The organism is Proteiniphilum sp. (assembly GCF_034331125.1).
Lineage (GTDB): Bacteria > Bacteroidota > Bacteroidia > Bacteroidales > Dysgonomonadaceae > Proteiniphilum > Proteiniphilum saccharofermentans.
Genome location: NZ_JAXQGC010000039.1, coordinates 1 through 57,671 on the forward strand (window position 1 = coordinate 1; position 57,671 = coordinate 57,671).

Annotated in this window: 34 protein-coding genes and 1 pseudogene; 3 read left to right on the forward strand and 32 right to left on the reverse strand. The window is 43.8% G+C overall.

The window, feature by feature from the left end; all coding sequences use genetic code 11:
• Positions 1-555 precede the first annotated feature (555 nt).
• The gene (locus U2P89_RS09140) at positions 556-1,815 is read left to right on the forward strand and encodes a replication-associated recombination protein A (RefSeq protein WP_076928303.1); all 1,260 of its coding nucleotides are present in this window, start codon (positions 556-558) and stop codon (positions 1,813-1,815) included.
• On the opposite strand, the gene U2P89_RS09145 is transcribed toward U2P89_RS09140, so the two are convergent.
• From U2P89_RS09145 to thrA, 4 genes are all read right to left on the reverse strand, one after another.
• Positions 1,812-4,598: a putative LPS assembly protein LptD gene (locus U2P89_RS09145; protein ID WP_322191217.1), complete on the reverse strand. Its 2,787-nt coding sequence runs from the start codon at positions 4,596-4,598 to the stop codon at positions 1,812-1,814. The two genes, U2P89_RS09140 and U2P89_RS09145, sit on opposite strands and share 4 nt — an antisense overlap.
• Positions 4,599-4,682: 84 nt before the next feature.
• Positions 4,683-5,984: a threonine synthase gene (gene thrC, locus U2P89_RS09150; protein ID WP_322191218.1), complete on the reverse strand. Its 1,302-nt coding sequence runs from the start codon at positions 5,982-5,984 to the stop codon at positions 4,683-4,685.
• 111 nt (positions 5,985-6,095) lie between these two features.
• Entirely contained in the window at positions 6,096-7,307 is a 1,212-nt protein-coding gene (locus U2P89_RS09155; RefSeq protein WP_091905424.1) for a cofactor-independent phosphoglycerate mutase, read from the reverse strand.
• Positions 7,308-7,313: 6 nt separating this feature from the next.
• The gene (gene thrA, locus U2P89_RS09160; RefSeq protein ID WP_322191219.1) at positions 7,314-9,758 is read right to left on the reverse strand and encodes a bifunctional aspartate kinase/homoserine dehydrogenase I; all 2,445 of its coding nucleotides are present in this window, start codon (positions 9,756-9,758) and stop codon (positions 7,314-7,316) included.
• Positions 9,759-10,441: 683 nt separating this feature from the next.
• Here thrA and U2P89_RS09165 point away from each other — a divergent pair.
• Positions 10,442-11,983: a family 43 glycosylhydrolase gene (locus U2P89_RS09165; protein ID WP_322191220.1), complete on the forward strand. Its 1,542-nt coding sequence runs from the start codon at positions 10,442-10,444 to the stop codon at positions 11,981-11,983.
• Between the two features lie 97 nt (positions 11,984-12,080).
• Positions 12,081-13,856: a DUF4091 domain-containing protein gene (locus tag U2P89_RS09170; RefSeq protein ID WP_322191221.1), complete on the forward strand. Its 1,776-nt coding sequence runs from the start codon at positions 12,081-12,083 to the stop codon at positions 13,854-13,856.
• Positions 13,857-13,972: 116 nt separating this feature from the next.
• On the opposite strand, the gene U2P89_RS09175 is transcribed toward U2P89_RS09170, so the two are convergent.
• The 28 genes and pseudogenes from U2P89_RS09175 to U2P89_RS09305 form a co-directional block, all read right to left on the reverse strand.
• Positions 13,973-14,680, reverse strand: coding sequence for a carboxypeptidase-like regulatory domain-containing protein (locus U2P89_RS09175; RefSeq protein WP_232001486.1), 708 nt, complete (start codon positions 14,678-14,680; stop codon positions 13,973-13,975).
• A 144-nt stretch (positions 14,681-14,824) separates the two neighbouring features.
• On the reverse strand, positions 14,825-15,778 hold the full coding sequence (locus tag U2P89_RS09180; protein ID WP_416188632.1) for a glycoside hydrolase family 43 protein: 954 nt from the start codon (positions 15,776-15,778) through the stop codon (positions 14,825-14,827).
• A 48-nt stretch (positions 15,779-15,826) separates the two neighbouring features.
• The gene (locus U2P89_RS09185) at positions 15,827-17,677 is read right to left on the reverse strand and encodes an endonuclease/exonuclease/phosphatase family protein (protein ID WP_322191223.1); all 1,851 of its coding nucleotides are present in this window, start codon (positions 17,675-17,677) and stop codon (positions 15,827-15,829) included.
• A gap of 116 nt (positions 17,678-17,793) precedes the next feature.
• On the reverse strand, positions 17,794-19,383 hold the full coding sequence (locus tag U2P89_RS09190; RefSeq protein ID WP_322191224.1) for a sulfatase: 1,590 nt from the start codon (positions 19,381-19,383) through the stop codon (positions 17,794-17,796).
• Positions 19,384-19,477: 94 nt separating this feature from the next.
• Entirely contained in the window at positions 19,478-20,926 is a 1,449-nt protein-coding gene (locus U2P89_RS09195; RefSeq protein WP_322191225.1) for a sulfatase, read from the reverse strand.
• Between the two features lie 11 nt (positions 20,927-20,937).
• Positions 20,938-21,867, reverse strand: a complete 930-nt coding sequence (locus tag U2P89_RS09200; protein ID WP_076928313.1) for an alkaline phosphatase — start codon at positions 21,865-21,867, stop codon at positions 20,938-20,940.
• Positions 21,868-21,934: 67 nt separating this feature from the next.
• Entirely contained in the window at positions 21,935-23,215 is a 1,281-nt protein-coding gene (locus U2P89_RS09205) for an acetylxylan esterase (RefSeq protein WP_322191226.1), read from the reverse strand.
• A 421-nt stretch (positions 23,216-23,636) separates the two neighbouring features.
• Positions 23,637-25,193, reverse strand: a complete 1,557-nt coding sequence (locus tag U2P89_RS09210; protein WP_092025765.1) for a sulfatase family protein — start codon at positions 25,191-25,193, stop codon at positions 23,637-23,639.
• Positions 25,194-25,228: 35 nt separating this feature from the next.
• Positions 25,229-26,633 (reverse strand): annotated as a pseudogene (locus U2P89_RS09215) (arylsulfatase).
• Positions 26,634-26,785: 152 nt separating this feature from the next.
• On the reverse strand, positions 26,786-27,814 hold the full coding sequence (locus U2P89_RS09220) for a sugar phosphate isomerase/epimerase (RefSeq protein ID WP_322191227.1): 1,029 nt from the start codon (positions 27,812-27,814) through the stop codon (positions 26,786-26,788).
• 80 nt (positions 27,815-27,894) lie between these two features.
• On the reverse strand, positions 27,895-29,319 hold the full coding sequence (locus U2P89_RS09225; protein WP_322191228.1) for a carbon starvation protein A: 1,425 nt from the start codon (positions 29,317-29,319) through the stop codon (positions 27,895-27,897).
• Positions 29,320-29,326: 7 nt separating this feature from the next.
• The gene (locus U2P89_RS09230) at positions 29,327-30,970 is read right to left on the reverse strand and encodes an FAD-dependent oxidoreductase (RefSeq protein ID WP_322191229.1); all 1,644 of its coding nucleotides are present in this window, start codon (positions 30,968-30,970) and stop codon (positions 29,327-29,329) included.
• Positions 30,971-31,003: 33 nt separating this feature from the next.
• Positions 31,004-32,710 (reverse strand): FAD-dependent oxidoreductase, encoded by a 1,707-nt coding sequence (locus U2P89_RS09235; RefSeq protein WP_322191230.1) that lies wholly within the window; start codon positions 32,708-32,710, stop codon positions 31,004-31,006.
• Between the two features lie 146 nt (positions 32,711-32,856).
• Positions 32,857-35,862, reverse strand: a complete 3,006-nt coding sequence (locus U2P89_RS09240; protein ID WP_322191231.1) for an FAD-dependent oxidoreductase — start codon at positions 35,860-35,862, stop codon at positions 32,857-32,859.
• Between the two features lie 106 nt (positions 35,863-35,968).
• Positions 35,969-37,807 carry a RagB/SusD family nutrient uptake outer membrane protein gene (locus tag U2P89_RS09245; protein ID WP_322191232.1) on the reverse strand — a complete coding sequence of 613 codons (1,839 nt, stop codon included), beginning with the start codon at positions 37,805-37,807 and terminating at the stop codon, positions 35,969-35,971.
• A gap of 15 nt (positions 37,808-37,822) precedes the next feature.
• Entirely contained in the window at positions 37,823-41,125 is a 3,303-nt protein-coding gene (locus U2P89_RS09250; RefSeq protein ID WP_322191233.1) for a TonB-dependent receptor, read from the reverse strand.
• Positions 41,126-41,381: 256 nt separating this feature from the next.
• Positions 41,382-42,383, reverse strand: a complete 1,002-nt coding sequence (locus tag U2P89_RS09255; protein ID WP_322191234.1) for a FecR domain-containing protein — start codon at positions 42,381-42,383, stop codon at positions 41,382-41,384.
• Positions 42,384-42,505: 122 nt separating this feature from the next.
• A complete protein-coding gene (locus tag U2P89_RS09260; RefSeq protein WP_322191235.1) occupies positions 42,506-43,072 on the reverse strand; it encodes an RNA polymerase sigma-70 factor in 567 nt (188 codons plus the stop codon).
• 53 nt (positions 43,073-43,125) lie between these two features.
• Positions 43,126-43,425 (reverse strand): ThuA domain-containing protein, encoded by a 300-nt coding sequence (locus U2P89_RS15255; RefSeq protein WP_416188633.1) that lies wholly within the window; start codon positions 43,423-43,425, stop codon positions 43,126-43,128.
• A 435-nt stretch (positions 43,426-43,860) separates the two neighbouring features.
• Positions 43,861-45,318 carry a glycosyl hydrolase family 28 protein gene (locus U2P89_RS09265; protein WP_322191236.1) on the reverse strand — a complete coding sequence of 486 codons (1,458 nt, stop codon included), beginning with the start codon at positions 45,316-45,318 and terminating at the stop codon, positions 43,861-43,863.
• A gap of 55 nt (positions 45,319-45,373) precedes the next feature.
• Positions 45,374-46,219 (reverse strand): DUF1080 domain-containing protein, encoded by an 846-nt coding sequence (locus U2P89_RS09270; protein WP_322191237.1) that lies wholly within the window; start codon positions 46,217-46,219, stop codon positions 45,374-45,376.
• A 55-nt stretch (positions 46,220-46,274) separates the two neighbouring features.
• Positions 46,275-47,732, reverse strand: a complete 1,458-nt coding sequence (locus U2P89_RS09275) for a glycoside hydrolase family 28 protein (RefSeq protein ID WP_322191238.1) — start codon at positions 47,730-47,732, stop codon at positions 46,275-46,277.
• Between the two features lie 118 nt (positions 47,733-47,850).
• Complete coding sequence (locus U2P89_RS09280; protein ID WP_322191239.1) at positions 47,851-49,269, reverse strand: glycoside hydrolase family 140 protein; 1,419 nt, start codon at positions 49,267-49,269, stop codon at positions 47,851-47,853.
• 88 nt (positions 49,270-49,357) lie between these two features.
• Positions 49,358-50,050, reverse strand: coding sequence for a DUF3823 domain-containing protein (locus U2P89_RS09285; RefSeq protein ID WP_322191240.1), 693 nt, complete (start codon positions 50,048-50,050; stop codon positions 49,358-49,360).
• 180 nt (positions 50,051-50,230) lie between these two features.
• Entirely contained in the window at positions 50,231-52,147 is a 1,917-nt protein-coding gene (locus tag U2P89_RS09290; protein WP_322191241.1) for a RagB/SusD family nutrient uptake outer membrane protein, read from the reverse strand.
• A 40-nt stretch (positions 52,148-52,187) separates the two neighbouring features.
• Complete coding sequence (locus U2P89_RS09295; protein WP_322191242.1) at positions 52,188-55,673, reverse strand: TonB-dependent receptor; 3,486 nt, start codon at positions 55,671-55,673, stop codon at positions 52,188-52,190.
• Between the two features lie 223 nt (positions 55,674-55,896).
• Positions 55,897-56,868, reverse strand: a complete 972-nt coding sequence (locus tag U2P89_RS09300) for a FecR family protein (protein ID WP_322191243.1) — start codon at positions 56,866-56,868, stop codon at positions 55,897-55,899.
• Positions 56,869-57,006: 138 nt separating this feature from the next.
• The gene (locus U2P89_RS09305; RefSeq protein WP_322191244.1) at positions 57,007-57,570 is read right to left on the reverse strand and encodes an RNA polymerase sigma-70 factor; all 564 of its coding nucleotides are present in this window, start codon (positions 57,568-57,570) and stop codon (positions 57,007-57,009) included.
• Between the last annotated feature and the right edge of the window lie 101 nt (positions 57,571-57,671).

The window sequence follows — 57,671 nt, forward strand, 5'->3', positions numbered from 1 at the left end:
TTTTTTATCTCTTATCCTCTGATTATCAACTTCATTTTTAACTGCGAAACATCAGCTCGTTAGATAAGGAGTCCCGGGACAAATTGATGCAAAAAACCGAACGACCTGCTACGGCCTTATATCTACGTGCGGAAAAGCGCCATCTGCCATCGGACAAGTTGCTCAAGCCCACCATCTACGACGGGGATTCACCGGTGAAGGTGTCCGACGACCCTAATACATGGCTATGCATGCAATGCCATTCGCCCAATGGTCGGCGCGAAGCAGGTACGGAAGATGATAAAACCCCAACCGGCCTTTACGAAGGGATGAGCTGCCTGGATTGCCATAACCCCCATTCTAACGGCTTAAAGAACAATTATAGAAATGTACATAATTCAAATTTATCTGTTCAACAGTTAGGTATAAATTGAGAATCTTTATTACTTTATGATGGTGGCAATGGTTCGGAGAGTTAAGCGAAGAGTGATACCATGACATTTTGATGCACTGTAAAAGTAGAAGATAAAGAAATTAAATTTATTTATCTTTGCAATGTATAAAAATTGAATTCCTATGGGTACACCTCTTGCGGAACGGCTCCGGCCGCAACATCTCGATGAACTGATCGGCCAGTCGCACCTGGTTGGCAGGGGGGCTGTACTGCGCCGGATGATTGACTCGGGAAGAATTCCTTCCATCATTCTCTGGGGACCGCCCGGCGTGGGAAAGACCACCCTTGCAAATATTATTGCAAACACGCTGAATGCCCCTTTTTACAAGTTGAGTGCCATCAACTCAGGTGTGAAGGATGTACGTGAAGTGATTGAAAAGGCAAAGAATAACCGCTTTTTTGAGTCATCGGCACCTATTCTTTTTATCGACGAAATCCACCGTTTTAGCAAGTCGCAGCAGGATTCCCTGTTGAATGCCGTGGAGACAGGTATTGTCACATTGATTGGCGCTACCACCGAAAATCCTTCATTTGAGGTGATTCGTCCATTACTATCCCGTTGTCAGGTATATGTCTTGAAACCGTTGGATAAGAAGGAACTGGAACAATTATTGAATCGGGCGCTTAACGAGGACTTTATCCTGAAAGAGAGAAAGATAGAAGTTAAAGAAACTGATGCCCTGTTTCGTTTTTCGGGAGGAGATGCCCGAAAGTTGCTCAATATTCTGGATTTGGCAGTAGCTTCCGACAATGATGAAGCAATCGTGGTCACCGACCAGATGGTGACTGAACGGTTACAGGAGAATCCGGCGGCTTATGATAAGGGTGGGGAGATGCATTATGACATCATTTCCGCTTTTATCAAATCGATAAGGGGTAGTGATCCCGACGCGGCAATCTATTGGCTGGCCCGGATGGTAGCGGGTGGGGAAGACCCCAAGTTCATTGCCCGGAGGCTGGTTATCTCGGCAGCAGAGGATATAGGGTTGGCGAATCCCAATGCATTGCTGTTGGCCAATGCATGCTTCGATGCCTTGCAGAAGATCGGTTGGCCGGAAGGGCGTATCGTATTGGCAGAAACTACCATCTATCTGGCCGCATCTCCTAAAAGTAATTCGGCCTATCTGGCTATTGACAGTGCTATGGCGAAAGTGGAGAAGACCGGCAATCTGCCCGTACCATTGCATTTGCGCAATGCACCCACTTCTTTGATGAAAGAGCTTAATTACGGCAAGGAGTATAAGTATGCACACGACTATGAAAATAACTTTGTAAAACAGGAATATCTCCCTAAAGAGTTAAAAAATAGTCGTTTTTGGGAACCCCAATCCAACCCGGGTGAATCGAAAATGAACGAGTTAATGAAGAAACTGTGGGGCTAGTACCAGCTTACTCCCCTGTCATACGGCGAACTGCGTTCGTCCCACTTCAGATCCTGTAATAGTGAGGAGTTGGCACGGATAGTGAAGTTATAGGATTTATAGGGCCCAATAGGGATAAAACTGGCGGACATGCTCCAGCAATGCAGGTTGCGCGTGAGTGTACAGTTGATACTGGTGAATCTGTTGACTTCGAAATTGTAATCGGTATTGAACGTGAAATTCCAGTTTTTGGTGGGCTGGATAGAACCACTCAACCCGAAACTATGGGTGAGTTTCCCCTTATACTCCATGCGTTCTTTGTTAAATTCCCCATATCCGTAACGCATCGAATAATTGAATGAGAGATTCCAATTCACCGAATTCTTCAGATAACCGTCGCTATCGAATTCTCCCATTGAGTTGTCAGTCTGCTCGAAAGAACTTCTCCTTTCGGCTTCTTCATATGGGTTTGCACCTATTGTACCGTCATCCGGTAAATTGTCAGGATCCGGTTCATTTTCATTCCCCCTGGAACTCCCGTCATCACGACCAAATAATTTTTTAAAAGTATCCTGATTCAGTGAATAGGAGAAAGATGTCCCGGTATTCATCAATTTTCCGATCCCTTTGCCATTGAGAACTCTGAGTTTATCTACCCTATGGGGAGTTCCGTTATGATCCAGTTCATAAAGATAGGGATCCCAGGTAGCATTCAGGCTGAGAGTATATGATTTTGACAATTTCAGGCGGATGTTGGAATTGATATTACTCCACTTCATGGAGTCGGCCATCATATTATAACTGAAGTTGATCCCCAGATCGTCGATCAAACTTATCTTTCGTACTCCGGTAGAATCTTTGTCGCTCAGGACTTTCATTTCAAGGTTATTCTTGAAATCGAAACCGATACTTCCACTTTGCCCGGTAGGAGCGGTCCCGAACATCATGGTGGAATAGGGAGAATAGGTATACTCCACATCTTCTCCATACTCGTTCCTGTAGGTGTATGTTTCGTAGAAATTGTATTTCGGGTCGCCGAAATCGGGTCGGTAGCTTAGGCTGATGCTGGGTGTGAATACATGCCGGATCGCCTGTACTTTATCCCCGAACATCTTCCATGGCGTGTACATCCCGTATATCTTTGTCTGTGCGCTGAGCGAGGTGCTGTAATCATACACACGTTTTAGCCCATGTACGGTATCCACGGGAACATGCCTCTTGGCGACAGGATCCCAGGCCTGTTTATGCGCACCGGTGTACCAGCGTTCGGTATAATTGAACGAGGGTGATAACTGGATGAAATCGAACAGGGTAAAGGTTGCGCTTACGGGAATGTTATGGCGCATGCCGTTTGTCCAGTCACGTACTAGATTCGACTTCAGGAATCGGTCTTCTTTTGTGGTGATGGAGTTACGGAATTCGCCGGAGTAGCTCATCGATATTTTTTCGTACCATCGTTCCGCACCCACAGCGTTTTTCCTTTTAAGGGGATAGATACGGCTCATGTTGAGAGAGAGGTTGGGTAGGGTGGCTGCGATAGTGGAGTCTCGTGATACCTGGTTGATGCTCATAGTGGCCGAGAGGCTCCATGGTGAGTCGGGGAAACGTTGGGTGAGGTTCACACTCGAGCTTTTGGTGTTGTTGGAGGCTTCCCGTGAATAGAGACGACTAAGATCCCTGTGGTTGTTCCTGCTGGTGGAGAAGTTCACGCTTGCCGAGAGGGTGCGGTACATGTTGGCTTTCGGGTCCTGCGAATGGGTCCAGTTGATGCGGAGGTCTTTCGCTACGGAGTATGCCTCGGGCACTACATCCTTAAGTTCTTTTTCACCGGTGACCGTAGTGAGGGAATACACATTGAAGTTACCGGAGTATTTGTACCGTTTACGGTAGTTTGAGCGTGCACCGATCCCCCATGAACCTTTTGTATAGAGTTCTCCCGTGACGGCCAGATCGATATAATCGCTCAGCGCGAAATAGTATCCGCCGTTCTGGAGATAGAATCCCCGCGTCATCTCGTCACCGTAACTCGGCATAATGATACCCGACGAGTAGGTTTTTGTAAAGGGGAAGAATGCGAAAGGCAATACGACGGGAAATAGTGGCACATCGGCTACTACCAACCAGGCAGGGCCGGTAACAACATCCTTCTCCGGTCGTACTTTAGCTTTCGAAAGGTTCAGGTAGAAATGCGGATGGTCATGCTGGTCGCATGTGGTATATTTCGCATTCCGCATATAAAAAGAGTTGTCGGGATTCATTTTGGCTTCATTGGCCACGATATGTCCCTCTCCTTGCTGGGTAATTACATTGTTGATAAATGCTTTCCGGGTATCGAAGTTGTAACGCACTTTCTTCATTTCATACTCCATCCCTCCTTCAGAGAAAACGGGGTATCCAAACTCTTTGCCTGCTGAGTCAATACCAAAGGTGGAAGAAATAATACTACTGTCCAGATCCATAGTAATGAATTCCCCCTTGATAGCCAAATTCCCATATTTAACATCGGCATCCCCGTAGAGATAACCCATATTGTTGCCGGTAAATACCATAGAATCCTGAGCCGTGTAAAATACAGCAGTCTCCAATACCTGTTTTGAGGAGACTGAATCGGGACTTGTAGAGAGTGTGTCCTGTGGTTGTTGAGGTGAGGCAATAGCTTGTTTAATCGTGTTAGACAGGATTGATCCTGATGCGGCATTCCATACTGTCGGATCTATTGCAGCAGCTGCTTTTCGGATAAAGAAGCCTTGCAAAAAGATGGCCAGCACAAAATATAAAAATATATATCGTAATAGTTGCCTCATGCGGAATCAGCAGTTAGCGTATGGTTTTGAACGCAAAACTACACATTAATGGATTAATTCGCAGCAAAAATAATAAAAAGAAACTTAAGACTGGCTGATTAGCTTCTTTTTAAAGAGATCAAAGTCATTGGGTAGAGGGATCGATTGCTTTTTGTGTTGCATATAAGCAGCCAGCGCATCCGGGACTTGTATTGGGGCACCGGTAGATGCTTCTACTGTCTCTTTGAATTTAGCCGGATGGGCGGTAGCCAGAAAAATGGCTGTTTCGTCTGACCTTTTCCCTTCTTTCAGTGCCAGGTATGCACATGCCCCATGCGGGTCGAGCAGATACCCTGATTCTATATAAACATTCTTGATGGCTGTGCTGATCTCCTCATCACTGTATCGGAAAGATGAAATATCATTAGTGATTGCTTTGTGAGAATGGCCGTAGAGATCAAGGATACGGTCGAAATTACTGGGAGCACCTACATCCATGGCGTTGGCAATGGTCTGTACCGATGCTCTCGGGTTATATTGCCCGGTTTGCAGGTATTCCCTGAAGACATCATTTCGGTTGTTGGCAGCGATAAATCTATCTACCGGTAGCCCCATACGTTTGGCGAAAAGTCCGGCAGTGAGATTCCCCAGGTTTCCGCTTGGAACAGAAACCACCGTTTTTGTAAATTGTGTTTGTCTTACTAATTGTGCATAAGCCCAGAAGTAGTAGAATGATTGTGGAAGGAATCTGGCCACGTTAATGGAATTGGCAGAGGTGAGTTTTATCCGCTTATTCAATTCATCATCCATAAATGCTGATTTTACCAGAGCTTGACAGTCGTCGAATGTACCGTCCACTTCCAGTGCGACTATATTTTGTCCCAAGGTGGTGAATTGAGCTTCCTGCATATCGCTCACCTTTCCGGAAGGGTACAACACAAACACTCTGATACCCTCTACGCCCAGAAATCCGTTGGCTACCGCACTGCCTGTATCACCCGAAGTAGCGACCAACACGTTTACCTCCTCCTGCTTCTCTTTTACAAAGTGGGAGAGCATCCGCGCCATGAAACGGGCACCTACATCTTTAAACGCGAAGGTGGGTCCATGGAATAATTCCAGCACATAAATCCCGTCTTCCACTTTTTTGAGTGGTATCTCAAAACTCAATGTGTCGCCGACAATGGCATCCAGTTTTTCTTTCGGAATATCTTCCCCGAAAAAGGCCTCCGCAACGGTCTTGGATATCCCTTGCAAGGATAAATCCATCATTCCATCAAAGAATTTCTGAGGAAGACGTGCGATCCTTTCAGGCATATACAGTCCCCTGTCGGGAGCCAATCCTTTTACTACTGCTTCTTGCAGGGAAACGATGAATGCTTCTTTATTTGTACTGTAATATTTCATAAGTAAACTAAAAACTAAAAGTGAAAAAATTGGGACTTGTGTCGCATTGACCCATTGGTAATTAGTAATTAGTAATTGATAATTGGTAATTCAAATCACCATTCTATCTTTTCACCTATCAGCGAAAACCGCTTTCATAAACTGGTCGCCATAGAGTAATCCGTAACTTCCCTCTTTTGCGGCAAACTCATCATATACCTGTACGCTGTCGGGTTCGATATCCCGATGATAGATCAGGAAAGGAATAGGCTCACGTGTATGTGTGCGTATGGCACAGGGGGTGGGATGGTCGGGGAGGATGGCGATGGTAACCGGTTCGTCCCATTGCAGGATCTCTTCATAGATGGTCTTTACAATACGGGCATCCAGATATTCAATAGTTTTCACTTTCAACGGAACATCTCCTTCATGTCCCGCTTCGTCGCTGGCTTCGATATGGAGATATACGAAATCTTTTTCTTTTAATGCCCTGAGTGCCGCTTCTGCTTTTCCTTCATAATTGGTGTTGTAGAGGCCTGTAGCCCCTTCTACCATGATCACTTCCAATCCCGCATACACGCCAATCCCCCTTATCAGATCCACGGCAGAGATCACTGCGCCACTTTTGATCGGAAACATTTCATTGAATGGTTTCATCTTAGGGCGGAATCCTGGAGACCATGGCCAGATACTATTGGCGGGAGACTTTCCTTCTACTATCCTTTTTTTGTTGATGGGATGATCTGCCAGTATCTCCCGGGATGCAAAGATCAACCTGTTCAAAGCCTCGGCTGTCGGTCTTGCCTCTTCGTCGTCGGGTTGTATCAGATGTGCCCGGAATGGTTTTTCCGGAATATCATGGGGAGGAGTGCAACGGAGTCGCTTGTCACCACCTTTCATTTTCAACAGGTGGCGATAGGAGACCCCGGGATAGAAACTAAATATGTCGTTTCCCAATTTGCTGTCAAGGGATCGGATCAGTTCCGCTGCTTCAGGGGTTGAGATATGTCCTGCCGAGTGGTTTTTCAACAGTTCTCCTTCGAGACAAACCAGGTTACAGCGCATTCCCATCTCCCCGGGCAGGATATCCACGCCCATGCTGGCGGCTTCCAGTACGCCACGGCCCTCGTATACCGAAGCCACATCGTATCCCATGACAGAGAGGTTGGCGATCTCACTCCCCGGTGCAAATCCTTCAGGAACGGTATGTAGCAGTCCGTTTCTGCCTTTTCGCGCCAATAGGTCTATGTAGGGTGTGGCGGCGGCCTGTATGGTTGTCTTGTTTCCCAATGAAGCAATGGGTTCGTCGGCCATGCCGTCACCAAGAATTATTATATATTTCATTTTACCTTACCTGATATTTGCAATTGAGATGATATCTGAAAATACGCCTGCGGCCGTTACACCGGCACCGGCACCATATCCTTTGATCACCATGGGATATTCATTATACCGCTCGGTAGTGATCATGATGATGTTATTACTTCCTTCCAGGTCATAGAAAGGATGCCCCTGTTCTACCTCCCGTAGTCCTACTTCACAATTGCCGTTGTCATACGATGCCACGAATCGGAGTCGTTTTCCCTCTTTGGCCAGTTCTTGCCGGCGTGCCTCGAACGATGTATCCATCTCAGGAATAGTCTTCCAGAACTCTTCCAGTGAGCCGTCAAAATATTTCTGGGGTACAAAGAGGTTTTTCTTTACATCTGATTGATTTACGTTGGCTCCTGCTTCGCGGGAGAGGATTACTAATTTCCGTGTTACATCCAATCCACTCAAGTCTATGCGGGGGTCAGGCTCGGCGAATTGTGCCTCCACTGCCATTCGTATCGCTTTGCTGAACGGGATATCTTCACTCAATGTGTTGAAGATAAAGTTCAATGTGCCGGAAAGGACTGCTTCCAGTTTTACGATTTTGTCGCCCGAGTTAGTCAGGGAATTCATTGTGTTGATAATGGGAAGCCCTGCTCCTACATTCGTTTCGAATAGAAATTTCACACCTGTTTTACGGGCAGTTTCTTTCAGATAACGGTAGCTCTCATAATCGGATGAGGCGGCGATCTTGTTGGCGGTGACCACCGAAATATTTTTCGCCATCAGTTCACCATATAATTTCGCGATGTCCGGACTTGCCGTACAATCGACAAATACGGAGTTGAAGATATTCATTTTGATGATCTCTTCGCGGATACGTTCGGGTGAACTCTGTACGCCGTTTGCCATCAGGTTATCGAAGTATCCGTCCAGAGGAATCCCTTCACGGGTGAACAACGCTTTCCGTCCGTTAGCTATGCCTACGATGTTGATCCTTAGCTTATTTTGTTCCTTTAGGGTGCTTTGCTGCTGCTTGATCTGTTCCAGCAGGTTACCACCCACAGTACCGGTGCCGACGATAAATAGATTCAACTCCTGGTAGGGTGACAGGAAGAAGGAATCATGGATCACGTTGAGCGACTTCTTCAGGTCGGATTTGGCTATCACGCAGGAGATATTGGTTTCTCCTCCTCCCTGTGCCAGCGCCACAATACTGATACCGTTCCGCCCCAAAGCCCCGAAAAATTTTCCCGCAATGCCCGGTACATGCTTCATGTTCTGTCCGACAATGGCAATGGTCGCCAGATCATATTCCACGATGATATCGTTAATACTACCCATCCCTATTTCATGGGCAAATTCCTTTCGGAGCACCTGTTGTGACAGGAGCGCATCCTGTGAACGTACTCCGATAGAGGAACTGTTCTCCGATGATGCTTGTGAAACAATAAAAACGCTGATACCGTTATCGGCTAAAGCAGAGAAAATACGTTTGTTTACACCGATCACCCCTACCATACCTAATCCCTGGATAGTGATCAGTGCCGTATCATTGATCGATGAGATGCCTTTAATGATCTTTCCGTTTCGTGAGGGTTCGATATTCTTGATCAACGTACCTTCCGTTTCGGGATGAAACGTGTTCTTGACACGTATGGGGATATTCTTATGATAAACAGGGAAAATGGTAGGAGGATAGATGACCTTTGCCCCGAAGTTGGACAGCTCTATCGCTTCGGTAAATGACAACTCCTCGATGACATAGGCAGAATTGATGATCTTGGGATCGGCTGTCATAAATCCGTCTACGTCTGTCCATATCTCCAGCACCGAAGCATTCATTGCTGCTGCGATGATAGCAGCAGTATAGTCCGAACCTCCCCGTCCCAGATTCGTGATATCATTGTTGTCGTTGCTGGATGAGATAAATCCGGGTACCACTGCCACACGAGGTGGTGGCATTTCGGAGAATGTTTTACGGATCAGTTCATTCGATCGTGCCAGATCGGGAATATGATTGTGAAATTGTTTGTCTGTCTTGATGAATTTGGTGGCATCATATAGTTGCGCCATGTCGATTATCTTGCTGATGATCAGTGAAGAAAGTCGTTCTCCATAGCTGACAATTTTGTCGGAGGTCTTCTGTGAGAGATCGCCGATAAGAAATACCCCTTGTAAAATATTGCGTAGCTCTTCGAATAAATGTCCTGTCTTTAGCTTTAACTCTTCCTTGTCATCCGGAGAGGAGATCATTTTTTCAATCAACTCCTCATGACGCAGAACTATTTCCTCGATCAACGTTTTATAGCCCGGATTACCGTTCAATGCGAAATTGGCAGCCAGCAACAAGCGGTCTGTTACACCACCCAGCGCTGAAACTATCACAATGACGGGCTCCCTCTCTTTTTCTATGATCTTCTTGACTCGTTGTAAACTACCGGGATCACCTACGGATGTTCCCCCGAATTTCATCACCTTCATATTGATTATATTTTTAACCCTGAGGTTATATGAAACATTTTTTTAGAATTGAAATTAATAAACTAACTTGTTGATCCCGACAACGTGTCCTGAAATGAATTAACTCATCAGGTAGCTCTTTATTCTTTAATGGATGTATGGAATTTGAAATTTGACTCCCATTCGGTCGTCGAATGACAGTTTGACCCCTTTCCAGTCGTCTAATAATAGTTTGACTCCTTTCCAGTCGTCTAACGTTGTTTCTCGTCAAAAAACGGACGAGTCCGGGTGCGAAGAATTTACATAACCCCCTAAGGGGTCATGGTCATAGTAGTGGTAGTGTGGAGGTATGTTGAATACAATCTCTGCATTGCTCAGATTTGATTTTATTGCAAAGATAGCGGAATAATTGATAAAATGCAATAAAAACAGAGAATATAGCTGTCGTTTTTCATCTTTTACCACAGGAATAATGCTTATTTTCTCATAATATAGGATGCGTCTCGGAAAAGTTCAATAAATTAGATTATTCCTGCGTTCGGCAAAACAAGTAAACTCGTTCTGCTCTCTCTTAACGGAATAATTCAAACAAGTTTGGCTTTTCTCTCGGCTTTCACTATTTTTGTCTGTTGTAATTCATGAGTCGGCAGGATGATATTATCCACTAACCCTATTGTTCAGTTACCGGCAGAAAAATAGTCATAATGAAACTGACAAATCTTTTGGTAATTTTCTTTCTCGTAGCGTCCCTCTCAATTTCCCAGGAGAGTTCTTTTTTTAATAATCCTGTTATTTGCGGCGATATGGCTGACCCTTCCGTTATCAGGGTGGGAGATACCTATTACGCGACAGCAACATCTTCCGAATGGGCTCCTTTTTACCCGGTATTTATATCGAAAGATATGGTCAATTGGGAGCAGACCGGACATATTTTCGACGAGCAGCCGGAATGGACTTCGACTTCGTTCTGGGCACCGGAGTTGTATTATCACAATGATACCATGTATTGCTATTATACTGCCCGGCGAAAAACGGACAATATCTCCTACATAGGTGTGGCGTCATCGGAAGGAACTTCCCTGCTTTTTAAGGATCATGGTCCCATTGTGGAGCTGGGTACCGAAGCTATTGATGCCTTCGTGTTCGATGATGATGGCCAGCTCTATCTCACCTGGAAAGCATATGGCCTTGACCAACGTCCCATAGAGTTGCTGGGAAGCCGGTTGTCTGCTGACGGATTACGGCTGGAGGGGGAACCGTTTTCACTGCTAAAGGATGATGAAGGGATTGGCATGGAAGGACAACATCACTTTAAAAAGGGTGATTACTATTACATCCTTTATTCGGCGAAGAGTTGTTGCGGCCCTTCGAGTGATTATGACGTGCGGGTTGCCCGTTCCAAGCACTTTAAGGGGCCTTATGAAAAGTATGAGGGAAATCCCATCCTTTCAGGAGGAGAGGGAGATTATATGTCTGTTGGCCATGGAACGGTGGTAGAGACACCCGACAGTCGGATGTTCTATCTGAGTCATGGATATCAGGCGGGTGACGCATTTTACCTGGGGAGACAACCTGTTTTGCATGAGTTGGAAATGACAGACAAGGATTGGGTTCGCTTTAAAACCGGGAAGCAGGCCGTGAATAGACAGCCTGTTCCGTTTGAAGGTTCCGTGCAGAAAAAGGTATCCGATTTTAAGGATGATTTTTCCGGGGAAACATTGAAAGTAGACTGGACATGGAACTATCCCTTTGCAGAAATAGATGTAACATTGAATGACGGTGAACTGATATTGACAGGAAGACCGATAGCCGGGAACGAACACGGGACAGCCCTTTGTCTGCGTCCGCAAGCAACACACTATAGCTATCAGGCAAAAGTCAGTAATATCAATGATAGTTTCAAAGGGTTAACGATGTACGGTGATAATAGGAATTTGATGTCGATCGGTATTACAGGTGATCGGGTGGAATTGAGATCGGTGAGAGAAGGTCTGGAAACCGTTCTTTTCCAGACTGTCCCTGAAGAAAAAATTTCCTATTTCAGGATTGACGTGGAGAGGGGATGCTTCCTCACGTTTTCCTACAGTGGCGATGGGGAATCCTGGACTTCGGTGAATGATACTCCTCTCGATGCTGCATTCCTGGTGCGGTGGGACAGGGTAGCCCGTCCCGGATTGATCCATATAGGAGAGGCTGAGGTTCCGGCAGTGATCGATTATTTTGTATTAGAGAACGAAAAAATGTGAAATAACCTAACCTGATTTATTATCCGGATTAAGTAAATGATAAATTAAAAGTATGCAATAACATAAATATATCATATATCTATTATCTTATTTTTCTATGAGTATTTCATCAACTATTTTACGATTATCCGTATGCATGTTGATAGGGTTACAGGTTTTAGCCCTTATCTCATGCGAAAGCAAGCGTCCGGAAAAAGAGTGTAACACTTTTGAAGAGATGCAGGATCCGACAGACGATACATTATCCGACTGGTCAAACGTGCCCGCAGGGTTACAGGCATCGTTTATTTCGATTGACGACAAACTGCCGAAATCGGTGGCGCCCCGGGTATCTCCCAATAAGAGCGTAACAGTTACAGGTTGGAAGGGGGAAAAAGTATCAGCCCAACTACTTTTATGGTCGGTTTCGAATATCGATCAGGTAGAATTGGAATTCACCGACTTTCAGGCACAGGGAGGTAAACTGCCTGCATCTGTTGCACAGGCAAGGTTTGTCCGCTACGTGATGACCGATGAGTTCGGCCCCGGTTGCGGATACCGCAAACCTGAAGATTTTCCGTCATCACTGGCAGCGGATATGTTGGATAACCTGGAGTGCTTCAATGTAGAAGCAAAGAGTGTCAGGCCGGTCTGGCTGACTTTTGCCATTCCCTCCGATGCTGTTGCCGGAGACTATAAGAGTACCCTGAAACTGTATGCAGGAGGAAGTAAGGTGGAGGATTTTGAAATAACGTTGAATGTGGTGGATCAGGTACTGCCCGAACCGTCGGAGTGGCTCTATCATCTTGACCTGTGGCAACATCCGTCGGCCGTGGCAAGGGTGCATAACCTGGAAGTGTGGAGCGATGCCCATTTTGAGAAAATGAAGCCATTGATGAAGATGCTGGCCGATGCGGGACAGAAAGTGATCACCGCTACCCTGAATATGGATCCGTGGAATAATCAGTGCTATGATGCCTATGCCGATATGATCATCTGGACAAAACATGAAGACCAAAGCTGGACTTTCGACTATACTATTTTCGATAAATGGGTAGAGTATATGATGGATCTGGGTATCGACAAGATGATCAATTGCTACTCTTTGCTCACCTGGAATAACAAGCTGCACTATAATGATATGGAAAAAAGGGAGTTGGTCACCGTAGAGCTGAAAGCCCAGTCGAAAGAATATGTGGAGATGTGGAGTGTCTTCCTGAAAGATTTTACCAGCCACTTACGCGAAAAAGGATGGTTGGAGATAACCAATATAGCCATGGATGAGCGTGCACCGGCAGATATGCAGGCGGCGTTGAAGGTATTGGAGAGCGCGGCTCCCGAGCTGGGTGTTTCTTTGGCCGACAACCATAAGAGTTACAGGGACTACCCGTGGATAAAGGATATTTGTGTTGGGGCCGGTAACGAGGTAACCAAAGAAGAGATCGCCGCACGAAGAGCCAAAGGACTGATTACCACTTATTATGTGTGTTGCTCCGATCCGTTCCCCAATATGTTTACCTTCTCCGCACCGGCAGAATCGGTCTATGCCGCATGGTATGCCGTAGCTGCCGATTTTGATGGCTTCCTGCGTTGGGCTTATAATTCGTGGGTTGAAAATCCGTTGACTGATTCACGCTTCAGGACATGGCCTGCAGGTGACACCTATATGGTTTATCCTGATGCACGCAGTTCTATCCGCTTCGAACGCCTGGTGGAAGGAATCCAGGATGCGGAAAAGATCCGGGTATTGCGCAAAAAATATACCGAAGAAAACAGCCCTGAGTCATTGGCAAAACTGAATCAACTGGAAGAGGCGATCGAGTATTTCAATACACTGGATCCTTCTGCCGACTGGCAGGAAAAGTTGAACGATGCCAAGAAATTGCTGAATTAAACAATCATGATGAAGAAAGTATTCTTTTTTATCTCTTTGATCTCCGCTCTCTTTTTTCTCTGTTCCTGTAATGGGGCGAAGAAAGAGTGGCGGTTGGTCTGGGAGGAGAACTTCGACTACGGAGATCTTTCCGAGGCTGAGTTGTGGTGGTCTAAAATTCCGAGAGGAGGCTCCGACTGGAATTCGATATCGTCACTGTTCAGGGATGAGATGCCATCGCCTCCGTCCACGCCACCCCATAGTCCGGGTTGTCCGTAGTTGCTGTTGTCGATCGGCATACCGTCTACAATATAGAGCGGTTGGTTGTTGCCGAATGAGCCATTACCCCGGATGACGATGCGGGTCGAGCCCATAGCGCCGGTAGTGGGTTTCACCACGTTGATACCGGCTACTTTCCCCGCCAGTCCGTCCGCCAGTCCAGGGCTTTTTACCAGGAAGGCATCTTCTTTCAATTCGGTGACGGAGTAGGCCAGTGCTTTCTTTTCTTTCCTCATGCCCAGCGCGGTGACCACCACCTCATCCATCATGATGAGGTCTTCTTTCAGCATCACCTGCATGAACTCTCTGCTCACCGGCTTTTCTACTGAAGTAAATCCTATATAAGAGAATTGTATTACCCCGTCGGCAGGAGCTGCCAGTGAAAAATCCCCGTCAGCGCCGGTCACCGTGCCGGATGTACTGCCCTTTATTTGTACGGTTACGCCCACAAGCGGTTCCCCATGCTCATCGGTGACTGATCCCGTGACCGTGATCTGTTGTGCCTTTACAAAAAGCGAAGAGAACAACAGAAATAAAAAAATGAATGTAGGATGCAGATAAATCATAATGCAGGTGTTTTTAGTATAATGATTATCTGCAAATATAAATCGTACCCGACCAGTATGCAACGCCTCAGGGACGAACACAACTAATCGGGTACGAATGGTACGGGTTAGCCTGATTTTGGGTGAACCGGCAGGTAAAACAGGTCAGAGCGGGTTGGCAGCTACTCCTTCGAAAGTCATCTCTACCGGTTTGATATACCCGTTTTCATCAAACTCCATCTTGTCAATACAGGTCACCCGATGGTCGCGATGAATATTCGGCTCTGGTCGGCGGTGGTATACGATGTACCAATCGTCACTTTTAGGGTTATGGATTATTGAGTGGTGCCCTGCGCCTGTAGCTATTTCAGGATCCTGCTCCAGGATAGTGCCGATCCGTTCAAAGGGTCCTAACGGATTATCGGCTATAGCATAGGCTACCTTGTAATCGGGGCCACCCCAACCGCCTTCCGACCACATAAAATAATATTTGCCGTCCTTTTTGAACATAAATGGACCCTCTACATAATTCTGAGGAGTTACCTCCTTATAGAGCTCTCCGTCGGGGAACGGCCTGATTCCTGTAAAATCATTATTAAGCAGTACCACGTTACAATGTCTCCAGCCACCGTAAAACATATAGTAGGTGCTGTCGTTCTCCTTGTAAACGAATTGGTCGATCGGTTGCGCACCATTCACGATCTCGTTGATCAGCGGTTTACCGAGCAGATCTTTATAGGGACCTTCCGGCCTGTCACTTACCGCAACACCGATACCTCCTGTTTCGTCCTCATTCTGGATATCGTTGGCTGCAAAGAAGAAATAATATTTTCCGTCTTTCTCAATCACTCCCGGTGCCCACATGGCTATCTTCGCCCATTTTACCTCTGCCGTGTCGAGGATATTCTCATGTTTTGTCCAGTTCACCAGATCGGGAGAGGAGAAACAGTCGAAAAATACCTGTTTCTCATACAAGTCGGAATAGGTTGGAAAGATCCAGTACTGGTCGTCATATACAATCGCCTCGGGATCGGCATACCACCCTTCAAAGATCGGGTTTCCGGAATAGTGTACTATATCGTTTTTCTCTTTGTTATTCACGCATGCGGATAATAACATGGCTCCCGCCAACATAAAAAGGATTTTCTTCATTTCGTTTTCAGTTATCTATAATTCTTTTTCCAGTAACTTTTCTCCTGCTGCATTGATCACTTCGACGGTCAGTTTGTCTTCTCTCTTCTCAAGCACCATCACCGTACCGACTGGTTCTCTGTTACCTCCACCGATAATGACAGGGAAGTTATTTCCTGTTTCTCCCTTTTCTATTACCCGATAGCGGTGCGTATGGGCGTTGAGGGAAATATTAAATGGGGCATCCTCCAATACCGGTATCCATAGATCGGAGCAGGGGGAGAAGCTATCGGGCTTGACGCCAAAAATAGGGATATGGTGGACCAGTACCCGTTTCCTGGCATCCTTAAATGCTGTGGATTGCAATTCTTCTTTCAGGAACTCGGCCTGGTCGATCCGGTGCTGGGTGTAATCATTCATATCGTAATACACCCAGTGGTCGTCCGGCTTGTCTTCACCGCAATCGAGAAGGACAAAACGGGTGTCACCCAATGAAAAAGCGCTGTAGGAGCGACCACCCATTCTCCCGAGATAGTCCCACAAGTGGAGGGAGTATTCTCCTCGTGTTTCGTGGTTTCCCCTGATAAATATGGAGGGTATTTCGTCGCTTTTTATCCGGGGCGTATAGGTGAGTAGCCTGTCCACAATATCACTTTCCACCTCTACATCATCAAAACAGTCGCCGTTAAAGATGACCAGGTCATAAGGCTTATCCTCTACCAGAGAATGCAGTTTATTGAACATCTCCATATTACTGTGGATGTCGTTGTATACGATCACACGGAAATCTTTCATGTCATCACTCCAGGTGGTGAATGATTTGATATCGGATCTTACGGTGTCTCCAAACTCCTTGTAATAGCTGGAATATCGGGTGATTTCCTGGGATACGACCCGGTAATAATACCGTGTACCCGGTTGCAGGTCGGTAAGGCGTACCCGGTTGATCTTGTTGTTCGCAACCATAACTCCTTCGATGAAAGTGCGCGCCCGTTTCAGGTTATTGGGATCTGTGCCGTATTCCACCCAACTTCTCGCCGGCACATTGGTCAGCCACATCACGGTCATCTCGTCGGTGCCGGGGTTCTGCAGGTAAGGGATGGTGCGCATTACTTCAGATGCGGGTGTTTTCAGGCGGATATCCACAAACAGAGGTCTATGGTCTGATGCTACCTGCTCATCGATTACGTGAGCCCTGTATTTCGCATAGGTCTCGCCTTTGGCCGTATATCCCAGTATGTAATCAATTGTTGACCGGGGATTGACCGATGGGGAGGTGGGCTGTTTAGGATTGGAGAGGATCTGCCACTTATCCTGCAGGAATGTGATAGGTTCGGAATCAGGAGTGGCATTGAGATCTCCCATCAGAAATACCGGTTTGTCGTATATTTCTACGGCATCGGTAATGATCTTAACCGATTCGAGCCGTTCTTCGTTGGTAAGCGACAGGTGTGTATTGACTACCACGTATTTATCGAGTTCCACTATCAATGCGGTGCGAGCTTCTTTGGCTCCCGGAAGAGCAATCTTTTTTACTGCGATCGGCTTTTCCCGTGTCAGGACGCCGTTGCCGTACTTCCCTCCGTCGTGCAGGATGGAATAACCGAAGGTAGCATACATGCCGGTTTGTTCCGAAAGTAATTGCAGGATATCGATATTGCCGCTTCTGACTACTACACTGTCCACCTCCTGTAATCCCACCACTTCGGGGTTGATGTCAATGATCAGTTTGCCGATCCGTTCAATATCTATTTTGCCGTCCATCCCTTCACCGTGATGGATATTGTAACTCATAAGACGGTGTGTATTTTCCCGCTGTGGAAATGTTTGTGCCCCTGCATGGAACAGAACGAGGCTGAAGATTGATAAAAAGACTATTTTTTTCATCGGATTGTACATTACTTTTAGAATAAAGGACAAAGACTTTTATAAAACTAAAAACTAAAAATTACTAACTGTCAAATCATGAAATCAATAAATTGGCACATTAGCATATTGGCTCATTAATTCTGGTGTTCGAGATATTCTTTCAGGAATTTTTCATTGAGTTCGTTACTATCTCCATAGTACACCCGTAACTCTTCCAATCTCTTATGGAGCATATCGCGTACTTCGGCATAGGCCGGATCATCATAGATATTCCTCATTTCCATAGGATCTGTTTCCAGGTCATACATTTCCCATTCGTCTATATCATAGTAAAAATGCATCAACTTGTATCGTTCAGTTGCTACACCATAATGCCGCTTCACCATGTGTACCGATGGGAATTCGTAATAAGTGTAATAGACGGCATCTCGCCACTTGTCGGTTTTTCCTGCTACCACTTGTCGGAAAGATTCTCCCTGCATCTCTTCCGGTACTTCGATCCCTGCATAATCAAGGAAAGTAGGAGCAAAGTCAAGATTCTGGACTAATGCGTCTATGACAGTTCCGGATTTTATCTCTTTGGGATAGCGCATCAACAACGGAGTTCTGAATGACTCTTCATACATGAACCGCTTGTCGAACCAGCCGTGCTCCCCAAGGTAAAACCCCTGGTCGGAAGTATAGACCACAATGGTGTTTTCTGCGAGGCCTGCTTCCTCAAGATAATCAAGTAATTCTCCTACGCCGTCGTCGATTGACTTGATAGTACGCAGATAATCTTTGATATAGCGGTTGTATTTCCACAAGGCGATTTCTTTATCCGTAAGGCTGTGGTATTTCGCTTTGAATTCTTCATTTTCAGGTGTATATGCGGCCAGCCAGTCTTCACGCTGCTTATCATTGAAGCGATTCAGTTCATGATGAAATCCGGTGCTGTCGCCATAAGGGTCGACGATCATTTTAAAGTCGTGTCCCCACATGGCATGGCCGTGAACCTGCATCTCCTGTTCCTTAGCCGCTCTTCCGCGATCTTCGTAATTGTCGAAGAAGTTGGCGGGCGGTTCAAAAGTCACATCATCATAAAGGGTAAGATATTTCGGAGCCGGTTGCCAGTTGCGATGGGGGGCCTTCTGGTGATACAACACACAGAACGGCTTATTGGGATCACGTTTATTTTTCAGCCAGTCGAGGGTGGTTTCGGTGATGATTTCAGTGCAATATCCTTCCTTGCGGACCCTTTCACCATCGATCAGAAAATCGGGATTGTAATATTGTCCCTGTCCCGGAAGCACCATGGAGAAGTCAAATCCTTGTGGTATGCCGTCGAGGTGTATCTTACCGATCATGGCGGTTTGATAACCGTTAGCCTGCATCAGTTTCGGGAAGTTGGGCTGATTCCAGTCAAAGGGTCGGTTGTTATCGACCTTACCATTCACAAAACTGTGCTTTCCGGTAAGCAGGACCGCGCGGCTGGGTGCACTGATGGAGTTGGTAACTGTTGACCGGGAAAACAGGGCTCCTTCTTCTGCAAGCCTATCTATATTGGGTGTTTCGTTCAGCCCGTAGCCATAAGCGCTGATTGCCTGATAGGCATGGTCGTCGCTCATAATGAAAATGATGTTCGGCTGTTGAGGCTCTTTCTCCTGGTTCTGGCAGGCACCTAGCAGTGCCAGCGAACTGATACCCGCCCATTTTGCCGGAATAATCAAATTATATCGTTTCATTGCGTTTGTATTAAAAGTTCAATAAAATTGGTCGTTTTGAGTAGCCTTCACTCCTCAATTTTCAATTCTGCGCTCGGCAAAACAAATAAATTTGTTATTGTCCGGGAATTCTTCCCGGTTGTCTACGGTTGCTACCCTCATTTCCAGTGAGATCATCACCCAGATCCTGTCGTGCTATGTTGGCAATTTGTTCAAGCTTTCCTACAATATCGGGATAAGTCCCGCTCACATCATAGCGTTCACCGGGATCTCGTCGCAGGTCGTAGAGTGCACCGGGGAAGGGGAACCCCTCTTTTACTTTTCCCGGCTTTCCTTCATTGCCCGGTTGTGATCCTTCGTAGCTTCTTCCCGGGTGCGGGTAAACCAGTTTCCAATCTCCGTGTCTGACTGCTTCCAGGCTGTTCTGCCGGTAGTAATAGTAGAAAGTTTCTCTCGGCTTAGCTTCTACATCTCCTTTGAGTATAGGTAGGAGGCTGACACCGTCGATAATATGTTCAGGCAGAGGAGCACTTGTTATCTCCGCCAGAGTGGGAAGGATATCAATACCTGAAGCGAGACTGTTGGAAATGCCTCCTTCGGGGATAACGCCCCGCCACATCATAATACAGGGCACACGTTGTCCTCCTTCGAATGTAGTCCCTTTCCCTTCGCGATAACCGGCAGTACTTCCTGCGTGATTGCCATAGTTGAGCCAGGGTCCATTATCGGAGGTGAAAATTACGAGTGTCTGTTTATCCAGGCCGGTCTCTTCCAATGTTTTTATGATTTCTCCCACGCTCCAGTCGATCTCCATCATCACGTCACCGTATAGCCCCTGCTCTGATTTTCCTTTGAATTTATCGGAAACATAGAGAGGTACATGTGGCATCGGATGGGCCAGATAGATAAAGAAAGGATTGTCATGGTTTTTTTTGATAAAATCGACGGTGCGATAGGTGAAGTCGGTGGTAAATTGGGCCTGATCGTCAGGTGAAACCGCCGGATTTACGATCTCCTTATTTTCGAACAGAGGCAGGTCGGGATATGTGCCTGTCGGGTGCAGTGGCCACATATCGTTGGAGTAGGGGATACCATAAAACTCATCGAACCCGTGATTGGTGGGCAGGAATTGGGACTGAACTCCCAAATGCCATTTACCGTAGGCTGCGGTGGCATATCCTTTCTCTTTAAGTAATTCGGCAATGGTCACTTCATCGTCAGAGATCCCGATCCCTGAAGTGGGTCCTAATGCACCGGCAAACCCGACACGGTTTGGGTAGCATCCCGTAAGCAGACCGGCGCGGGAAGCACTCGATACCGCCTGTGGCGAATAATAATGAGTGAAGAAGAGCCCTTCATTGGCCATCCTGTCGATATGAGGTGTCTTATATCCTGTAGCTCCGGTGAGAGACAAGTCTCCATATCCCATATCGTCGAGATGGATCAGTATCACATTGGGTAACTCTTTACCTGCTTTCTCTGATTGTTGAGAGGGGGTGCAAGCGACAGCGGCTGAAAGAGCTGCCCCCCATACACCTACCCTTATCTTTGATTTTCTTTCCATTTTATATGTTATCAGTAGAATACCTGTTTCATAGAACGCCCAACCCATACTTGTGGTGGACCTAAATGAAATATGTCGGCGATGGTGGGTGCGACGTCAAACTGCATCATGCTTTCCTGAAATTCACCTCCCTGCTGAATACCCTTACCTGCAATGATAAAGGGTGTTTCCATTTCCATCATTGTTATGCCTCCATGTCCTTTATCTATACCTCCATGGTCTGAAGTGACAATGATGATGCTATTGTCATACATGCCTGTTTCTTTCATGGCGTTAATTATCTCACCTATCTGGTCATCCAACTCTTTCAATTTGGCATAATAGCCGGGTGTATCATGTCCATCTGCATGACCCACATCATCCGGACTGTCATAGATAAACGCTGCCAGTGTCGGCTTTTTTTCTTTGACATATTTTACGGCAAATCTGGTGAGTTCTGTGTTCAGCTTGTTGTCGTTGGGGACATTGCGATAGTAATTCAGAGAAAGTGTATCTATCAGGTATTTAATCCCATCCCATTCATATATTGCTCCTATTTCAGCTTCGGGAGCAGCTTCTTTCAGTAGATTAAAGATGTTGGGAAACATCCCATTCCGGTTTAACTCGCGGGAGGGAAGATCGGGTGTCTGAGACCCCCAGGTGGTGTATCCGTGTAACTCCGGCCCCGCTCCCATAAACATAGATGCCCAGTTTACCGCACTTGATGAAGGAAGTACTGTCCGTTTTTGCAGGGTGTAACTACCTTCTTTCATCAGTTGTTTCACATTAGGCATATCTGCTTTTTCTACACTATAGCTGCCCCATCCATCTAGTCCGATGAAAACTACATGTTGGGCTTTCCACGCAGGGGTATTATCTTCGCCGGTGCCTGACCCACATCCTGCCAACGAAAAAATAAAAAGTAACAGAAGAACACCAATAATAGGATTGATTTTTTGCATAGGATTGATTTTTATAGAGAAATAACCTTTTTGTTTGCGGCGGGAATGGCCTGTTGGTATGCTATTTTTATTTCAAAAGTTTTTTGAATAACCAGTTATTTTTGAGTTCTTGCTGTTCCGGGAAAGTCCAGTGCTGGGTTTCCTGGAAAAGATGCAACTCTTTGGATCCGGGAATGACATTGTAGGCGGCATGCATCGATGTGGGCGGGCATACGTTGTCGTTATATCCCCAGCTATACCAACCGGGTACTTTGACGAAGCGGGCGAAATTCACCACATCATAATATTTTGATGTTTCTATTTTTTGGGGCTTATTGGTGAAATTATCTTTGAACATGTGGGGCCAACCTCCGGCACGGCCGTGTAGATAGCCGGTTAAGTCGGAAAGAGCCGGGTAGAAAGCAGCCAGATAATCGATACGGCTATCGAGTGCTGCTGTAATAATGGAGAGTGCGCCACCCTGACTTCCGCCTGTTACTGCTATATCCTGACCGTTAAAACAATCGAGGGACTCGATAAAGTCTACAGCTCTCACACAACCGAGATAAACACGTTTATAGTAATAATTATCTTTGTCATCCATATTGGCGACCTGGTAACCGTTGAGCGCACCACTACCCAGATTGTCGTAAACTTTTTGTTCAAGGTTTACCGGGATGCCGTGAATGCCAATCTGGAAGGTGATGATACCTTTTTCAGCACTCCGCACATCACCGTAGTAAGGTCGTATCCCTGCACCGGGAACATGCAGTATTGCGGGATATTTCCCTTCGGCTTTGGGTTTACATAAGATGCCATAAATTTTTCCTTTAATGTTATCAATGCTCACATGGTACACATCCACTTTGTCGGTGCATCGTTCAGGCATCAGGGTTAATACAGGGTTTATGGGTATCTTGGCCAAATCCGCCTTGGCTCCATCCCAAAACTGTTCGAAGTCGGATGGTAGTGTAGTGGTCGGTTTAATCTGTTCGGGAGAAAATCCGGCAGTCGAGTAAGAGGAATAGGTTTTCCCGTCAACCTCTACCGATGCTTGGCAACGTAAAAAACCAGCATCATTGAACCGTTTGGCTTTGACAGTGGCCACTCCTTTCTTGAGTGTGACGGTTTTTTCTTCCCATGCATCCATCAATTCGGGACTGATACGGTATTTCACATCGATCCCATCTAAAGGAACATTATTTTTGAGTACCATAATCTGAAATTGGGCCTGTTCACCCTTTTCATAGGTCCAATCAGATTTATCCGGTGTCACGATCACCTGCACCAACTGCCTTGCAGGTTGAGAAATACCTTGCAGGCAAAGAGACAATATAAAAAACAAGAGTAGAAATAGACGATTTTTCATACGATTATTATATTTTCATTAAAGTGTATGGAATTGTTTTGATGAACCTTTGATATCCAAAATAATTAACAATTTTGTTTTTACCCGGCAAGTTAATCAAAAAAACTGACTTTTAAATATATTTTACTACTTTTACAATCAAGTTTACACATCATGCTGAAGCTATCTAAATACAACTTTTAAGTTGGGACCTGTGAAAATAATGATTAATCAGCAATAAATAACTTTAATAAACTCTTCTGCATCTTTTTCTCAAAGGTGTGGAAGAGTGTTTTTTATAAAACAAAATGGACATTCAAAATTTCTCCCGGAAACTATTTTATATCCATTGTAAAAGTCGATAAATCACCAATTTTAATGCAAGAAAGAGGTTGCTCAGACATTGGACTGAACAACCTCTTCCCTTTGATACTGTTCTTTTTTACAAGTTCAACCCTACACCTTTGCTCTTTTCCTCTTCGAGTATCTGCTTAAAAAATCTCACCTTCAGGCGGTTCTTTTCAGCTACATTGTCGTACTCACCCCGGTCATAGCGTAAATGATAGAGTTGATCCTCCGGGCTGTTCCCCATCTCTGTGTCGGTGAGCATGTTGTATTGCCTGCCCTTGTTCGGTTCAATATACTTCCAGTCTTTGGTACGGATCATAAGCGAAGTGCCGGCACCGATCAGGTATTCACGCCCTTCGTTATCGAGACCGAGCCATGCGGGAAGTTGATTCCTGCTATCGCTTAATTTTTCCTCCTCCAACTCAATACCCGTCAAAGCAGCCAGCGTACCTAACAGGTCGATCTGGGAAACCAGCGCATCGGAAATACCCGGACGCACCACCTCCGGCCAGTGAACAATAAAAGGCACTCTTGTTCCTGCTTCAAACATACTGTACTTGCCGCCGCGATAAGGCCCCCACGGTTTATGATCCATCAGGCGCTCCACGGCTTCGTCTGCGTAGCCGTCATCCACCACCGGGCCGTTATCGCTCGACAAAATAATCAGCGTATTCTCATACACACCTGCCTCTTTTAATGCGCGGATCACTTCACCCACCGACCAGTCGAACTGGACGATTGCATCGCCCCGGTGTCCCATCTGGGTTTTGCCCCGGAACCGTTCGTTCGGATAGCGCGGCACATGGATATCGTTGGTGCCGAAATAAAGGAAGAAGGGTTTCTCTTTATTCTGTTCTATAAAACGGACAGCGCGTGAGGTGATGCTGTCGGCAATCGTTTCATCCTCCCATAGGGCAGCTTTGCCCCCTTTCATATAGCCGATGCGGGAGATCCCGTTGATAATGCTCTGATCATGCCCGTGGTTGGGACTTGGCCTCAATTTTGTCAGCAGTTCGGGATTATCCTTGCCGGTAGGCTCTCCGGGAAAGTTCTGCGAATAGCTTACGCTGATCGGGTCATTTAGGTCGAGGTTTGCCACTTCCTGGTTTTCCAGATAGACACAGGGTACCCTATCGCCCGTTGCCGCCATAAGGTAGGAGTAGTCGAATCCGATCTCGTACGGACCGGGAGCAATCCTCCCGTTCCAATTCTGGGTGCCGGTCTCCTCTCCGATGCCGAGGTGCCATTTTCCTACCGCTCCGGTGGTATAACCCGCCTTTTTCATCAGTTTTGCCACATTGTACCGATGCGGTTTGATGATCAACCCGGCATCGCCGCGGGCAACCCCGGTACCGTTCCTTCTCCATGGGTACTCGCCCGTAAAGAGTCCGTAACGCGAAGGCGTACTGGTCGCTGCGGCGGAATGGGCATTGAGAAAACGTATCCCGTTATTTGCCAGGTTATCTACATGAGGAGTTGTCACTCGGTGAGCTCCATAACATGAGAGATCTCCATAGCCGATATCATCGGCATAGATCAATACGATATTGGGTTTTTCCTGAATTACTGTCGGCTTTATCTCTTGTGCCTGCGTGGGAAGTGCCAAGCAGGTACCGAAAGTAAGTATTGACTTAGTAGAAAAATGTTTCATAATTGGAAAGTTTATTGTATGACTGGATCGGTTACTTAAAACAACGGCCAGTTGGGATCATCGGTTCTGGCCTTCTTCATGATTTCTTTTAGCTCTGTCGCTTTTTGAGGATAGAGATCAAGCAGATTGTGATTTTCCGAAGGATCGGACGCGAGATTATAGAGTTCGTACAGCCCTTCCTGGCGGATATCGAGGTGCAGCAGTTTCCAGTTATCTTTTATTACCGCCTGGCGGCCACCCAATTCCTGAAATTCGAAGTAGAAATAATCGCGCTTCTGCTGGCCTCCTTTTTTATTGAGGAGTGTGGGCAATATACTGATCCCGTCGCTGTCTTCCGGTAGTTGGATATTTAGCAATTCTGCAAATGTAGACATATAATCCCAGAATGCGAAAGGGAAACTACTCTCCTTACCGGAGGCGATTTTGCCTTGCCATGCAATGATGGTAGGCACACGGATACCCCCTTCATACAGGTCACGTTTATATCCGCGGTAGATGCCATTGCTATTGAAGAAATCCGGATCACCGCCTCCCTCGCGGTGGGGACCATTATCGCTCGTAAATATGATGAGTGTGTTTTCATAGACACCTGTCTCTTTGAGTTTCTCAATGATTTGACCCACATAGGCGTCGATACGTGTTACCATCGCGGCGTGTGTAGCCCGCGGATGTTCCTGTGACATATATCCTCCTTTTCTGAATGCGGGGCCGGAATCAGTACCTTTATACGGTTTTTCATCGAATTTTCCTCTTAATTTTTGGATGATGGAATCTTCGGGCACAACCAATTCGGCGTGTGGAAGCACCATGGGTACGAAGAGGAAGAACGGATCCCCATTGTATTTATCGATAAACTCCAGCGTTTTTGCCTGGATCAGGTCTTGCGAGTATGCGCCGAATTGTCCGTGATCATTTTCAGGAAACTCTATTTTTGTCTGGTTGTACCATAAATGGCTTGGGTAATAATTATGTGCCAGGAGTTGGCAATTGTACCCGTAAAACTCATCTACGCCTTGGTTGTTGGGATCGCCTACAGAACCGGGCTGTCCCAATCCCCATTTACCAAAAGCACCGGTGGTATAACCTACATTTTTAAACAGATGAAACAGCGTGAATATGCCGGTCGGCAACGGAAACTGGCCTTCAGGTTCTATTTCCTTGTTCCCACGAATAGGAGTGTGACCGGTGTGCAATCCGGTCATCAGGCTTGGCGCGCGAGGGTGCGCTCACGGTGGTTCCTGAATACGAGCGGGTGAACCGGATTCCGTTAAGCGCCAGCCGGTCGATATTGGGCGTTTGGAATTTTTCCTGGCCGTAACAACTCAGATCCCCGTAGCCCAAATCATCGGCAACGATAAACACTACATTGGGTTTTTGCTGTGCGTTGAGCGGGGTTAACGCTGCGAGGGAAAGTCCCGCAGCAAAAATTTTAGTCTTCATATTGTTTCGTTCTTGTAATAATATACTAACTTCCAGTCTCCTCTTCGAACAATGCTTGTGGTACCAATGCCCGGGTCTTCATTACCCCCGAATTTTGCACTGATCGCATTGAAGAAGTTCTGCACAAAACAAGTATTACAATTTTACTATCATTATATCAATATTTGCCTGCAAAATTCTTTACATGTCTTTACTTCTTTTACCGAAGTTGACCATGGAACTACTGGATATTCAAGTTCGATATCGCAATAGATAGGTAGTTTTTGATCCCTGATAAGGTGAAGAACCTTGGCGAGAGGTGTTTCCCCCTGCCCCCATACCTGATTGGTATTCTTTTGTGTCGCGTTGTCGGGGCCGGTTTTATCTTTGAGATGGATGCTTGAGATACGACCATGATATTTCCGGATGAAATCAGCCGGATTCAAGCCGGTAGAACCGAAATAATGACCCACATCAAAGTTCAACCTATTTGCGGAGGAGTAGGAGAGGAGCTTGTCAACATCAAATCCCCGTTCGGCAAACTGGGCATGATTGTGAAGTATGGCGAACATTCCATTATTTTTTGCTGCGGGACCCAGTAAACGGGCGTTTCTTTCATTCAACTCGGCAGTTATACCGATAGCTCCGAGTGCCTTAGCCACCTTGAATGAATAATCGAGCTCCTCTTCTGTTTCGCCTGCAGTCCATTTATATATGTGGATATTTACACCGGCATCGTTGAATTTTTTGCGAAGTTGAGTATAAGCGCTTATTGTTCCGTTTGTTTTCCTCCATTCTTTCAATTCACTGTTGTATTGTGTGATGAGGCGCTTTTCTTCATCTGTGAATGGGGTGTCGGGTCCGGGACGCCGTTGTACCGGATTTTTCGGTGCCCCGAGATAATCTTCCACGCCTGTGCCCATTAACTCAACAGAACTTAATCCGGCTTCAATACAAGCGTTAAGTGTTGCTTCCAAACCCCCTTTCAGATCCCGGAAACTGTAAGTGATCGCGCCGATCTGTACTCCGGCGAATTTTGAGTTGGGGATTCGGTCAGATACATAGCCCGTTTTACTTACAGCTTTGGAATCACTCCCATAAGAGAGAACGGATGGAAGTAATGTCCCTGTAGCAGCAATGGCTGCAGTACCAAGAAATTTTCTTCTGGATAGTTGGTTGAATGAGTTTTCTTTGTTTTGCATATTTGGGTAATTTATTATTTGGTGTTTAACATAATGTCCAGTCTTGATCATCTGTCCTGACTTCCTTCATTGCATTTGAATCATCCCGATTTCTTCTTATAAATCAAGAATAGTGTGAGTGTCAAAATAACAAAGAATACCCCTATCCCATAAGAGACAGGCTTAGGCAATGAAAATCCTTCAGGGGCCAGCATGATGTATGTAGTGACTACCATTGTCATAAATAATGCAGGAATAAGCGTTATCAGATAATATCTCTTCTTTTTCTGCAACAGATATATGGTAATGGTCCATAATACCACTGCAGCCAGTGTCTGGTTTGCCCATGCAAAATAGCGCCAGATCACATCGAAATTGATTTTTGTCAGCAAAAAGCCGATGGCAAACAGGGGAACAGTAATTATCAAACGATTCCTGATAGGCTTCTGAGAGGTTTTGAGAAGGTCGGCGATTGTTAACCGGGCACTTCGAAAAGCTGTATCTCCCGACGTGATAGGTGCGGCCACAACACCTAAAATTGCCAATATTGCACCAAATGTTCCCAATAATGAATAGGAAACTTCATTCACCACCCATGCAGCATTCCCGTTCTGCGCTATCATCACATCGTTGAGTCCTTTCAGGCCGTTGAAGAAACTCATACTGATGGCTGCCCATACCAAAGCTACCACACCTTCGGTTACCATGGCGCCGTAGAAGACCTTTCGTCCCTCCTTTTCGTTTTTCAGACAGCGTGCCATCAGGGGAGATTGAGTAGCATGAAAACCCGATATGGCTCCGCATGCAATGGTAATGAACATCATTGGGAAAATCGGGAGATTTTCTTTATTATGATGAAAATTTTTGAAATTCTCCGCTGTAAGTTCTGGTATATGATATCCCTTTACAATTAATGCTGCAATCAAACTGACTGCCATGAAAAGCAAGGCAAAGCCGAAGACCGGATATATTTTGCCGATAATCTTATCAATGGGCAAGAGGGTGGCTAATATATAATAGATAAAGATCACCCACACCCAGAAAGTGAAATCGAGTGACGTCGGGGTGAGTCCGGCCAGTAAACCGGCTGGTCCCGAAACAAAGACGACACCTACTAGGATTAATAGGACAATCGCGAAAACTCTCATGATCTGTTTGGCTTGTTTTCCCAAATAAATCCCTATTATTTCGGTTATGCTTTTGCCATCGTGCCTGACCGAAAGCATGCCGGAGAAATAATCATGCACACCTCCTGCAAAAATAGTCCCCAACACGATCCATAAAAATGCGACCGGTCCCCACATGGCTCCTGCAATGGCACCAAAGATGGGTCCCAGCCCGGCTATATTCAGGAATTGTATTAGGAATACACGCCACCAGGGCATGGGCACATAATCTACTCCATCGTTCAGGGTAGTGGCAGGTGTAACACGTTCAGGATTGGCTTTCATCACTCGTTCCAGGTATTTTGAATAGAAAGCATATCCTGCCACGAGGGCTGTTATCGAAACAATAAAGGTGATCATTCAGCGATTAATTATTTAAAATTTGATTTTTAGAAAGCAACACTTTTTCCAATTGTCCATAGGGAACATCCTGTACGTTGATTTTATTATCTATGGCGATTACCGCTGCCGCCGCCGCGGATTGTCCGAGGATCATAAATACCGGTTCCATCCGGATGGAGCCGAAAGCGATATGGCTGGACGAAAGACAAACCGGAACAAGAAGGTTCTCACATTCGCCCTTCCGAGGTATGATTGAACCATAGGCAATCTTGTATGGTTTTCCGGGATGTACCCCGACATCACCTTCATTCTGTACGTATCCTTCTGCTGTCACGTAACGCTGCACATTGTGGGAGTCCATGGTATATGAGCCCATCCCGACGGGATCAGGCACATCCACCTTTGCGAGGACTTCATTCTCAGTCGTGACATAGGCTCCGACCATTCTTCGCGCTTCACGGATATAGAGTTGATGGGGCCAATTGGCATTATCGGTAAATTCATCTTTAGCCAGTCCCCAATCCTGCATCCTGTTCCTTACCTCTTCGGGAACACGTTCGTCGGTCGATACAAAATAGAGCAGTCCTTTTTGATAATTGGTATGATCTTCAATAATTTCTTTACGCCTTTCATAGGATGCTTCGGGATAATCATAGTTCATCCCGATATGATCGGAGCTGAAAGGGCCGTGGTTGTTTGTATCAGTTTTTCTGTTGGGAATAATGTCATATTTTGCAAACCATTCGTTCCATCCCGATTCAAAAACCCTGGCGAGAAGCTCATAATTGGCAGGATCATATCCTTCAGGTTTTTCAAAAGGTACCCTGTTTTCAGGGTGATTGCTCATGCACAGCCTGAAACAATAGGCCTGAATCTTATCGTCGCCCGAACAATTGGGCTGTATCGGTTCATTGGAAATGTAGGGGAGTAAACCGCTGGAAGAGTCCCCCTGGATCACGTACGGATCGATAGGAGTACTGAAATAGTGTCTGTGATGAAATACACCGGCCTGTACACCGTTCCACTCTTCATTATATTGAGAGCAAGGTTCTCTTCCTACCGTATAAGATACACCGGCTGTGGCCATCAGGTCTCCCTCGTATGTAGCGTCGATAAACATTTTTCCGCTGAACTTCTTGCCTGAGAGCGTAGTCAGGGAAATAATCCTGTTATTGTTGACCTCCACGCCCGACTCCCTGTCGAGCCACTCATCCCTGTAAACCGGGATATTATTTTCCCTGATAAGGTCTTCGAATATTTTTTCAGCCACATGGGGTTCAAATATCCACATTGTCCTGCTTTCCCCGTCCATTGCCACTGTGCCTTGTCCCTTATTCCCGTATTCGGAATGCTTTTGCCATTTCCATGCTGCCGAATCATTATAATGAAGCCAAACACGATGGTAAAATTCCCGGGCCAATCCTCCGATGGAGTTGGTGTTGCCCGAATCGGTAAATCCCAACCCTCCGGAAGTTAATCCCCCCAGGTGCTTATCTGGACAAACAATAATCACGCTTTTGCCTGACTGTACGGTCTCAACGGCTGAGATTACGGCAGCCGAAGTTCCGCCGTAAATGATAACATCCGCGCTCAATGGATCCTTATTGCAGGATAAAAAGGAAAAAGAGACTGCGAATAAGATTGAAAATAATTTCGTTGTTCGTCTCATACGATTATTTTATTTTTCATTTCGGATTTATAGCTACTTATTGATTTGAATTTCCAGAATCTGTTTATCTTTTAATAAAGTGTTTTGTAAAGCCGGATAATTGATGTCTTGTACGCCCACACCTTCCTCGATAGCCTGGCAGGCGGCGGTGGCTGCTGACTGCCCCAACACCATAAAGACAGGTTCCATACGGATGGAGCCGAATGCAATGTGGGTAGCGCTTACGCACACGGGAACCAGCAGGTTGTTGCATTCTTCTTTTTTGGGAACAATCGAACGGTAACTGATGGAGTAAGGAGAAAAGCCGTGTGCTTCTACATTACCTTCATTTTGCACAAACCCGTTTACATCCACATATCTCTGTATGTGGTGTGAATCCATTCCGTAGGCGGCCATGCCAACCGGATCTTCTATTGTGTCTATCCCTTCGCAGTTTTTTTGGGTCATCACATAATCGCTCACCATACGTCTTGCTTCCCTTATATAAAGTTGTTCCTGCCATCCGTCGCTTCCTTCTTCGTATTCATCTTTGCATGTTCCCCATCTGGATACCGCATTTCTCACTTTTTCAGGAATTCTGGGGTGGTAGGCCAGTGTCCACATCAACCCTTGTTGGTAGTCCCTGTGAGCCTGTACGATCTTTTCTCGTTCTTCATAGGATGCTTCCGGGTAATCATAATTTTGTCCGATAAAATCTGTGGAAAATCCTCTTCTGTTATTTGTGTCGGTTTTCCTGTTTGGCATCGGCGAATTGATCCAAGGCATCTGATTCATCTCCGACCCGTTGTCCGCTTCATAGTTTCTGAAAAGCAATTCATAATTCAACTCGTTATAGTTTTCAGGTTTTTTGAAAGGGATACGGTTGTCGGGATGGTCGGTCAGTGTCATCCGGAAGCAATAGGCCTGTACTTTATTGTCGCCTTCCCCATCCACGCCTGGAGGCCCTTCGGAGATGTAGGGAAGGAGTCCGCTTGTTGGATCACCTTTGACGATATAGGGGTCGACCCTGTCAATGAAATTATGATTATATGCGTTTCGTGAAAGCGTCCACCTGAGGGAGGCGCTGATCTTGTTGGCCTGTACACCGTTCAATGTTTCCCCATACTCACGGTTGGATTCCCTACCTACCCGGTAACTGATTCCCGCTGCGGCCATGAGGTCTCCTTCATAGGTTGCGTCGATAAATATTTTTCCGGTATATTTTGAACCGTTCTCCATTTCAATCGATTCAATCTGGTTTCCCTTTTTAGTGACGCCGCTCTCCCTGTTTAATCTTTCACCATACACGATATCAATTTTTTCTTTGGAAAGCATTTGATGGTACACTTTCAGGGCGGCAGAAGGTTCGAATGTCCACATGGCATCTTCACCCTTTTCGGTTCTTGTTTGTCCTTCATCCATATAGGCATTTCTATCCTGCCATTTCCAACTCTTTGGATCATCATAGTGTTTCCGGATATTTTGATAGAATTCACGGGATATTCCTCCGATCACATGTTTATTTCCGATATCGGTTTGGCCTAATCCGCCGGTTGTCAAACCTCCCAAACGATGAGTCGGTTCAATGATCACTACCGATTTTCCCATTCTTGATGTTTGGATGGCCGATGCAATTCCCGCAGAGGTGCCACCATAAATGACGACATCGTATTTTTTATTTTGTCCGAATATTGCTGAATAATTCAATATCAGTAAGATAAAACTCAGACTTAGGGCTTGAATAATTTTTCTTGGAACCATAATTTTTGTTTTAATGTAAAAAAATGTAGTTTCAGAAAGATATTCCTGAAGGTATTAAATGAATTGTCCTGACAGTTATTGTTTATATTTCATGTTGAACCGTAAAAATAGGAATATCTTTTTAATAAATAGTTGTGAATTTGTTCTTAGTTACTTTTTTTTAATATTTCCTTTGCATAACGTGCGTAATGGCCTTGCAGGCTGTCGGCATACCGACGGAGTACCTCCTCTCCGATACCATTCTTATCACCGCAGAGATAAAGTGCTTTTGCAAGATGCAATTCTTTCAATGCGCGGTTACGGGTGGATGTGTCGTTCAGGTCGGGCACAGTACTGCTGCGCGCCTCAGCATACGAGAGGATCGAATGCCCTCGGACACTTGGCGTCGTTAGCATGGATGCAAGTACAGGAACTGCTTCCCGGCTGCCTATTGCTTCAGTAGCCATTGCGATAGCACGGAAATGAGAGAGGTAATCTTCCGGCTCCAGTTTTCCGGCCTTATCCAGTATGACGGGAAGAGTAGAGGTTTCGCGGGCATTCCCTAATGAGGTGATCAGGGCATCTAACCGGCTAAGACACATGCCGAACTGTCCCATACCAGTATAGTGCCAGCCTTCATCCCAGTCTTTGTACTGCCGGATGGCTTCTGCCAGTATCGATGCTTGCTTTCCTTGTCCCAGCATACAAAGGATGCTGGCAAGAATTACTTTTTCCTCCGGTAGGGTTGCTTGTGCTATCTGTTTATTGACAAGTTGGATGCAACGTTCGTGGTCGGTCAATAATATCTCAAGCCCTTTATAGTTGTCTGTCACGCTGGCGGCCGCTTTCTTCATTTCGGAGTTACTGAAACCTTTGAACTCTTTATCCGTCAGAACCCGTTCCGGCAGATTGCCGATTTTGACCAGATGGCGTTGTACCTTCCTGATGTCTATTTTACGGGGGGATTTGTTTTCTTTGACGCACAAGGCGGAAAGATAACCGACTGCATATCCCTGGTTTTGCAGGCAGGGTTGCATACGAATCACCGGCATGGCGTCCCGGTGGGCACTGGCCCCCAGTCCGGTTATCAGAATACCATCCAGACCTTTGGGCAGAAGACTGCGCAGGGGAACATCCGCATCATAAATCGTATGCCGCTTTTCCGGTGGGTTCAGAATGAAGAGGGGGTCGATAATCATGCCATGTGTATCGAACGAACTTTTGTGATAAGAGATCGTATCGGGATAACGGCGGTGGTTGATTACGTCGTAAACCGAGATAATATAGTCGCCGATGATCCGACGGCGTTCGCGTGTCTGGGGTATTTTCACCAGGTCGTATTGTCCTTGCAGCTTTGTCTTGGCTTGTATAAAAGCACGCGAAACATCCAGAATATCCGTATCGTCTACGAACAGCCAGTCGTTGTTGTTGTAATAATCTCCCGGTGCCCATTTTCCGGTTCCCGCACCTTGTACGGCGATTGTTTTTTCGCCTGTGTATTCAAAATCCGCGCCGGCGGAAATGGCTATATCTGCACTGCCGGTGCTGTCTATCAAAACTTTGGAAAGGATAACACCTCGTCCGAACGGGGTGGCTATAATGACACCTTTTACCTGATTGCCTTCTGTCAATACTCCGCATCCCATCACACCGAACCAGAGTTTTCCTCCTGCCTTCAACAATTCTCTGCGATGCCATTCCATTTTCCAGTCGGCGGGGAAACGTCCTTCCCCTTTGGGCTGTCTTGGATGTTCTTTTGGCGCCATTGCCAGAACGCTCTTGTCCATCTGAGCTGTATATCCACCCCGGAAGCCGTCCCAGTAGACACCAATCATTCCCAGCGTGCTTAATCCTCCAAGCCCATGCAAGTATTCCAGTACCAATGTATTGACTCCCTGTTTCGCAGCAGATATTCCGGCAGAAGCGCCCGCTGTACCGCCTCCTATCACAACAACGTCATAACTACCCAAAACTGGGAGTACGCCTGCCGGAGAATCGATGAATCCTTTTTGGAGGGAGGGACGCAGAGGAGAGAGTTGCTCACCTATTTGCCCGTAGTTTGAAGCATTAATCCTGGGCTGGTGGACAACGGCCTGGGGAGGTATGGATATATCTTTTATCTGTCCGGCAATCATTTCACCCATCATCTCTCCTATGAATAAAGCCGGAATAGGACGCATTACTTTGGCTGCCAGTTCTCTTGGTATTTCGGCGCAAAGACCAAGTACCCAAAGATTAGCTATATTCTTTGATTTGAATGCCTGTATCGGTAGTTTGCGCAGGGAAGCCGGATTTCCGTTGTAGGCCAGTTCGCTAATAATTGTCTCTTTCGGGATATACCAGAGCAAATCGGAACTATCGACCTGGTCTGTATCCCACGTAAGGTTGCGGATGATTTGTTCGGCTTCTGCCAATGAAGCGTATGAATCGTCCTTAAGCAGCAGACGGAAGGTATAGCGTATGACCGGATAGCTTTTTTCTCCTACCCTGATAGGCTGGGATAACTCTTCGGCTTTGATGATTTCCGGAGCTTCCTTTTTTTCGTTTCCTACTACGGTATAGCAGAATTCCTGTGTACCGGCGGTAAAAGGTTTGCGTTCTGCTCCAAACAATCCGGCGACAGAGGCGTTATGTGTTGCATCAATAACCGCTTTGCAGCGGATGGCCTGCCTGCCCGAGCGGTTGGCTATCACTAATCCTGCCGGTTTGCCTGCCGGGTCGGTCAGGGCATTCGTTATATAACTGCTGTAAAGGAACTGAACGTTGTTGTCAATTAGTTCGTCTTCCAGGGTTTTCTTTATGTGAAGAGGAGTCGGATAATCTTTCCCGGGAAAGAGCTTGCTTGCAAGGGCTGTTTGCGGTTTTTCCTCCTCCTCCCGATCATATAAATACGAGCCGCATATATCTTCACCCAGGTAAGGCATATAGCAGATCAGATAAACCCGGCTGCCCGCTTTGGCTGCTGCAACCGCTGCTGCAACGGCACCCGAGCTCCCTCCTGCTACAATAATATCTACTTCGGCAATCACCGGTATCCTGCGCGGACCTTCATGGCAGAATTTTTCGTCCGGAACAATAGCCTGCATAGCGGCCTTTGCTTCCGCCACACTGCCTAACGAGGTCAACGCGCTGCCGGCTGCCGTTACTTTTAGGAAATCACGTCGTGTAATCATATACTTTTAAAAGAATGGGATAAGATAAACATAAAAACACCCCAGTTGTAATCTGAAAATCCGCCGGATAAACAGATCCTACAACTGGGGTAAATATCAGAAAATATTAATAACCATCATTCTGAGTTAAATTGCTATTGACCAGAATATCGTTGGCCGGGATGGGCCATAGATAGTTTTTCTTTGGATCGAACGACATTTTATAGAACGTGGTGATGTATCCGGCTGTTTCCATCGGGGAAATGTCGGGCAGGCCGTTCTCATCGATTGTTGGTACGCCACCGATGGGGTAGTTCCCTTCGTCCCAGTTCTTCAGTAAGGTCATGAAATCCTGAGACAGCTCAATGTTTGATTCACTGCCGGTCAAACCATTCCAGCTGGCAGAACCGGACCAGGCACGGGGCAGGTAGTACATCGATTTGTTATGCGATTTCTCTGCGATACGCCAACGCAACAGGTCACGATAGCGCAGCCCTTCGAATGCAAATTCCTGACGGCGATCCATGCGGATGATCTTACGCAAATCAGCCTGCGAAGCGACTTCTACACGTGGGTAAGCGATACCAGTTCCCCTGTAAGCACGTTCACGCAACAGGTTGATGGTTTTGTCCAAATCTTCCTGCGTACATTGTCCCAACTCATTCTTTGCTTCGATATAGGTCATCAGGACTTCGGCATAACGCAAGTAAGGATAGCAGTTGTCTGCCACTAAACCGTGATTATTGAAATCTACCCAATCATCTTTCACTAATTTACGAATGATTAATCCGTTGTATGCTGAATGTTGGTTCGAAGCTTTTGAGTCATTATTAACCACCATGTTGCCAGTAGCCACTTCATATACTTTATTGGCATAAGGACTGGGGTTGTATTCATAACCCAGCGTGATGTAGTCCGGATATTTTTCAGGGAATGTACCATCTATTTTAGATGCTTCATATTCTGCGTAATCTGAAGAGTACTTCGTCTTGAAGGGCTGGATTGTCATCGCTAAACGCGGGTCGCGGTTGGCAAACGGATCTTTCGGATTGTAGAGTGGAGATTCATCGATAGGCAAACCATCCGTACAAGTGAAAGAACAAAGCAACTCCAACGACGGGCTTTGATTGCAATGCCCACCGACTTTACGAATGACAAAATCCCGCACATTCGACATGAAACCATATCCTTTCTTTAGCGTCAAATCACCTTTGAAATAGAACATGAATTCGGGAGAACTGTTTGCTTTGAACATTTCGCCATAGTTGTCGTGCAATTTGTAAACATCCAATTTCATACACTGATCTGCTGCATCCACTGCCGTTTGCCAATCTCCGTGGAAAAGTGCGAACCGGGCTTTAAAGCCAAGGGCAGCCCCTTTGGTGGGCCGTTGTTGGGCTTTGTAGGAGTCTGGCAAGTATTCGACTGCCTTATCAAAACACTCATAGGCATAGGCCAACACTTCACTTTTGGGTGAACGGGTTGCTACATAGGCTTCTTCCAAGGTCATATCTTTATTAATTACACAATCTCCATAGTAGGCCGTCAACTCGCCATAAGCGAATCCTAACATAAAATAGGCTTCACCCTTGTATTGATTCACTTTACTCTCGCTTATTCCTGCTGCTAGCCCATTATCCAACGCATTGATAACTTTTGTTGCACGGACGATGGATTTATATAATGAGGTCCACCGGGTTGAAGCTGTTCCCCATTGAGAGGTTACCGTTCCTAACGTGATTTCGTTAGAACCATTCCGGTTTAATAAATCGTCATCCCAGTAAATTGCATCAATTGGGAAAAAATCCGGTCTCCACAAATCGTTGAGAGACATTTCTATTTCGATTTCATCATGATACCAATTCTCACTCGATCCTTCCGATAATGGGTTCAGATCAAGGTTGGCACAAGCAGTCATGCCAAATGCCACTATTCCGGAGAGTAAATATTTGCTTATTTTATTCATAACTGTATTCTCTAATTAAAATGAAACATTCAAACCAAAAATATAAGAAGACAAGAGGAGATCGCCGCTACGATTCCATTCCGGATCGTATCCTTTGGGATATTTTGAAAAAGCGGGCAGGTCGTTGGCACTGAAATAAAATCTCAACTGATTGACATATAATTTCTTTGTGATCTCGGACGGAAGGGTATAACCCAATGTGATGTTTTTGATACGCATATAAGCTCCGTTGAAAAGGTAGAAGTCGCTATTGGCGTAAATATTGGCATTGTTGGTTGTCAACTTCGGATATTTCACTTTGGCATTTTCCTCATCCGTAGCCGTCGGACTCCAATGGCTTTCGATCAGATTCAACGGGCTGGCATAGGCTTGATAATTGAACGGAGTGCCTGGCCATGACCAATAAGCACGTTGGTGTCCGATGCCCTGGAATGATAAGTTGAAATCGAACCCTTTCCATTCACCCCAAAGGGATCCGCCATATTGCATTTCCGGCAAAGAGTTGCCCAAACGTACACGATCGTTGGAAGCGGTGATTTTACCATCGCCGTCAATATCCTGGTAGCGGATATTGCCGGCCTTGTCATTATTGGTCAGAACGGGAATCTGATTACCATTTTCGTCCAGCATGGCCTTTTCGTTTAAGATAATCCCCATACTTTTGTAACCATACCATTCATTATAGTAAGAACCTTCTTCGGTGATTCTGTTATCGTCAATCCTTTGTCTGTCTGCCATATATCCCATTTTTGAACGATAATCATATAAGTTGAAACTTACACCGTAGTGGAAGTCTCTGATCCGGTCGTTCCAGGAAAGTTCGAAATCCCAACCAGTCGTGTTCATGTCGGCAGCATTTTTTTGCGGTGCGTTATAACCGAAATAGGAGGGGAATCCTACCTCCATTAACATATCCGTCGTCTTTTTGTAATAGTAATCTACCGAGGCACGTAGGTTGTTCTTTAACAAGTTGATGTCTGCACCGATACCATAGGTCGTCGTTGTTTCCCAGGTCAGGTCCCTGAACGCGTAGTCCATCTGATAAGCTGTCTGCACAATGTCAGCAACCCCGGTAGAAGCATTGGGAATAAAACCGGTACCGAAAGACAACCTTGCCTGGTAGGGGAATTCCGAACCAATGCGCTCGTTACCCAACTGTCCGATAGAACCGCGCAGCTTCAGAAAATCGACAACACTCTTATTGAACCAGGGTTCTTCAGAGATGACCCAACCGGCACTGACTGAAGGAAATGTGCCCCAACGATGACCATCGGCAAAACGGGAAGAGCCGTCGGAACGGATATTGGCTTGCAACATATAGCGGTCTGCCCAGGAATACATGATACGACCAAAGAATGAACGATACGCATTATGTCCGGCTTTTCCGCTGTTGAACTGATAATCTTCAGGACCTAAGTCCAGGTAGGGAAAGTTTACCAAACTATAATTGGTGCGTGAAGCCCCTTGTTCTTCCCATTTATAAAAATAATCCTCATAACCGGCCATCAATCCGATAGAGTGGCGTTTCAGTTGCAGGTTATAGTTTGCATAAAACTGCTTCGTCAAACTATGGTTGTCGTTGCGCGCTTCACTAAGGCTGGTTGAGGAATAACCGACTCCGGGGATAGGATCACCAGTGATCCGGTAGACCTCATATCTTTTTCTATGATCTTTCCCTTTATAGAAGGAGTATTGAGGAGCGACGATGGCTGTTAAAGCCAATCCTTCTATAGGAGTGAGCACTAACTGTAGTTTTCCACCCGCCCCATAGTTTTGCTTTTTGTGTACTCCACTCAGATCACGTTGCGCAATGGGGTTGTCACCATCTTTGCCATCGGCAAAACGTCCATCAGACCAATAGGCGTTATAGATTGGTGCACGTTCCATCAGCTCACCCATGGAGAGATGTGGTTCATTCGCGTTAGAATAAAGCAGGTTCAAGTCTACATTTGCATTGATCCAGTTGTTGATCGTATAGTCATTGTTGGTACGGATGTTAAAACGCTCATAGTTTTTTGTATCTATAAGGGCTTCCGAATCATAGTAGTTAAAGCTGAAGTTCGTTTTCAGTTTATCAGTCCCGCCGCTAAGTGAGAGTGAATGACGTTGGTGATGCGTACTGCTCTTTAGCCCCAGGTCCATGAAATCGGTGTCTGCGTAGCGGTCAGGATCTTCAGCCCGCAGTTGTGCATAATTGTTGATTAGATCTTCCGAGTAAAGAGAGTGAGGAGAGGAAGCCCCATCGTTGAAAGCCAATTCATTAAGGCCACTCATCCATTGTACTGCATTGGCGAATTTTGGCTTGGCTGTGGGTGCATTAATGCCGTATTCCCCATTATATGAAAGGTGGAATTCGTTATTCCGGGCACGTTTTGTCGTGACCAGGATAACACCGGCAGCCGCACGGGAACCGTAGATGGCGGCAGATGCTGCGTCCTTCAGTACCTGGATGTCTTTTACATCTTCAGGAGCAATGTTTGTAAGGGTACCCGGTATGCCATCCACGATCACCAATGGGTCGTTGGTTGACATGGTAGTGACTCCGCGCACACGGATGGTCGCTCCGGCTGATGGGTCACCGTTGGAACGTGTGATCTGTACGCCGGCCATTTGTCCTTGCAATTGGCTGGAAAGCTGCGGTGTACTCTTCATTTGCAGTTTATCACCGCTTAAAGAAGAGATTGAACCTGTCAGGTCGATCTTACGTGCCGTACCATAGCCGATTACCACCAATTCTTCCAACGCTTTGGTGTCTTCCTCTAAGACAATATTAAAAGTCATTTTGTCTGAGGTGGTAATATCCTGTGGTAAATAGCCGATGTAAGAAATATGAAGTATGGCATTCTCTTCTAACCTCAAGGAGAAATTTCCGTCCACATCCGTAACCGTACCGTTTGTCGTCCCTTTTTCAATAATATTCGCTCCGATAACCGGATCGCCGTTTTCATCTATAACTTTACCTGTGATTGTCCGGCCTTGTTGCTGAGCGATGTTTTCACGATTTCTATTCTGTACGCTTTTTTCGGACAGTGCTATTTGTTTATTGTTAATTCGATAGCCAATATTTGTGTTCCGGAACAATCTATTCAATATGTTTTCAATTGTTTCGTCCTTTGCCTGAATAGTCACTTTCTGGTTTAAATCCAGAAAATTGTCACTATAGAAAAAGGTATAATCACTCTTTTCCTCAATTTGACGAAGTACGTTATTTATTTCCGTATTCGTTGCAGAAATACTTATTTGTGCGATGCTTTGCCCAATATTTAACAGGAGCAAAAGCAAACAGCTTATGCCAATTCGTTTGATTTGTGCGTTCATTAAGATAATCTTTTTAGATTTTAGTTTGTTTTAGGATATAATTAAGGATAAACAAGCGCGGAATTAACTCTAATTGAGTAATTTTGTTTTTTATGAGTGCGATTTGCAGCCTTTTTACCTATTAAAGTGCTACCGTGCTGTTAGCATAATTGCATTCTTGCCGGAGTGATGCCGTTACATTACTCCGGTTTTCTTTGTTATGCATAGAGTTCTTTGTTTTTTGTTTTATGTCATAGGCGTCAATTTTTGTGGATTATTATTTCTGTTTTTTACTGAATGTAATGTGTGATCCTGTTATTGTATATTGTAACGGAGAAACGATAGTGATAAGGTTTAATACGTTTTCCATACTGTTATTCTTTATCTTTCCACTGTATTGTATTTCTTTTATGTCGGATGATGTAAAAGAAAAGGTCACATTATACATTCTTTCCAACATTTTGGCAATATTTTCTAATGTTTCCTTGTCGAATACGAATTGATCTGTCATCCAGAAAATAGCTTCATTTGCATTATTGATGCGGGACTTGTAGAACATCATCTCTTTAGTGTCGAATGAAATACGCTCGTTGGGGCTCAATATTTCGGAAAACTGGGTACTGCTTACTTCAATACTGCCTTCAATGAGCGTTCCGGTTATTTGTTTGTCGTTAATATAAGACTTGATATTGAACTTTGTCCCAAGCGCTTTTGCCTGGAAGCCGGAGTGTGTCAGCACAATAAACGGGTTATCCGGATTGCTTTTTACGTCAAAATAGGCTTCCCCTGCCAGTTGTACAGTACGGTTCTTCTTCCCGAAATCCGGGGAATACCGCAATTCACTTGCCGAATTGAGTTGCACGTGAGACCCGTCGGGGAGTTGAACACTTGCCTTTTGTCCGTTTTGAACCGTAACCACAAGCTCTTGCTGTGCATTCTCACGGATCAGTTGGAGTGATATACCCAGTATAAAAAATAAAACCGCAACGGCCGCCCCACCCGCGTACAAGAGCCATCTGCTTTTCTGCTTCGGCGCCATCTGCGACCTTTGGTATATATGCTTCTGGAATTGTTCCCATACTCTCTCCCTACTTTCACCGGCAAATGGTGATGAATATTGTCCTGCACTTCTCCATTTACTTGCATAATATTCATCAAGTTGCTTCTCGCTTATTTGTTTTTGTTGATAAGCTTGTAGCAACCTGCGCATTTCCTCCTTCGATATAGAGTCGGAGAGAAACTTTTCAACCAGTCCTATAATTTCTTGTGAGCTATTCATTCTTATATATTATTATACGTAACAGGGAAGAAATCCTTACAAGGATATTGTTTTTAACAGAATATTAATATTTATTAATAATATAGTTTGTTGGCGCTAGCAAATTTAGGAGTATAAATAAATCAAAATAAGACAATATTGAGATAGTATTTCATTTTTTCCCTTAAAAAAATAAGAGAACGTCTTATTTGTGTTTCGACTGTTTTTTCGGAAATGTTTAACCGCGAGGCGATTTCTTTGTTGGATAGATTTTCCTTCCGGCTCAACAGAAAGATTCTACGTCGTTCGGAAGGTAGTTTCTCAATAAACTCCGAAAGGATATCTTCCAGAAAACGATTATTCACATCTTCTTCAATATCGGTGCTTTCCTGTATATTTTCCTGTTGGAATTGCTCATATTTATGTTTCAGTAGTAATTGTTCGGTTTGTCTGTACACGTGGTTCCGGGCGATGGTATAAAGGAGAGAAGCGATATTGGCTTCGGGATCGATCATTTCTCTTTTTTCCCAAAGAGAAATAAAAACGGATTGGGTGATGTCCTCGGCAAATATCTTATTGAAAAGGGTGTTCAGGACAAACGTATAAATTTGATTGTAATAGTAATGGAAGAGGTATTCGAAGGCCTTTTCATCTCCCTCCCGCAGAAGATGAAGGATATTAGAATGTATATGGATTGTTTTGCCTTTCAATGCGTTCTGACCCCCTTAAGCAATGACAAAGATATATAAATTCTTGTAAAAAATTATTTTTTAACAAGAACCCATTGCAAGCCTCCAACGATATGGCTGATAAACAAGGGGCCGCTATAAGCCTCTTTTTTATGCCCAAGCGCTGTAACCCATTGCCTTCCACCATCAAATTCATTGCACCAGACACTTGGGAACACAGACCCAAAAGTGTTAGGTAACGGTTTTGAATGTTGAAAATTCGGCGATGAGAAATCCGAGACCATCAACCCCCTTATGGTCGGATTCATTTCTTTCAATATATATAATTCGTCTTCCACTTCCCAAACCGGAGGAATCTCCCTTGCAGAAGGTATCTAAACGCTTCTTTTAAAAAAGCCGCAAAACCCACCGTGTAACGCATCCCTTCGACTGTCATATTCTATGACTGGGAAGGGTCTTTGCCCGTATCCCTTTCCAACCATCGTCGACGTCGGATGTGAAGGACAACCTTGCGGACATGAATCAGAAAGTCATAAACAGTGAAGGGAGGAAAGAAGCCGTTGTGAGATAACTTATCCGCAGTATATCCCTATATCCCGTAGGTGGGATGCATTGTTCGTCTAAATGGATATGAGGAACACCTGATCTTTCTTCAATCCCTACAATATCAAAGTTATCTATAATTTCTTACGGAAGAATAAAACGGGCTAAAGACTGGTGGTGTTCGTAAGATGATATTAGTTGAAGCATGTTTTTACAAAGATACTTCTTCCTTTTACAAATACATATTTCTATAGGTGAGCCTAAAATTAAGGTTGAACAGTTATATTTCTCACAAAGGAATTTGTTTGAATATCTTCTATTGTTATGGCTTTGTTGTTAAACATCACATTTTGAAATAACACGTCTTCTACCAAATGTTCTTTGTTATATCCTGCCAGTTCTATGTTTAGTAAATTACCGGTAGCTGAGATATTCTTGAATTCAACTCCTTGTATATGGCCACGTTCTTCGTCTCGTGTCCAGAATGATTTATTAATCCATAGTGAAATAAAGCGTTGTGTTTCTTCAATACGAAGATTCTCGAACCGAACATTACTGACCCGTCCAGCGTCGGACTGAAAAATCCTTAAGGACCATTCCCGACCTTTATCATGGATAATATCGCAATCCTCAAAAATAACATTATCGACATCTTCGCTGATCTCTGCCCCGATACTCAAAGCATGCGCCACTTCATTCCATAACACACATTTCCTGGTGACGATATTCTTTGTTTCACCTTCTCCTTTATCTGACTTTACAACGACAAGATCATCGAGTGTGCGGATGAAACAATTTTCCACCAAAACATCCCGGCTGTTGCAAATATCTATACCGTCTGAATTGGCCCTGTACCCAAGAAGTTTTAGATTATCGATATGAATCCTATCCGACCGCCGCACAGGGATAGTCCAATGGCTGGCATCCCTTAAAATAATACCTTCAAGATTTATATCAGATCCTTCCACAAAAATCATAAAACGTGAATGGGTAGAACAAAGGCTGCCATCTACAATCCCTCGCCCACGGAAGGTGATGTTCCGCCCCTGAAGATCAAAAGAAGGGGAATATCTTTTTAATCCACTATAACTGCTGATGGTGAATGGTTCATCCGGCTCGATAATGCCACGTACAATAGCCCCTCCCGCGACATACACAGTTTTGTTATCTCCAATTACCAGATTACTCACATTATGAATTCCCGGGCCAAAATAGATAACATCTGGATCATCCTGATCGGGTACATCTTCTTCGAAGGGATTTGCAAAAAGATGTAATGACCGAACCCATTCACCATTCATTTCGATCGTGAGATGTATGGGTGATTTTATCTGAAAAGATACTGATTTACCTTCGGTATTGGTAATGATCCCGGCAGAGCTGGGCAATATTTTCACTGAACGAATTTCTTCATCCGTTGTAACGGTTATACTAACCTCATCATTCATATCAAAATATGCAAATGCTGCTTCTTCATAATATTTCGCTGAGTTTTTTTTGTCATCCATAGCTTTCCATCGTCTTTCCTGTTCCTTGGGGGCTACTTTAACCCTATATACGGGCACGTTTTCTCCCTCAACAGAAACTTTATAGTACTGGCTTAACGACTCTTCCAAAGGAGCCGGATAAATGATATAATGATTGGTTTCAGGCTGGCTACAGGCATATAACAAAATGATATTAACTGCTAATACCAGTATTAAAAAGATTGTTTTATTTTTCATTGCATTTATTTTTTGCTCCCGTAATTAATTACATAATAAATCTTCCCACATATGATTATTGATTACTGTTAAACAGATCTGTATAATTGTCCGGCAACGATTCAATATTTCTGATTTGTATATCTTTATAATAGACCTCTGCTGCTTCGCTTTGTAGTTGAATCTTTCCTTTTACCAGCGGATGAAAAACATTATCCTCCAGGTACACAGATTTTGAAAGAGCCATCACCACATGTCCGTTTACAATGTGGAGGCTTTTATCTTCAAAACAGATTAGTTCTACAGTATTCCACTCACCGGGCTTTTCATAATCTTTGCTATGCCGTACAAAACCGCTTCGTGAACCACCTACTCCCATTGGGGTATCTATGCCTTTTGGATCGTAGATTCCCATATCATTCCTGGCTTCAGGGTTGCCCATTTTAATCAAGCCACCAGTTGCAGCAATACACCAGTAATCCCCAAACCCTCCTTCCATAATTTGAAATTCATGTGCCCGCATCCATGACTTCCAGTAATCTACTCCGCATTCTCCCTGGGAATGGTATAATATGCCAGAGTCCATTGGTTCATTTAAGCGGGGATCCCATTTTTTAGTCCCCCATTTCACTTTCAGTTTTAAATGGTAGTTTTCAAATTCTTTTTTGGTAAAAACACATCCGTATATTTCTCCACTGATGCGCAGGACAAGGGATCCTTCCTGTTCAATTATTGAAAAGACCTGATTCGCATTTTTATTATATCCTATCGGCATTAGTTCTTTGCCATCTTCATCCCTGGGTACTTGTCCGTTATAACCCGTTTTGTGTTTAAAGCTCAAGTACATTTCCCATGCCGATAGTTCTTTATCCAACAACGGCATCCATTCCTCTTTCATATCAAAGGAATATATAATACCCACCAGAATTGTTGTTACAAATATTTTTAAAGATCTTATACCTACCTTCATATTAATTCTAATTAATTGGTTTTAAACTATATTTTTTGATAGTTGTATTTTGGGAATGTTTGAGTGGGTCGATTCCGGAAACAGTTCGATATTTTACATCGTCAAGTATCACTTCGTTCACTTTTTCGAAACCCATCGCGGGACGTATTTCTTTATTACCCAAGTAATCGAACGTAACGTTTTCAAACACGATGTTATCGACATTGCGGGCATAAAATCCCCAGTACGGAAGCGCTCTGGATTCGGTACGAGGCCTGAAAAAACCGGTTGTACCTAAAACCTGTTCATCATCAACATGGTAAGTTACCGAGACATTTTTTATCTTAATATTTTCAAATTTACTTCCCTCCGCCCATGCCTCAACCGAACAGGCATTCCTGTATATTCCTGTTGCAGTGATGTTTTCAATATCGATACTGCCAGCGTGATTCCCCTCGTTCAATACAATGGTCAACGCGGTCTGCATATCTCTTATCCGAACATCGTGAATAAATATTTTATCAAGACTTCCGGGCCCAAGGCCCCATGCACCCGGTTGCATAATAATCCCTGTAAGGGAGTTGGTCACCAAGGGGTTGTTTAACGAACCTCTCCGATGACCAAAAATACCGGGTCCGAATATTTCACAATCCATTATTTCCAGGTTGGTGGCGGGCAAGATCAATCTTATTCCATTACATGAACTATTAATAATGCAACCTGTGATTAACATGTTCTCCCAATATCCGCCCGCGATCGCGTCGTCACTGGTAAAAATTTTACAGTTTTCAATCCGTATATTTTTGCCTTCACGGATATGAATACCGTCTGAACCTTCTGAAATAAACAGGTTAGTTAATTCAACTTCTTCAATATCGGCCCCCAGAATATTATAATTCCCCGATCTGGAAATCGTTATTCCAGATATTTCGATATTTTGGGATTCCCCGATAAGGATACCATGCGGCCCTCTCCACCCTTCTTCCCCCTGTTTGTCAACAATCGTATTTCCATCTATTCTGCCGGATCCTGTAATTGTTACATTCCGGACCTGGTCAAGTAATACCAGAGCACGTGACCATACAGAATTGTTGTGCAGAGGAAGATGCAGGGGTCGTTCACTATTATTTTTTCTGATATTATAGTATTTATATTGAGAAATATCATCTGTTCCCAAAAGAATCGAATTCCTTTCAAGATGCAAGGTGACGTTGCTTTTTAGGAGAACAGTACCGGTAACAAATTTCCCTTCCGGCACCAGTACCGTACCTCCTCCTCTATCTGAACAGGCGCTAATCGCCTTATTAATAGACTCTGTGTCAATTGTTTTTCCATTTCCTACCGCACCATAATCTTTAATATTGAATATTTTAACCGTATCTGATTTGGCATGCTCGAAGAGAGGATTCCGTGCAAAACAATCCGGACTCGTATTTGTAATGATACAAATCAGGACAAACAATCTGAAATATATTAATCTAGTCATAATCAAAATACGAGACCTCTGAGGAGAATTGTGTTTTAGTCACTTCCCCGAAGCTGAATTGGAATCATTTTCTAAAGCACGAATATTTGAAATTACCCAACATTTTATGAAATCGAACTTAATCAGCCTCCAAGACCAAAATCCAGTCGTTACCATGTTGTCCAAATTCACCCGGTGGATCAAATAAACGGGTTCCTTTATTTTCAACGAATCCTATTTCATCTATTGTTCCTTCACGCGGATTAAACCAAGCGGCTGTTCCTGAACGGACCAGTTTACTTAAGTTTACACTAACCTCTTGTCCCTTATTCAGGTACAATAAGATAAAAGACTTATCATTAGCAACAATTGCACGGATATTATCCTCACCTAAAAAATTAGTACCATAGATCACTGACTGATCCACATGAAAACTTCCCAGGGGAAATCGGGTGAAAAGCTTTTTCACATGTCTCATATCCTCAGCACCCGGACGATCCAATGCCTCATCCCAGAAGTTCAGACAGGGGACAGCATACCTTGTTCCCGGTTTATACATTTGCCAGATTGCATTATTCCCATAGGTATAGCCTGCCCCGCCCGAGAAGAAGGTCCAATAAGCTTCCATCCGAATATCATAATCATCAAAAAAGCCATGCGGGAAAAAATCCTTGTCTTTGATTAATCCATCTTCACCAATTACATCCTCCTTCTTTTTCCCAAATTGAGAATAATCATTGAAGTGCCAAAACAATACTGGAATATCTTCATATGCAGGTTCGGCATTTACCCATGGTTTTAAGGGGATAAGTTGTTGAAATACCATCCCAAATTCATAAATCTCTGTTTGAAATTTTTTGAAATGGCCACTTTGGATAATATTAAATGAAAGCCAAGGTTCATTATGAAACCAAAAATGAGAAGAAATAGGAGCAGTGGGATGATAAGAAATCAAATTCTTGCCACCATCTCCCGATTGCAAGCCTTTGCCCATTGCTTCCCAAATCAGATACTCCTGGTCAGTTTGTACATTCCTGTCCCCACCCAATATCCAAATAACAGGTTTATCTTTATATCTTTCGGAAAGGAATTTGCCATAGTTGAAAGCATTCTCAACGTTAAAATTAGCACCTCTCCCATTACGGTCAACCACATTATTTGCCCAGGTTGGAAGTAACCCCATATACATCCCCCTCCTTTCTGCTTCATCTACAACAAAATCCACATATTCAAAATATTTTTCATTCGGGCGTGCCGGGTCCATATTTAAAAAAATGGAATCACCATAGGCATTCCTTTGATTAAATCCACCCATCATAATTGTTGCCTGTATAACCGTAAAGCCTTTCTCTTCCCGGTTGTCAAGGTAGAAAACCACTTCTTCTTTGGTTAAAGCATTAAATAATTCCCAGGCAGTATCTCCAATCCATAAAAATGGTTCGGTAGTTTCTGTTTCTATTATAGTTTTCCCCGATGTTACAAATAATTTCTGAGAGAAGACATCTGAATTAGGAATAATCGAAATAAAGATCAAGAAGGATATAAATATATTTTTCATTTTTTTGAGCGCTAATATATTAAACGAGGCTGCCTCATAAAAACATTCATCTAAATTTTTCCAAGACAACCCCGTTTAATAAAAATTACTAAATGGTTATATTAACGGCGGGCGCGTAGTTAAACCTCGCTCCAGATGCGCTACTTAAAGCTCCTATACGAAAATAATACGACCTTCCGGCTATAAAATTAGGATTATTTAAATCGATCAGAAGGGTATGAATTTTGTCCGGATCGGAATTTAAATCTGAAGTACTTTGCGACATTACAAGACTTGTATTGGCACCTACAGCTATATTAGGGTGTGAAAATAATCCAATACGGGCAATATTATCACCGGTTGTTTTTTCAACTTTAAACGTAGCTGTAACAATACTTCCATTTCGAATAATCGAAGCATTTTTGATTCTTAAATAGGGAGTTACCAAGAAATCAAGTTTGGTACTTCCTTTGATTTCGAAATTTTCTATAGGTGCTATTGGTTGAAAATTTCCCTGTACTGCACTAATCTTATATTCACCTGGAAAAATCATACTGTTCCGATACGTACCATCGTGCTTAACAACAAGTGTTTGTGTTATATTTGTTTGGCCCGACACCCACCCCTCTTCAATAATCTGAATTACAGCACCCTGCACAATTTCACTCTGGACAGGCTCATTGGTTTCCGCATCAATAAAGGTCCCAAACAATTCAGCGCTGGGAGCATCATAATTATCTTTTTCACAAGAATATACTAAAGCCAGTACGATAAAAAACACAATATATTTGCAACTATTCATAATGTTTAATTTTAAAATTCATTTTCTTTATAAAATTTTGATGATGTTAGTATCAGGTTGAAATTAGCTTGCATTATCTTTACTACTATAGCTATTGATATTCAAAACCCCTACTATTGAAAATAATTAAACTATTAAGTATTCTGTACTTACTCAGAAAATTTTATAAACTCGTTTCATTTAACCTGTTGGATTTTGAATCAAACCGTTAGCTTCAATACCTGGGATTGGATAGTAATACCAGTTAATTGGAAATGGCCTTTCAACGGCTGCATGAAAGAGATCTCTTACAAAAATGTACTTGGGCGGGCTTACGCTAAGATCCAATACCGGCAGCATTGCCCATGCCAACCGATTATTAAAATATACATGGTGCTCCCTCCTCCTTTTCATGTCTGCATCCCTTTTATTTTCAAAAAGAAGTTCGACCCTCCTCTCACGGAATACATTCTCCTGTGTAAGTGGAACTGGGGCCATAAAGGCGGCACGTCTTCTTATATCATTCAACGCTTTTGTAGCTTTATCAACATCTCCCAGTCCACTTTCAATAACAGCTTCTGCATAATTTAACAAAACTTCGGCATACCTTATATCCATCCAATCAGAAGTGCCGGCATTCCATTGCGCGGTCCCTGTTTCCTGAAGAAATTTCCGCATTGAATATCCGGTTTTGGTATTTCTGCTGGCCACACTGGAATTGGAATTAAATCCCGAATAGTCATCCGGATTTTGTGCTCCCCATGGCCAATATGTCACTCCATTAACAGTTATTCCTTCGGAGGGGACCCCTGTTCTTATCTGTGGGGTACCGTCCGGCATAATTAAACCGGCCTGTATTACAATCTTAACGCCTCTCATCATACTCCCCGGGAGGACAGTATAAGCGTGCAACCTGGCATCCTTGTCTCTGAAAGGATCCAACGGTTCGTCAAAATGCAGATAGGTTTTTGATGGATTATATCCATTATAATCGTCCACATCATTGGGATCGGTAGTGGTAATAATTGGGGCCGGCTCCCCTGGAAGAGAATATTCCTCAAAAAGATCAACCATTTCAACCAGAGGATTCATACGCCCCGGATAGGGGGCCCCGGCTCTTACCTGGGCAGGACTGAACCAGAAATCATAGTTATGACCTCTTCCTACAACATTAAACCCGCGGATAAATATAGCCTCCATTGGGGCAATATTGGGATCCTGAAACATTTTAATATAATTTTCAGTTGCTTCTTCAGGCGAGTCAGGTGTGGGTGCATACAATGAATATTTACCTGAATTTATTACTGTTTCTGATGCTGCTATGGAAGCAGCAAAGAATGCTTCTGCATCACTTGGAACCATACCCACCAACTTTTTATCAACTGCTTCTCCCTGAAGAGTTGCTAAATACCAGTATTTGGCCAATGAACCGGCATAAAGTCCGACCCTTGATTTAAGCGCCTGTGCAACCATTTTACTGGCTCTTCTTCCTTCTTCTTCTCCCCAGGAATCAGGTAATTTTTCTGTTGCTGCATCCAGTTCATCTAATATAAATTCAAACGTTTCCTTCTCGGTACTTCGAGGAACTTTGAGAGACTCCAGATCATTGGGATTATATTCCTGGCTTTCTTTTATTAGCGGCAAACCGCCATAACGCATAGCTAGCCCAAAATAAGCATAAGCCCGGATGAAAAGAGCTTCTCCCGTCATATAATCTTTAGCCTGATCTGTAACGTCCAAGGTGGGTATCGCATCCAATAATAAATGGACATCCCGTATCAAGCGGTAACCTTGTACCCAATAATGAGGAGCCATGGAGCTATTTGCCACACCATAATTACCTAACCATTCGGTATGTATCGCTTCATCGGTGTACATTGCCCTATTCCTGCCTCCATTGGTGTTGGAATGCCAGCCCTCTTCTCCGTAGCGGAAATCTTCAACAGGCATCTGGTAGTATAGATTTGCCAAATATAGTTTTAACCCATTAGGATCACTGAATACATTTTCAAGAGGCATTTTATCTTGTGGTTGCAAGTCCAGGACATCATTGCAGCCGGGTGCTACCAATAGCGTTACTACAAGTAAAGCTGATGTTATATATCTTAAAGTTCTCATATTTATTGACTGTTAATTTTATAATAATTATAAAAATCCACTAAAATGTTACATTTAAGCCAATGTTAAAATTCCTGGTTAAAGGATAGTTGTGCCCATATGTGGCTGTACCACTGCCTGCAGTTTTCTCCGGGTCCAATTTTTTCACTAACGGATCTTTAGTCCAGGTTAAAAGATTAAAGGCGTTTGTATATACACGAAGACGCTGAACCTTTATTAGTTCCAATACTTCAGGTTTAAAAGTATATCCGATTTCCAGATTCTTCAATCTGACATACGTTGCATCTCTTCTCCATAAATCACTTTCTACACTTTTTTGCATAGGTTGGGTTGCATTAGGTCTGGGAGCGGGCCACTTCCCAGGTATCCATTCACTATTTATATCATATGGATCGGCCTGATGCCACCTATCCATAAAATATGCAGGCAAGCTACCTGAAAACCAAAACCACTCGGCAAGCGTTTCAGTATATCTCACAGTATATCCACTTGCTCCCTGAAACAATATGGCTGCATCAAAACCTTTCCAATTAAGATTAAACATCAACCCAAAATTTAATAACGGAGTGGTGCCAAATTTATAAGGAACCACAGCATCGTTACCATTAATAATCCCATCATTGTTTATGTCTTTAAATCTGTAGTCTCCCGGTATTTCTCTAATAGATTGAAATTCCTGAAGAGGAGAATTATTTATTTCTTCAAAACTTGTAAATTGACCGTCCGTTTGATATCCGCGAACATAGTTTGTCCATCTGTCCGGTGCATCATTACTTAACCATCTGTCGTATTGGCTTTGAAAAGGGCCCCGTTCTCTATGCCGTATCATCGTCCGGGCCCAGTTCATGTTCCCACGGATTTCATAGTTAAATCCGTTGATGTTGTTTCTGTGTCCAAGTTCCAGATCAAAACCAGTTTGACGATTGCTATTCAGGTTTTCCTGCGGAAGGGTTGTTCCAAATGTATTTGGTAAAGATGCTGCTCGTGTAGCTAATAGACCCTTTTGTTCCCTGTTGTATACATCAAAAGTCACATCTAGTTTTCCATTCCACAAGCTCAGATCAAAACCTATATCAGCAGTTTCATTAGTCAACCACGATAATAAGTTATTCGTAAGCGCGGGAGATTGAAGTCCATTTAACTGGGTTCCGTTTGTAAATTCCCAAAAACTGGTGCCCCCAAATGTAAAACCGGGCAAGTATTGAAAAGGATTTCCCGCATCTGTTCCCAATACACCATAGGAGGCACGCAATTTTAAATTTGAAATAACGCTCCCATTGTTTTTTAAAAATTCTTCCTCAGATATTCTCCATGCGCCGGAGACAACCGGGAAGAAACCAAATCGATTATCTGGATGGTAACGATAAGAGCCGTTGTAGTTAAATGCGAAATCAATCAGATACTTTTGAGCAAAAGCATAATTTAATCTTCCAATGTAACTTATCCTTGCATTTTGATCCTCCCACCCATTGGTCGTTTGGTTGGCTTCATTCGCAAAACGAAGCTGATCGTTTGTAAAAAAATCTCCATAGTATCTTCTGCCTTCCAGCCCACGATGCCAACCTTTGTACTGTTCAGCAACCAGCATTAATTTGACATCATGATCCGCCCCAATTACTATGTTATAATCTGCGCCGATACGCAGCATATATGTGTTATTAACAGTAGACTGGTTATAAAGATTCTGATCGGGTCTGCGAAAGATAGGATTATAAGTATCCGTTTCTATATCATACGTATACGTATAAAATGCTTTATAAAGATTTTTATTTAAGTAAGTTCCTTGATCATACGATCCCAGACCTGTTATAACTAAATTTTTAAGAAAAGGAACAGTGTATTTCAACTCAAAACTTGATTGTAAATTTCTATTTTCGTTCTCATTGAAACCTGTTAATTCTCTTTGCGATGCTGCCAATGGAGTAACTCCAAGGTTGGTGGTGGCAGGATATAACGGATTGTTATTCGCGTATGGATATTCCGTGGGCAGGGTTACAATTGTATTTCTAGCAATCTGCTGAAAACTTTCTCCTGGTTGATATGCTTTATCATACAAACCTGCAATATTAACCCGCACCCGAAGATTATTTGTAAGGTCGGCAGTAACATTACTTCTCAAATTAGCACGGTCATAGCCCAGATCACCGCTTTGTAACATTCCATTATCTTTAACATATTCCAATCCTATATAATAGGTAATATTCTCATTTCCTCCACTAGCTGATAGATTATGTTGAGTTTGAGTTGAGAAATCCTTCATTGTTAATTTCCACCAGTCAGTACCTTCATAACCCGGCAGGGTTCCTTCCTGCCATTTTTGCAACTCTTCTCGTTCAAAAGCAGGTGAAGAAATTCTACCTGGGTTAGAATAGAGTGCTGCTTCGTTTAACATCATTGTATACTCCGCAGCCGTTGCCTGTCTGGCACGATCGGTAATAGTGGAAAGCCCTGTAACCATTGAATAATTAAACGTTGTTTTGCCTTTGGCTCCTTGATTTGTTGTAACAATTATTACCCCGTTTGCAGCTCCAATACCATAAATAGCTGCAGAAGCATCCTTTAGTACACTTATACTTTCAATATCTTCAGGATTTAATTTTTGAAACGCTCCTGCATCATTCCTTATGATACCATCAATAACATATAATGGATCTCCAAAGCCGCGAATTTGTATATTATTATCAAACTGTCCCGGTTGTCCGGAATTTTGTCTAATATTTAGGCCGGATACTTTTCCTTGCAGTTTTTGTGCAAGACTTGAATGGGTTGTAGTTTGTATCTTCTCTGTACTTACGGATGAAATTGCCCCTGTCAGATTAGCTCTTCGTTGCGTTCCATATCCCACAACAACAACCTCGTCTAATATTTCTATATCTTCTATCAGGGTTATATTGATTGTAGTTCTTCCGCTTAATGGAATACTTTGAGGTATCATGCCCATAAAAGAAATATCTAAGATGGCATTCTCGTGAACGTTAGAGATTGTAAATCTACCCTCAATGTCTGTTACTGTTCCTTTAGCTATATCACCTTGAACAACGATAGTTGCCCCGATAACCGGCTCTCCGTTTTCGTCGGTTACTTTACCCGTTATGGTTCTGCCTTGCTGCTGGACCGTTTCAATTAGCCGTGTTATGGCTATTGTATTTTGGTATGCTTTCTTTGAAAGTACAATATAATCATTCTCAAAATTATAACCGATATCGGTGTTTGAGAAAGCAGTGTTTAGATAAGACGATACTTTATCCGAGTTTTGTTGGAAATTTACTTTCCGGTTAGTATCTACTTCCCGGTTGCTGTAAATAACCAGATAATCAGTTTGTCTCTCAATTTCGTTGATTAACTGCCCAATAGTGACAAAGTTTGACTTTAGTTCAATTACCGCATCCTGTGCATTGGTATTAAGCGCCGTCAATTGGAAAGTGAAGGCAAATAGAAATAGTAAGCAGATTTTCATGATTTTAAATAAATCTTTACAATCACTTTTTTTTATTAAAAAGTGATCTGATGAAATGTTTATTTTCATACATTTGTAAGTTTAAAGTGAATACTTAAATTTGTTACTTCTGTGTTTACTTTGATTGAGCGATAGGTGTTGGCGCACCTGTCGCTTTTACTTTGGAAAGTCATCCTTCATAGGCAATACTGTTTTAAGTGGGTTAATGAAAATGTTTAATTTAATCAGACCTTTTCTCGCTATGGTATTATAGCACAAGTTGGCTGTTCCTATTTGACCTAACGAAAACATTCTATTTTGTTAACGTAATGATATTATTGTCTCTGTCTCTTTCTATTTTAAATGGTTGAATTTTTTGTATAAGATGTAGGATTTCATCGATGCCGTCGCGTTGGCGGAATTTACCGGTATACCTGACATTAAATATTTCAGGATCTTCTACTTTTATCGTGACATCGTAATACAATTCAAGTTTTTTGATGATATCAATGAGCCGTTCATTGTCGAAAGAATAAATGCCTTTTCTCCAGAGCAGGTGGTCCGGATTTGAAATAGGTGTGATGCTCATTTTACTCTCTTTGAGAGTCATTTGTTCGTTCGGTGCTAATAAAATGGCGTTTTTTCCATTCTGTTTTTCACAAATCCTCAAAGAACCTTCCACCAACGCTGTCTGGATGTAACCCGCATCGGGGTAGCTATAGACATTGAATTGTGTTCCCAGTACTTCCATGTTGATATGTTGTGTAGAGACAATGAACGGTCTCTTCTTCTCTTGAGCCACATCGAAGAATGCCTCTCCCGTTATTTCTACAGTACGACTTTTTTTAGAGAAATGAGATGGATATACCAATGTCGATTGCGCATTCAGCCAGACTTCTGTCCCGTCCTGCAAAGTTATTTGGGCACGTTGCCCGGCCGGAACATATAGTGTATTCATAGTTGAATCTATTACTATATCCGATAAATGCAGTGTAGTCCAAACGGTTGCGGTGATAAGAATAAGTGCTATGGCAGCATATTTTGCAAAACTGATAAAAAACTTTCTTCGGATATTCCGTTCGATTTGATTGGTAAATGCCTTGAAATGACTTTTTCCTTCATTTCGATCTGTAGGACGGGATGAAAGTTGTGAAACTGCAGTCAAGTTCTGTAACCGAATAAATTCAGCTTTTAACTGACCGTCGTTTTCAATGCGATGAATCAATTCCAGTCGTTCATCCGCCGTTAATTCCCCGGAAAAATATTGATAAAGTTTTTTATCCATTTTTGATTATTATAATTAATAGACGAGTGAGTAATAAAAATCCGCTAAAGAAAAATAAAATTTTTTCGTTAAGCAAGTACAAAGGCGAAACTTGTGTTGACTATGTTGAGCGTAGAAAAAGCCTGACTTTATTGAAAATCAAATAAAAAGGAAGAGAAAGAGTGGTACGCAATCCTTTAATGCTTCTTTTAGTTTTTTATAAGCAATGGCCATCTGACTTTCCACGGTGTGGATAGAGATATTGAGTTCTTGAGCAATCACTTTCTGTTTCTTCCCTTCAATCTTATTCATCACAAAAATTTCCCTGCATTTTTCCGGCAGCCTGTCTATGGCATTTTGAATAATAGTATCTATATCGGCTTCAGTAAGGAATTTATTTTCTAAGGCTTCGAGCGATTCGAATTTCAGTTTCAGGGTATGGATATATTCAGATTGTATTTCCTCTGCGGCCTGTTGCTCCAATGTCTTCCGCCGGAGAAAGTCGATACACCTGTTTTTTAGCATCATAAACAGGAATCCGTTGAGGTTGATAAAAGAGGTGAACTCTGACTGTTTTTCCCATAGTTCAAAAAAAATATCCTGGACAATATTTTCCGCATCTTCCTCGCGGATCACATATTGCCCGGCAAAACGCTTCATCCTTGAATAGAAGGAGATATACACTTCTTCAAAATGAGCCTTGTATGTTGATGGGGCTTGCATCGAATGCCGTTTTTTTCATTTTTTTGATAATACAGAAAGTCAAAAATACAAAAAAATATGATAACCTGATAAATCGACTATCATTTAACAGACGGCTATCC

Excerpts from the sequence above, each read along its gene's own strand:
- U2P89_RS09140 (WP_076928303.1), top strand. The coding sequence starts at position 556 with ATGGGTACACCTCTTGCGGAACGGCTCCGGCCGCAACATCTCGATGAA.
- U2P89_RS09145 (WP_322191217.1), bottom strand. The coding sequence starts at position 4,598 with ATGAGGCAACTATTACGATATATATTTTTATATTTTGTGCTGGCCATC.
- thrC (WP_322191218.1), bottom strand. The coding sequence starts at position 5,984 with ATGAAATATTACAGTACAAATAAAGAAGCATTCATCGTTTCCCTGCAA.
- U2P89_RS09155 (WP_091905424.1), bottom strand. The coding sequence starts at position 7,307 with ATGAAATATATAATAATTCTTGGTGACGGCATGGCCGACGAACCCATT.
- thrA (WP_322191219.1), bottom strand. The coding sequence starts at position 9,758 with ATGAAGGTGATGAAATTCGGGGGAACATCCGTAGGTGATCCCGGTAGT.
- U2P89_RS09165 (WP_322191220.1), top strand. The coding sequence starts at position 10,442 with ATGAAACTGACAAATCTTTTGGTAATTTTCTTTCTCGTAGCGTCCCTC.
- U2P89_RS09170 (WP_322191221.1), top strand. The coding sequence starts at position 12,081 with ATGAGTATTTCATCAACTATTTTACGATTATCCGTATGCATGTTGATA.
- U2P89_RS09175 (WP_232001486.1), bottom strand. The coding sequence starts at position 14,680 with ATGATTTATCTGCATCCTACATTCATTTTTTTATTTCTGTTGTTCTCT.
- U2P89_RS09180 (WP_416188632.1), bottom strand. The coding sequence starts at position 15,778 with ATGTTATTATCCGCATGCGTGAATAACAAAGAGAAAAACGATATAGTA.
- U2P89_RS09185 (WP_322191223.1), bottom strand. The coding sequence starts at position 17,677 with ATGAAAAAAATAGTCTTTTTATCAATCTTCAGCCTCGTTCTGTTCCAT.
- U2P89_RS09190 (WP_322191224.1), bottom strand. The coding sequence starts at position 19,383 with ATGAAACGATATAATTTGATTATTCCGGCAAAATGGGCGGGTATCAGT.
- U2P89_RS09195 (WP_322191225.1), bottom strand. The coding sequence starts at position 20,926 with ATGGAAAGAAAATCAAAGATAAGGGTAGGTGTATGGGGGGCAGCTCTT.
- U2P89_RS09200 (WP_076928313.1), bottom strand. The coding sequence starts at position 21,867 with ATGCAAAAAATCAATCCTATTATTGGTGTTCTTCTGTTACTTTTTATT.
- U2P89_RS09205 (WP_322191226.1), bottom strand. The coding sequence starts at position 23,215 with ATGAAAAATCGTCTATTTCTACTCTTGTTTTTTATATTGTCTCTTTGC.
- U2P89_RS09210 (WP_092025765.1), bottom strand. The coding sequence starts at position 25,193 with ATGAAACATTTTTCTACTAAGTCAATACTTACTTTCGGTACCTGCTTG.
- U2P89_RS09220 (WP_322191227.1), bottom strand. The coding sequence starts at position 27,814 with ATGCAAAACAAAGAAAACTCATTCAACCAACTATCCAGAAGAAAATTT.
- U2P89_RS09225 (WP_322191228.1), bottom strand. The coding sequence starts at position 29,319 with ATGATCACCTTTATTGTTTCGATAACAGCCCTCGTGGCAGGATATGCT.
- U2P89_RS09230 (WP_322191229.1), bottom strand. The coding sequence starts at position 30,970 with ATGAGACGAACAACGAAATTATTTTCAATCTTATTCGCAGTCTCTTTT.
- U2P89_RS09235 (WP_322191230.1), bottom strand. The coding sequence starts at position 32,710 with ATGGTTCCAAGAAAAATTATTCAAGCCCTAAGTCTGAGTTTTATCTTA.
- U2P89_RS09240 (WP_322191231.1), bottom strand. The coding sequence starts at position 35,862 with ATGATTACACGACGTGATTTCCTAAAAGTAACGGCAGCCGGCAGCGCG.
- U2P89_RS09245 (WP_322191232.1), bottom strand. The coding sequence starts at position 37,807 with ATGAATAAAATAAGCAAATATTTACTCTCCGGAATAGTGGCATTTGGC.
- U2P89_RS09250 (WP_322191233.1), bottom strand. The coding sequence starts at position 41,125 with ATGAACGCACAAATCAAACGAATTGGCATAAGCTGTTTGCTTTTGCTC.
- U2P89_RS09255 (WP_322191234.1), bottom strand. The coding sequence starts at position 42,383 with ATGAATAGCTCACAAGAAATTATAGGACTGGTTGAAAAGTTTCTCTCC.
- U2P89_RS09265 (WP_322191236.1), bottom strand. The coding sequence starts at position 45,318 with ATGAAAAATAAAACAATCTTTTTAATACTGGTATTAGCAGTTAATATC.
- U2P89_RS09275 (WP_322191238.1), bottom strand. The coding sequence starts at position 47,732 with ATGACTAGATTAATATATTTCAGATTGTTTGTCCTGATTTGTATCATT.
- U2P89_RS09280 (WP_322191239.1), bottom strand. The coding sequence starts at position 49,269 with ATGAAAAATATATTTATATCCTTCTTGATCTTTATTTCGATTATTCCT.
- U2P89_RS09285 (WP_322191240.1), bottom strand. The coding sequence starts at position 50,050 with ATGAATAGTTGCAAATATATTGTGTTTTTTATCGTACTGGCTTTAGTA.
- U2P89_RS09290 (WP_322191241.1), bottom strand. The coding sequence starts at position 52,147 with ATGAGAACTTTAAGATATATAACATCAGCTTTACTTGTAGTAACGCTA.
- U2P89_RS09295 (WP_322191242.1), bottom strand. The coding sequence starts at position 55,673 with ATGAAAATAAACATTTCATCAGATCACTTTTTAATAAAAAAAAGTGAT.
- U2P89_RS09300 (WP_322191243.1), bottom strand. The coding sequence starts at position 56,868 with ATGGATAAAAAACTTTATCAATATTTTTCCGGGGAATTAACGGCGGAT.
- U2P89_RS09305 (WP_322191244.1), bottom strand. The coding sequence starts at position 57,570 with ATGCAAGCCCCATCAACATACAAGGCTCATTTTGAAGAAGTGTATATC.